Annotated in this window: 60 protein-coding genes, 1 tRNA gene and 1 pseudogene (1 of these 62 cut by a window edge); 33 read left to right on the forward strand and 29 right to left on the reverse strand. The window is 54.8% G+C overall.

Annotated features, from left to right (window positions below; translation table 11 throughout):
* Positions 1-321 precede the first annotated feature (321 nt).
* The 8 genes from Poly21_RS00005 to Poly21_RS00040 all read left to right on the forward strand — a co-directional run bounded on the left by Poly21_RS00005 (position 322) and on the right by Poly21_RS00040 (position 7,755).
* Positions 322-624 (forward strand): DUF8820 family protein, encoded by a 303-nt coding sequence (locus Poly21_RS00005; RefSeq protein ID WP_146404719.1) that lies wholly within the window; start codon positions 322-324, stop codon positions 622-624.
* Between the two features lie 4 nt (positions 625-628).
* Entirely contained in the window at positions 629-1,564 is a 936-nt protein-coding gene (locus Poly21_RS00010) for a DUF6745 domain-containing protein (protein ID WP_146404721.1), read from the forward strand.
* A 132-nt stretch (positions 1,565-1,696) separates the two neighbouring features.
* Positions 1,697-2,893, forward strand: a complete 1,197-nt coding sequence (locus Poly21_RS00015) for an STM4015 family protein (protein ID WP_146404723.1) — start codon at positions 1,697-1,699, stop codon at positions 2,891-2,893.
* Positions 2,894-2,900: 7 nt separating this feature from the next.
* Positions 2,901-4,022 (forward strand): STM4014 family protein, encoded by a 1,122-nt coding sequence (locus Poly21_RS00020; protein ID WP_146404725.1) that lies wholly within the window; start codon positions 2,901-2,903, stop codon positions 4,020-4,022.
* Positions 4,019-4,690 carry an HAD family hydrolase gene (locus Poly21_RS00025; protein ID WP_146404727.1) on the forward strand — a complete coding sequence of 224 codons (672 nt, stop codon included), beginning with the start codon at positions 4,019-4,021 and terminating at the stop codon, positions 4,688-4,690. Before Poly21_RS00020 ends, Poly21_RS00025 begins: the two co-directional genes overlap by 4 nt.
* The gene (locus tag Poly21_RS00030; RefSeq protein ID WP_146404729.1) at positions 4,684-5,493 is read left to right on the forward strand and encodes an STM4013/SEN3800 family hydrolase; all 810 of its coding nucleotides are present in this window, start codon (positions 4,684-4,686) and stop codon (positions 5,491-5,493) included. Before Poly21_RS00025 ends, Poly21_RS00030 begins: the two co-directional genes overlap by 7 nt.
* The gene (locus tag Poly21_RS00035; RefSeq protein WP_146404731.1) at positions 5,474-6,835 is read left to right on the forward strand and encodes an STM4012 family radical SAM protein; all 1,362 of its coding nucleotides are present in this window, start codon (positions 5,474-5,476) and stop codon (positions 6,833-6,835) included. The genes Poly21_RS00030 and Poly21_RS00035 overlap by 20 nt, the downstream gene beginning before the upstream one ends.
* Complete coding sequence (locus Poly21_RS00040; RefSeq protein ID WP_146404734.1) at positions 6,832-7,755, forward strand: STM4011 family radical SAM protein; 924 nt, start codon at positions 6,832-6,834, stop codon at positions 7,753-7,755. The genes Poly21_RS00035 and Poly21_RS00040 overlap by 4 nt, the downstream gene beginning before the upstream one ends.
* Positions 7,756-7,779: 24 nt before the next feature.
* On the opposite strand, the gene Poly21_RS00045 is transcribed toward Poly21_RS00040, so the two are convergent.
* Positions 7,780-8,034 (reverse strand): ferredoxin family protein, encoded by a 255-nt coding sequence (locus Poly21_RS00045; RefSeq protein WP_146404737.1) that lies wholly within the window; start codon positions 8,032-8,034, stop codon positions 7,780-7,782.
* Between the two features lie 142 nt (positions 8,035-8,176).
* On the opposite strand from Poly21_RS00045, the gene Poly21_RS00050 reads away from it, so the two are divergent.
* Entirely contained in the window at positions 8,177-9,598 is a 1,422-nt protein-coding gene (locus Poly21_RS00050; RefSeq protein WP_302116973.1) for a sigma-70 family RNA polymerase sigma factor, read from the forward strand.
* On the opposite strand, the gene Poly21_RS00055 is transcribed toward Poly21_RS00050, so the two are convergent.
* The 6 genes from Poly21_RS00055 to Poly21_RS00080 form a co-directional block, all read right to left on the reverse strand.
* The gene (locus tag Poly21_RS00055) at positions 9,590-9,928 is read right to left on the reverse strand and encodes a hypothetical protein (RefSeq protein WP_302116976.1); all 339 of its coding nucleotides are present in this window, start codon (positions 9,926-9,928) and stop codon (positions 9,590-9,592) included. The genes Poly21_RS00050 and Poly21_RS00055 overlap by 9 nt on opposite strands.
* 27 nt (positions 9,929-9,955) lie before the next feature.
* Positions 9,956-11,074 (reverse strand): AAA family ATPase, encoded by a 1,119-nt coding sequence (locus Poly21_RS00060; protein WP_146404746.1) that lies wholly within the window; start codon positions 11,072-11,074, stop codon positions 9,956-9,958.
* The gene (locus Poly21_RS00065) at positions 11,071-11,808 is read right to left on the reverse strand and encodes an RNA ligase family protein (protein WP_146404748.1); all 738 of its coding nucleotides are present in this window, start codon (positions 11,806-11,808) and stop codon (positions 11,071-11,073) included. Before Poly21_RS00065 ends, Poly21_RS00060 begins: the two co-directional genes overlap by 4 nt.
* A gap of 90 nt (positions 11,809-11,898) precedes the next feature.
* A complete protein-coding gene (locus Poly21_RS00070) occupies positions 11,899-12,201 on the reverse strand; it encodes an OsmC family protein (RefSeq protein ID WP_146404751.1) in 303 nt (100 codons plus the stop codon).
* 124 nt (positions 12,202-12,325) lie between these two features.
* A complete protein-coding gene (locus Poly21_RS00075; protein ID WP_302116980.1) occupies positions 12,326-13,963 on the reverse strand; it encodes a hypothetical protein in 1,638 nt (545 codons plus the stop codon).
* 60 nt (positions 13,964-14,023) lie between these two features.
* Positions 14,024-14,239, reverse strand: a complete 216-nt coding sequence (locus Poly21_RS00080; protein ID WP_146404757.1) for a hypothetical protein — start codon at positions 14,237-14,239, stop codon at positions 14,024-14,026.
* Positions 14,240-14,595: 356 nt separating this feature from the next.
* On the opposite strand from Poly21_RS00080, the gene Poly21_RS26850 reads away from it, so the two are divergent.
* On the forward strand, positions 14,596-14,742 hold the full coding sequence (locus Poly21_RS26850; protein ID WP_302116982.1) for a hypothetical protein: 147 nt from the start codon (positions 14,596-14,598) through the stop codon (positions 14,740-14,742).
* On the opposite strand, the pseudogene Poly21_RS28170 reads toward Poly21_RS26850, so the two are convergent.
* Positions 14,743-14,811: pseudogene (locus tag Poly21_RS28170) on the reverse strand (SEC-C metal-binding domain-containing protein); the annotation flags it as partial.
* A gap of 382 nt (positions 14,812-15,193) precedes the next feature.
* Between Poly21_RS28170 and Poly21_RS26855 the strand changes: the two are divergent.
* The 6 genes from Poly21_RS26855 to Poly21_RS00110 all read left to right on the forward strand — a co-directional run bounded on the left by Poly21_RS26855 (position 15,194) and on the right by Poly21_RS00110 (position 23,208).
* Complete coding sequence (locus Poly21_RS26855; protein ID WP_302116984.1) at positions 15,194-15,430, forward strand: hypothetical protein; 237 nt, start codon at positions 15,194-15,196, stop codon at positions 15,428-15,430.
* A 27-nt stretch (positions 15,431-15,457) separates the two neighbouring features.
* Positions 15,458-15,739: a helix-turn-helix domain-containing protein gene (locus Poly21_RS00090; protein ID WP_146404763.1), complete on the forward strand. Its 282-nt coding sequence runs from the start codon at positions 15,458-15,460 to the stop codon at positions 15,737-15,739.
* A 12-nt stretch (positions 15,740-15,751) separates the two neighbouring features.
* Positions 15,752-16,768: a reverse transcriptase family protein gene (locus Poly21_RS00095; protein ID WP_146404766.1), complete on the forward strand. Its 1,017-nt coding sequence runs from the start codon at positions 15,752-15,754 to the stop codon at positions 16,766-16,768.
* Between the two features lie 61 nt (positions 16,769-16,829).
* Positions 16,830-18,839 carry an acyl-CoA dehydrogenase family protein gene (locus Poly21_RS00100; RefSeq protein WP_146404769.1) on the forward strand — a complete coding sequence of 670 codons (2,010 nt, stop codon included), beginning with the start codon at positions 16,830-16,832 and terminating at the stop codon, positions 18,837-18,839.
* Positions 18,832-22,734, forward strand: a complete 3,903-nt coding sequence (locus Poly21_RS00105; protein WP_146404772.1) for a patatin-like phospholipase family protein — start codon at positions 18,832-18,834, stop codon at positions 22,732-22,734. Before Poly21_RS00100 ends, Poly21_RS00105 begins: the two co-directional genes overlap by 8 nt.
* A gap of 3 nt (positions 22,735-22,737) precedes the next feature.
* Complete coding sequence (locus Poly21_RS00110) at positions 22,738-23,208, forward strand: rhodanese-like domain-containing protein (RefSeq protein WP_146404775.1); 471 nt, start codon at positions 22,738-22,740, stop codon at positions 23,206-23,208.
* Here the strand turns inward: Poly21_RS00110 and Poly21_RS28435 are convergent.
* On the reverse strand, positions 23,154-23,972 hold the full coding sequence (locus Poly21_RS28435) for a hypothetical protein (protein ID WP_302116989.1): 819 nt from the start codon (positions 23,970-23,972) through the stop codon (positions 23,154-23,156). The two genes, Poly21_RS00110 and Poly21_RS28435, sit on opposite strands and share 55 nt — an antisense overlap.
* On the opposite strand from Poly21_RS28435, the gene Poly21_RS26865 reads away from it, so the two are divergent.
* The 8 genes from Poly21_RS26865 (at position 23,971) to Poly21_RS26870 (ending at position 29,364) form a co-directional block, all read left to right on the forward strand.
* Positions 23,971-24,132, forward strand: a complete 162-nt coding sequence (locus Poly21_RS26865) for a hypothetical protein (protein WP_302116991.1) — start codon at positions 23,971-23,973, stop codon at positions 24,130-24,132. The two genes, Poly21_RS28435 and Poly21_RS26865, sit on opposite strands and share 2 nt — an antisense overlap.
* Before the next feature lie 180 nt (positions 24,133-24,312).
* Positions 24,313-25,071 (forward strand): hypothetical protein, encoded by a 759-nt coding sequence (locus tag Poly21_RS00125; RefSeq protein ID WP_146404781.1) that lies wholly within the window; start codon positions 24,313-24,315, stop codon positions 25,069-25,071.
* 173 nt (positions 25,072-25,244) lie between these two features.
* The gene (locus Poly21_RS00130) at positions 25,245-25,898 is read left to right on the forward strand and encodes an AAA family ATPase (protein ID WP_146404784.1); all 654 of its coding nucleotides are present in this window, start codon (positions 25,245-25,247) and stop codon (positions 25,896-25,898) included.
* Between the two features lie 176 nt (positions 25,899-26,074).
* The gene (locus tag Poly21_RS00135; RefSeq protein WP_146404787.1) at positions 26,075-26,989 is read left to right on the forward strand and encodes a metal-dependent hydrolase; all 915 of its coding nucleotides are present in this window, start codon (positions 26,075-26,077) and stop codon (positions 26,987-26,989) included.
* The gene (locus Poly21_RS00140) at positions 26,989-27,372 is read left to right on the forward strand and encodes a hypothetical protein (RefSeq protein WP_146404790.1); all 384 of its coding nucleotides are present in this window, start codon (positions 26,989-26,991) and stop codon (positions 27,370-27,372) included. Before Poly21_RS00135 ends, Poly21_RS00140 begins: the two co-directional genes overlap by 1 nt.
* Positions 27,373-27,420: 48 nt before the next feature.
* Positions 27,421-28,227 (forward strand): TIGR02452 family protein, encoded by an 807-nt coding sequence (locus tag Poly21_RS00145; RefSeq protein WP_146404794.1) that lies wholly within the window; start codon positions 27,421-27,423, stop codon positions 28,225-28,227.
* 30 nt (positions 28,228-28,257) lie between these two features.
* Entirely contained in the window at positions 28,258-28,821 is a 564-nt protein-coding gene (locus Poly21_RS00150; protein WP_146404797.1) for a 3'-5' exonuclease, read from the forward strand.
* Positions 28,822-28,848: 27 nt separating this feature from the next.
* A complete protein-coding gene (locus Poly21_RS26870) occupies positions 28,849-29,364 on the forward strand; it encodes a hypothetical protein (protein WP_302116996.1) in 516 nt (171 codons plus the stop codon).
* Positions 29,365-29,447: 83 nt separating this feature from the next.
* Here Poly21_RS26870 and Poly21_RS00155 read toward each other — a convergent pair whose 3' ends face one another.
* The 8 genes from Poly21_RS00155 to Poly21_RS00190 form a co-directional block, all read right to left on the reverse strand.
* A complete protein-coding gene (locus Poly21_RS00155) occupies positions 29,448-29,957 on the reverse strand; it encodes a hypothetical protein (protein ID WP_146404800.1) in 510 nt (169 codons plus the stop codon).
* Positions 29,954-30,646 carry an alpha/beta fold hydrolase gene (locus Poly21_RS00160; protein ID WP_146404802.1) on the reverse strand — a complete coding sequence of 231 codons (693 nt, stop codon included), beginning with the start codon at positions 30,644-30,646 and terminating at the stop codon, positions 29,954-29,956. Before Poly21_RS00160 ends, Poly21_RS00155 begins: the two co-directional genes overlap by 4 nt.
* Positions 30,647-30,649: 3 nt before the next feature.
* A complete protein-coding gene (locus Poly21_RS00165; RefSeq protein ID WP_146404805.1) occupies positions 30,650-31,897 on the reverse strand; it encodes an SUMF1/EgtB/PvdO family nonheme iron enzyme in 1,248 nt (415 codons plus the stop codon).
* Between the two features lie 41 nt (positions 31,898-31,938).
* Complete coding sequence (locus Poly21_RS00170; RefSeq protein WP_146404808.1) at positions 31,939-32,394, reverse strand: macro domain-containing protein; 456 nt, start codon at positions 32,392-32,394, stop codon at positions 31,939-31,941.
* Complete coding sequence (locus tag Poly21_RS00175; protein ID WP_146404811.1) at positions 32,391-33,203, reverse strand: ATP-grasp domain-containing protein; 813 nt, start codon at positions 33,201-33,203, stop codon at positions 32,391-32,393. Before Poly21_RS00175 ends, Poly21_RS00170 begins: the two co-directional genes overlap by 4 nt.
* Positions 33,204-33,559: 356 nt before the next feature.
* Positions 33,560-34,039, reverse strand: coding sequence for a GNAT family N-acetyltransferase (locus Poly21_RS00180; protein WP_146404814.1), 480 nt, complete (start codon positions 34,037-34,039; stop codon positions 33,560-33,562).
* A complete protein-coding gene (locus Poly21_RS00185) occupies positions 34,036-34,863 on the reverse strand; it encodes a PhzF family phenazine biosynthesis protein (protein ID WP_146404817.1) in 828 nt (275 codons plus the stop codon). The genes Poly21_RS00180 and Poly21_RS00185 overlap by 4 nt, the downstream gene beginning before the upstream one ends.
* Before the next feature lie 81 nt (positions 34,864-34,944).
* Positions 34,945-35,565, reverse strand: coding sequence for a YdeI/OmpD-associated family protein (locus tag Poly21_RS00190; RefSeq protein ID WP_146404819.1), 621 nt, complete (start codon positions 35,563-35,565; stop codon positions 34,945-34,947).
* 113 nt (positions 35,566-35,678) lie between these two features.
* Between Poly21_RS00190 and Poly21_RS00195 the strand changes: the two genes are divergently transcribed.
* From Poly21_RS00195 to Poly21_RS00205, 3 genes are read left to right on the forward strand one after another with little or no spacing between them, the layout of a single operon-like run.
* Positions 35,679-36,470 (forward strand): tRNA-binding protein, encoded by a 792-nt coding sequence (locus Poly21_RS00195; RefSeq protein WP_146404822.1) that lies wholly within the window; start codon positions 35,679-35,681, stop codon positions 36,468-36,470.
* Between the two features lie 11 nt (positions 36,471-36,481).
* Complete coding sequence (locus tag Poly21_RS00200; protein WP_146404825.1) at positions 36,482-36,811, forward strand: DUF1801 domain-containing protein; 330 nt, start codon at positions 36,482-36,484, stop codon at positions 36,809-36,811.
* Between the two features lie 2 nt (positions 36,812-36,813).
* Complete coding sequence (locus tag Poly21_RS00205) at positions 36,814-37,368, forward strand: sugar O-acetyltransferase (protein WP_302117007.1); 555 nt, start codon at positions 36,814-36,816, stop codon at positions 37,366-37,368.
* 63 nt (positions 37,369-37,431) lie between these two features.
* Here Poly21_RS00205 and Poly21_RS00210 read toward each other — a convergent pair whose 3' ends face one another.
* From Poly21_RS00210 to Poly21_RS00235, 6 genes are all read right to left on the reverse strand, one after another.
* Positions 37,432-38,220, reverse strand: a complete 789-nt coding sequence (locus Poly21_RS00210; RefSeq protein WP_146404827.1) for an SDR family NAD(P)-dependent oxidoreductase — start codon at positions 38,218-38,220, stop codon at positions 37,432-37,434.
* 186 nt (positions 38,221-38,406) lie between these two features.
* Positions 38,407-39,216 carry a helix-turn-helix domain-containing protein gene (locus tag Poly21_RS00215; RefSeq protein ID WP_146404830.1) on the reverse strand — a complete coding sequence of 270 codons (810 nt, stop codon included), beginning with the start codon at positions 39,214-39,216 and terminating at the stop codon, positions 38,407-38,409.
* A 182-nt stretch (positions 39,217-39,398) separates the two neighbouring features.
* On the reverse strand, positions 39,399-39,821 hold the full coding sequence (locus tag Poly21_RS00220; protein WP_146404833.1) for an ACT domain-containing protein: 423 nt from the start codon (positions 39,819-39,821) through the stop codon (positions 39,399-39,401).
* A gap of 40 nt (positions 39,822-39,861) precedes the next feature.
* On the reverse strand, positions 39,862-41,199 hold the full coding sequence (locus tag Poly21_RS00225) for an alkyl/aryl-sulfatase (protein ID WP_146404836.1): 1,338 nt from the start codon (positions 41,197-41,199) through the stop codon (positions 39,862-39,864).
* A gap of 61 nt (positions 41,200-41,260) precedes the next feature.
* A complete protein-coding gene (egtB, locus tag Poly21_RS00230) occupies positions 41,261-42,520 on the reverse strand; it encodes an ergothioneine biosynthesis protein EgtB (RefSeq protein WP_302117010.1) in 1,260 nt (419 codons plus the stop codon).
* Entirely contained in the window at positions 42,513-43,118 is a 606-nt protein-coding gene (locus tag Poly21_RS00235) for an L-histidine N(alpha)-methyltransferase (RefSeq protein WP_302117011.1), read from the reverse strand. Before Poly21_RS00235 ends, egtB begins: the two co-directional genes overlap by 8 nt.
* Positions 43,119-43,263: 145 nt before the next feature.
* Here Poly21_RS00235 and Poly21_RS26875 point away from each other — a divergent pair, with 145 nt between their 5' ends.
* On the forward strand, positions 43,264-43,401 hold the full coding sequence (locus Poly21_RS26875) for a hypothetical protein (RefSeq protein WP_302117013.1): 138 nt from the start codon (positions 43,264-43,266) through the stop codon (positions 43,399-43,401).
* 92 nt (positions 43,402-43,493) lie between these two features.
* Positions 43,494-43,982, forward strand: a complete 489-nt coding sequence (locus tag Poly21_RS00240; RefSeq protein WP_146404845.1) for a hypothetical protein — start codon at positions 43,494-43,496, stop codon at positions 43,980-43,982.
* 102 nt (positions 43,983-44,084) lie between these two features.
* On the opposite strand, the gene Poly21_RS00245 is transcribed toward Poly21_RS00240, so the two are convergent.
* The 5 genes from Poly21_RS00245 to Poly21_RS00265 all read right to left on the reverse strand — a co-directional run bounded on the left by Poly21_RS00245 (position 44,085) and on the right by Poly21_RS00265 (position 51,382).
* Positions 44,085-45,518 carry a hypothetical protein gene (locus tag Poly21_RS00245; RefSeq protein ID WP_146404848.1) on the reverse strand — a complete coding sequence of 478 codons (1,434 nt, stop codon included), beginning with the start codon at positions 45,516-45,518 and terminating at the stop codon, positions 44,085-44,087.
* 292 nt (positions 45,519-45,810) lie between these two features.
* Positions 45,811-49,257 carry an AAA domain-containing protein gene (locus Poly21_RS00250; RefSeq protein ID WP_146404851.1) on the reverse strand — a complete coding sequence of 1,149 codons (3,447 nt, stop codon included), beginning with the start codon at positions 49,255-49,257 and terminating at the stop codon, positions 45,811-45,813.
* A gap of 500 nt (positions 49,258-49,757) precedes the next feature.
* On the reverse strand, positions 49,758-50,849 hold the full coding sequence (locus Poly21_RS00255) for a PDDEXK nuclease domain-containing protein (RefSeq protein ID WP_146404854.1): 1,092 nt from the start codon (positions 50,847-50,849) through the stop codon (positions 49,758-49,760).
* Positions 50,846-51,088 carry a hypothetical protein gene (locus Poly21_RS00260; protein ID WP_302117016.1) on the reverse strand — a complete coding sequence of 81 codons (243 nt, stop codon included), beginning with the start codon at positions 51,086-51,088 and terminating at the stop codon, positions 50,846-50,848. Before Poly21_RS00260 ends, Poly21_RS00255 begins: the two co-directional genes overlap by 4 nt.
* A 220-nt stretch (positions 51,089-51,308) precedes the next feature.
* Positions 51,309-51,382, reverse strand: a tRNA-Val gene (locus Poly21_RS00265).
* A 307-nt stretch (positions 51,383-51,689) separates the two neighbouring features.
* On the opposite strand from Poly21_RS00265, the gene infC reads away from it, so the two are divergent.
* Both infC and Poly21_RS00275 read left to right on the forward strand, forming a co-directional pair.
* Positions 51,690-52,256, forward strand: a complete 567-nt coding sequence (gene infC, locus Poly21_RS00270; RefSeq protein ID WP_302117018.1) for a translation initiation factor IF-3 — start codon at positions 51,690-51,692, stop codon at positions 52,254-52,256.
* A 41-nt stretch (positions 52,257-52,297) separates the two neighbouring features.
* Entirely contained in the window at positions 52,298-53,473 is a 1,176-nt protein-coding gene (locus Poly21_RS00275; protein WP_146404859.1) for an NAD(P)-binding domain-containing protein, read from the forward strand.
* A gap of 186 nt (positions 53,474-53,659) precedes the next feature.
* On the opposite strand, the gene Poly21_RS00280 is transcribed toward Poly21_RS00275, so the two are convergent.
* On the reverse strand, positions 53,660-54,181 hold the full coding sequence (locus tag Poly21_RS00280) for a CBS domain-containing protein (RefSeq protein ID WP_302117021.1): 522 nt from the start codon (positions 54,179-54,181) through the stop codon (positions 53,660-53,662).
* 310 nt (positions 54,182-54,491) lie between these two features.
* On the opposite strand from Poly21_RS00280, the gene Poly21_RS00285 reads away from it, so the two are divergent.
* Together Poly21_RS00285 and Poly21_RS00290 are read left to right on the forward strand one after the other, a co-directional pair.
* Positions 54,492-54,971: a hypothetical protein gene (locus tag Poly21_RS00285; protein ID WP_146404861.1), complete on the forward strand. Its 480-nt coding sequence runs from the start codon at positions 54,492-54,494 to the stop codon at positions 54,969-54,971.
* Positions 54,972-55,279: 308 nt separating this feature from the next.
* Positions 55,280-56,548: the 5' portion of a DmsC/YnfH family molybdoenzyme membrane anchor subunit gene (locus tag Poly21_RS00290; RefSeq protein WP_146404863.1), read on the forward strand. The gene runs 594 nt beyond the window's last position; 1,269 of the gene's 1,863 nt are visible here — the first part of the coding sequence; its start codon is at positions 55,280-55,282; the stop codon falls past the right edge of the window.

Raw genomic sequence — 56,548 nt, forward strand, 5'->3', positions numbered from 1 at the left:
GACATGTACGTTCCTGCAAAGAAGATGTGAGAATTCTCTTTGAAGGATGGCATGTCCACACTTTTTTATCCATCCGTCGTAACTTCCGCGACTTCAAACCCGGCGCACGCTTTAGTCGGATGAGCCAATTTGCATTGTTCAATTTGCAGTTTGCAATCATCCCCCCGGCATGACCGAAGTCACCCTCGGAGTCGCCGCGGCCATGCGGCGATTGCTGAAATAGATTTTTTCGGTTGGCGTGACCAAACGTGTCCAGGGATAGTAGATAATCGAGTCGATCTACAAAGGCTCCAACACGGGCAACTTAAAAGGAGAATTGCCATGTCTCAGTTTCGTCACGGAGATGTCATGGTGGAGGAAGTTTCGATACTTCCCGACGTTCGTCGCAAGGCTCAGCATACGATCCTGGCTCACGGCGAGTTGACAGGTCATTGCCACCGGATTGCCGAGCGGGGGTCGGCGGATCTTTATGACACACCGGACGGGGTGTTCCTGCATGTCACGGCGAACGCGGCGACGCTGGTCCATGACGAGCACGCGTCGATTTCGCTGCCGTCGGGGTTTTATCGCGTTTGGCGGCAGCGCGAATATTCACCCGAAGAAATTCGCATCATCCGGGATTGAACTCATGTCGATGACACCCAAACAAGCTCGCGAGCACATCCTTGCCGGTGAAACCAAAGCGGTTCGCGTCGACGGCAGCATCGACTTGAGTGGAACCGATGTGAAGTCGATCGTTGGATCGGTTGCCTGCAATGATTTGAACCTAAGCAATACCCCGATAGAGAAACTGTCATCAAAAGTCAAAGTGCGATCGCGTTTGGAGTTGGACAACTGCAAACAACTTGAGCGTTTGCCCGCCGGCCTGACTTGTGGCTCGCTCAGCCTGCGCGGTTGCACGTTTTTGGATCGGTTGCCGGAACGATTGAGCACGTGGTTTTTGAACGCCAGCGATTGTCCTCGCCTGTCGAAGTGGCCAGAGGACGCCACGATCCGCAATGGCAATGTGCAGTTGAGGAATTGTGTGGAGATCCGCAATCTTCCCGAGTGGCTAGGACCGCTCGGGCAGCTTGACTTGGCCGGATGCGTGAACTTGCACGACGTTCCTGAAGGGCTGCGAGTGTCGGGTTGGATTGATATTGGTGGTTCGAGCATCACTTCGCTACCTCAGTCACTTCAATCGGCTCCGCTGCGTTGGCGGAGTGTTCCGGTAACGCACGAAATTGCGTTCGAGCCGGACAAGATTACGTCCAAACAGGTCTTGGCGGAAAAGAATGCCGAGCTTCGTCGCGTCATGATTGAGCGGATGGGATACCTGCGTTTTTCACAGGAAGTGGACGCGAAGGAGTTGGATGAAGATACTGATGCTGGCGGAAAGCGACAGCTTTTGAAGATCGAAATGGGTGACGACGAGCCGTTGGTTGGATTGGCGTGCCGCTGTCCGTCCACGGATCGGCAATATTTCCTGCGTGTTCCACCCACCATCGAAACTTGTCATCAAGCCGCCGCGTGGATGGCTGGCTTTGACGATCCGGCTCTTTATCAGCCGGTGATCGAAACGTGAGTTTTCGGAGTGGATCTTGTAAAATATTCAATTTGCATGGGGGATCTTTAACAAGATCCACTACGGCTGCTTGATTTGGTAAATTCACGCATATCTTCAATCTTCTTTTCTCCTATCCAAACGGATTGACCAATGGAACGACGCGAGTTGATTTTTATGGATTCGGCATCCAACAAATTTTGGAACATCGAACTGGATGGGAGTTCTCATACGGTCACCTACGGTCGGTCGGGCACGGATGGCCAAACGAAAACGAAATCGTTCGCTGATGACGAAGCCGCAAAAAAAAACTTCGATAAACTGGTCAGCGCGAAGCTAAAAAAGGGCTACGTCGATACCGGCAGCGCGTCCGCGTCAACGGGCGATGACGGCGATGGGATTCCAACGCTCGCCTTTCGATCCGTAGTCAAGCAAGACGATTTGTATCACAACGCCAAAACGTTCATCGGAAAACGAGTCGCTGACTACGATCCTGATAGAAAGCCTGCTGCTGGTGGCAAGACGGTTTACCGATTCCGCAGCGAATGGGATGCCCCGAACTGCATCCCGCACTTGAAGCAGTTTCTGGCGACCGACGCAGCGACGGAAGCGGTTGGTATCATCATCGGGAATTGGGCGGGGGAGGACAGTGACCCCAATGAAGTCATCAAGTTGTTGTGCGATAGCAGCGACCAGCTCGAAAGTTTGAAAGCGATCTATCTAGGCGACATCATTTCCGAAGAAAACGAAATGTCGTGGATCCATCAAGCCGACGTGTCGCCATTGCTGGAAGCGTTTCCGAACTTGGAACTGCTTCGAACGCGTGGCGGAAACGATCTGGCGATTAGCAAACCAAAGCACGCTAAGTTGCGCGGCCTCATTTGCGAGTCGGGTGGGTTGCCGGCTGAAGTTGTTCGTGCGATCGTTCGATCGGATTTCCCAGAGCTGGAGCACTTGGAGTTGTGGCTGGGGACCGAAGAGTACGGTGGCGACAGTTCGGTTGAGGATCTGCAACCGATTTTGAGCGGCGAGCTGTTTCCCAAGTTGAAATACCTTGGCTTGCGGAATTGTGAGTTCGCCGACGGCATCGCGGCCGTGATCGTCAACAGCCCGCTGGTGCAGCGAATCGAAACGCTCGATCTTTCGCTCGGTGTGATGACGGATGAAGGAGGCCGCGCGTTGCTGTCGTTGCCCACCAGCGGAGTGCTGCAACACGCCAGTCTGCACTACAACTATCTAACCAAAGAAGTCACGAATTTGTTGAGCAAACTGCCCATCAATTTGGATCTGTCGAAGCCTTCCCACATGGACGACGACGAAGAGTGGCGTTTCGTAGCGGTCGGTGAGTAGCCGCACCATGACGATCCTAACGACCAACGCAAACCAACATTGGGTCATCGCGGACCCGACCAGCCAGCGATTTACCGATTACTGCGTCGCAGCCGAATCTTCGGGCTTGCCACGACCGATTTGCGTCGACTGGATTGATTTGATTGAGCACGGCACCGATATTCTCGACGACATTTCGGTGAACGCTCGTTTGCGGATTGATTCGTTTGGACAGCGTGGTGAGGTGATCGCCGCCTTGATTCGTCACGGCGCGGGAACGCTAGTTCCACGTGACGGCGAGATTCAGTCGTTGGATGCGCAGTATGCCGGGCTGTGCCGAGTCTTGCGTGCCATCGCAGATTGGTCGACGCGTCGCACCGACGTGCGTCTCGATCAAGACCCACGGGAAGTCGCCGTCATGTTCGACAAGTGGGCGAGCCATCATCGCGTCGTGCCCGATCGACCAAATACGATCCTGTTGCCATCGGAACCGCGAGAACTGAATGAAACACTTCTGCCGTTCGTCGATGAGTGCGGAGGCCGCGTTTTTGTGAAGCCTCGTTACGCATCATCCGCGTCGGGCGTCGGTTGTTACCGAGTTAGCGGTCATCGCCAGCAACTGATAGCTCCCATCGAAATCGTGCGAGATTCCGAGGGAGTTCGCTTGTTCAACTCTCTGCGAGTGCGTTCGTTTACCGATGCGAGGGACATTCAAGACATTTTCAGCGTGCTGATTCCGCAAGGCATGATCGCCGAAGCCGCCGTCAACAAAGCTCGTGTCTATGGCGATCGGTTTGATTTGCGAATCGTTGTCGTGAGCGGCCAAGCGGATCATGTGGTGGTGCGACAAAGTCCCTCGCCAATCACCAATCTGCATCTTGGAAATCGACGTGGATCGCTGAACTCCGTTCGCGACGTAGTGGGTACGCGGCGGTTGCGTGATTGCCAAGAACTCGCGTTGCATGCGGCGAGCCAATTTCCAAGAACGCTGTATTGCGGCGTTGACATTTTGGTGCCTCGACGGGGCAAGCCGTTGGTGTGCGAAGTCAACGCGTTCGGTGACTTTTTGCCCAACTTCGTCGTAGGTGGCAAGACGGTTTACCAAGCGATCGTGCAAGCAAGACCGTTGCCAGAGGAGGCGGCATTTTGAATCACATACGTGCTATGGTGTTTGACCTCGATCAGACGCTGTTTGATCGGCAGCTTGCCTTTGACCGCTGGACGGACAGCTTGAATGTTTCGCATCGCGACCGAACGCGATTGCGAACGCTGGATCAAAACGGGTCGGGGGATCGTCTTGAACTATTTGCCGAGTATGGGTCGATGAAGGGCGAGACGATTGACCAGCGCGGTTTCGTCAGAGCGCTCGTTCAATTCATCGAGCTTCATCGCGGGCTGGTTGCGAGTTTGCAGCGTTTGCGAGAGCGATTCCATCTGGCGGTGTTGACCAATGGTGGCACGGAGACTCAACATGCCAAGCTGCGATTCTTGGCACTCGACCAAGTCTTTTCAGCCGATCGCATTTTCGTGTCGCAGCAAATTGGTTTTTCAAAACCCGACCGACGGGCGTTTGATCGGGTCGCCGCCGCGTTGGATACGCCTGCCCATCAGTGTCTGTACTTTGGAGATCGAGTCGACACCGACATTACCGCGGCCCGCAAAGCCGGTTGGATGGCTTGTCATGTCCGTTGCCCGGCGGATTTGATCGTGCAGGTAAACAGTTTGGGACCAAACTTTGATGGAGTGGATCCAATTAAAGACTCCAATGCGGAAGGATCTTTATCAAGATCCACTGAGGGAGTCGCGCACCCATGCTGAATCATATCGGACGCAGCGACATCCTGATGATGACGCTCGACACCCTGCGTTTTGACGTCGCTCAATCGCTGTTTGAGCAAGAACGATTGCCCAACTTGTCACGGTATTTGCCGGCCGACGGTTGGCAACGTCGGCACTCGCCCGCGACGTTCACCTATGCCGCTCATCACGCGTTCTTTGCTGGTTTCTTACCCACGCCAATTGATCCTGAGCCACACCAACGGTTGTTCGCTTCAGAATTCGGTGGCAGTGATACCACGGGACCGCAAACGTTTGTCTTTCCAGAAGCGACACTTCCTCAATCGCTTTCACGACTCGGCTACCGCACGATCTGCGTTGGCGGAACGGGGTTCTTCAACCCGGACAATGCACTCGGACGTGTATTGCCGGACCTGTTCGACGAAGCCCATTGGTCTGAATCCATGAGCGTTGTCGATCAAGATTCGCCAGCCCATCAAGTCGACTGTGCCATCGAATCCACCGAGAGATATCCAGATAAGCGGGTGTTCTGCTTCATCAATTTCTCAGCGATTCATCAACCGAACTGGTTTTACGCATGCAATGAACGGCCGCACAATGACTCGCCGCAAAAGGGACGTGATACGCTCATCAGTCATGGTGAAGCTTTGGTGGTGATCGACCGCGAGATCCCGAGGTTGCTGGAGTGTTTTCGGCGGCGAGGCAGTCTGTTTGCACTTCTCTTTTCAGATCATGGGACTGCCTACGGCGAAGAGGGTTACTGGGGACATCGACTCGCTCATCGTGTTGTTTGGGAGGTGCCTTATGCCGACTTCCAGTGGTAAGCGCGAGCGAGTTTCCTGCGGGCACCGGTCGCAGACTTTGGCGGCTGCGATCGCGGAGGATCAGTACGCCGGATATGCCTACGCGTATCCTCACAAGACATCCTATCGCGAGCTTGATCCGCCAGTTTCGCTTGCGGAAGCTTGGGCGGCGGAAGACAAATCGCAACTCTATTTGTATTTGCATTTGCCGTTCTGCGAAATGCGATGCGGCTTCTGCAACTTGTTCACGGCGTCACAGCCCGCCGACGAACTGGTCCAACAAACGCTCGACGCGATTGCTCGTCAATCACGGATTGTCGCAGGCGCGGTCCAGCCGCAGGCGATCGCCCAAGTCGCCATCGGCGGAGGGACACCGACGTATTTAAACGCGTCGGAACTGCGGCGTGTGTTTGAAATAATTCGGCGGGACTGGCCTGTTGATCTTGGAAGTGTTCCGTTTTCGGTCGAAGTCTCTCCAGCGACGGTCGATGCCGACAAGCTCCGTTTGATGGTCGATTTTGGCGTTCGTCGAATTAGCATGGGGGTGCAAAGTTTTGTCGAGCGCGACCTCAGTAGCTTGGGCCGACCACAAAAGAACGACCAAGTGGATTCCGCGATCGACTTGATACGCAGAAGCGGTGTCGAAGTTTTCAATTTGGATCTGATCTACGGAAATCACGATCAAACCGAATCGGACTGGTTACGGACCGTGCAACACGCACTCGACTACCGCCCCGAAGAGGTTTTCTTGTATCCGTTGTACGTTCGCGAATTGACGGGGCTCGGACGAACCGGACGCAGCCCGGCTGAAAATCGCCGACACTTGTACGGGCTGGGCCGCGACTTGCTGCTGCAAGCCGGTTTCCGACAAATTTCGATGCGCATGTTTCGCCGCGTCGATGTTGACTACTCCACCCAGCATTGTTGCCAGGAAGACGGCATGGTTGGGCTGGGGCCGGGTGCGAGGAGCTACACATCGGCACTGCACAGCAGCAGCGAGTATGCAGTCAGCGGTCTTGGCGTCCGAAAAATCATCGCCAATTTCAATGAGCGTAGTGACGAGCAATTCGGACGGGCCGACTACGGCGTCTGGCTCAATGAGGAGGAGCAATCGCGACGCTATCTGATCCGGTCGTTGCTGCAGATCGACGGCCTGGGCCGCCAAGCATTCATCATTCAGTTTGGTGACGACGTGCGGAATCTGTTGCCGCAGGTCGATGAACTGGTCGAACAAGGCGTCGCCGAGCTGACACCCGATCGACTGTTTTTGAATGAGGAAGGGCTAACGCATAGCGATGTCATCGGTCCATGGTTGTATTCACATTCGGTCCGCCAGCGCATGGAGCAGTTTCATTTGCGATGAACGTGACGCGAATTTTGTATCGAGGCTCGCTATCGAGCTGCAACTATGCGTGCGGGTATTGTCCGTTCGCCAAGACGACCAATACACGCGCGGAGCTGGACCGCGACTGGCAACAGCTCGATCGTTTTGTGGATTGGGTCGAGGCTAGCCAGCGGCCCGTCGGAGTCCTGATCACACCTTGGGGCGAAGCGATCATCCATCGGTACTGTCGTGAGGCGATGATTCGGCTGTCTTGGATGGATCACGTGCATCGAGTCGTCATTCAAACTAACTTGAGCGGTCACCTGGATGACCTTTCTGAAGCTCGCGTCGATCGCATGGCGATCTGGGCCACGTTTCATCCCGATGAAACCGACTTGCCGAGGTTCTTAAAACGATGTCAGACTTTGGACGATTTGGGAATTCGATTCAGTGTTGGCGTGGTGGGGTTCAAGGAACACTTTGACGCCATCGCGAATTTGAGAAGTCGTTTGGGATCGGACATCTATCTGTGGGTAAACGTGCCCAAGAGCAGCAACATTCAGTACAGCGCGGACGACGTTCATTTTCTGCAATCCGTCGATCCCTACTTTCGCTGGAATGCACATCGTTGGCCAAGTCTGGGAAAGCCTTGTCAAACCGGATGGTCATCGTTCACCGTGGATGGCGAGGGCGAAGCACGCCGATGCCATTTTGTTGACGATGTGATTGGAAACATCTATCAGGATAATATCTGGGCGTCACTCCAGCGGCGCGACTGCCCCAACGCCACCTGTGGCTGTCACATCGGGTACGTCCACCGCGACGACTTCGAGCTTGACCGGGTCTACGGAGGCAACCTTCTCGAGCGCATCCCAAATCATTGGCCCGATGTGGATTCCACGATGACTCACCCGCCATCGCCCCACGGACTTCCGATTTTTCCACATTCGGGCGATTGACGGATTTACTCGATCTTTCGTTGTTCACTCATGAGCCGACGGACATTCCGCGGACTTGGTGGCGTTCAGTTCGATGAAGCCTTTCCATTGGTCCGGGACGTCGTCTTCGTAGAAGATCGCTTCGGTCGGGCATTCGGGAACGCAGGCTCCGCAGTCGATGCATTCATCGGGGTCGATGTAAACCATTGCGTCGTCTTCGTGAAAACATTCGACGGGGCAAACCGGTAAGCAGGCTTTGTCTTTGCACCCAATGCAGGGTTGAGTCACCACCATCGCCATAAGATAGCCTTTGGTCCGTAGTTTGTTAGTCTGTAGTGGATCTTGTTATTGATCCGTCTGAACACGAAGGATCTTTGACAAGATCCACCACAAAGGAAGTGAGAAAGCGAGTTTGGAACCGGACACCAGCCCCGACGAAAAATTGAAAATCCCTGAATCGCTCACCGATCGGCCGGATGGTTGGTTGCTGCGCGAGTGGAAAGCAGGTGACGAGCGAGCCGCCGAAGTCCTGTTTGATCGCTACGCCATCCGTTTGGTTGCTTTGGTTGCCAGCCGCCTGAATCGCAGCTACCAAGGCTCGATTGATCCAAACGACGTCGTCCAATCGGCGATGGGCAGCTTTTTCGACGCCGCCAGGCACAGTCGCATTGAAGTCAGTCGCAGTATTTCGCTGTGGCGTCTGCTCGCGACCTTTGCTCGCCGAAAGATGGCCCGTTCGATTGAACGGCAATCAGCTGTCAAACGTGGCGGCGATCAGGTTCGACATTCACTCGACAGCGTCCAACCTCAGATCACCAGCGAGCACGACCTAGACCAGAACGACGAGGCAAATGAGTTCATAACGACATTGAAGGCCGAATTACCGGCCGATCTATTTACGATCGTCAAAGGAATCCTCGCCGGCCAAACGCATCGAGAGCTTGCCGAGTCGCTTGGCATCGACGAGCGAACCGTCCGTCGTCGCCTGTCGCGTGTTCGCGAACGACTGGCCCCAAACGTCGCCAGCACGAACGAAACCGCACGCGCGGCAGACAGTCCGCCGACGCTGCCCCGAGTGAATTACAACGAATTCGTGCTCGGCAAATTGATTGGCAGCGGTGGCTTCGGCAAGGTCTATCGGGCGAGCATGCAATCCGATGGCCGAACGGTCGCCGCCGTAAAATTTCTTCGCAAGGCGTTTTGGCAAAACGAAGCTGCCCGGAGATCGTTTCTGAGCGAGATCAACCTCGCCTCGCAAATCAAACATTCAGGCGTCATCCGCTACCTCGGCTACGGCGAATCACCGCACGGTGGCCCATACGTCATCAGCGATTGGATTGACGGAGGTTCATTGCAAGATGCTACCGACGCCACACCGAAACAGATCAACCATTGGCTCCAGCAACTCTGCGATGCCATCGCGGCCGTGCATCACGCCGGTCTGGTCCATGGCGATCTTACACCGAGCAACATTCTTGTCGACGCGGACGATCGAATCACAATCACCGACTTTGGTTTTTCACAAGCATCCGCGAATTCATCATCGCAAGTCCTGGGAGGAACTCCGGGCTTCGCTGCCCCCGAGCAAATCGACCCAGCGTTCGGTTCGATTGGCCCCAAGACGGACATCTACGCGATCGGCGGTCTCCTTCACTGGCTCATCTTCCGAAGGCCACCCAACTTTGGCACGAGTCTCGAAGAATCGCTGGCGTCAACGCTCTCGAGCGACGATCCAGAAGTCCTGCCAAGCGAAGCGATCCCCGACGCACTTCGCAACATTCTCGCAGCCACGCTTCGCAAATCGCCAGCAGACCGAACAGCAACCATCGACGACATCCTGGTGATGCTTGGTCCATCAAGATGAACTCTGGACCAGGATCCTTCCCTGGTAATGGATCGAAAACGACGAAGCGAACTCGCCGACTGGAGAAGCGACGATGCGGGCGGCGATCTCTCGCACACGCTGGTCCGAGAAATCTCGATGATGCCGGAACTCAATCACACCAGGCTTGACCATCGCTGCCAGTGCGTTGCCTGCCGAATCGTCTTCGTAGTTCAGTCCTGAAATTCGGATGTCGCGATGTTCGATCGTGTACGGAAAGAAATGTGCCGCCGTTTCATTGGCGATCAATTTCATCAGGTAGCCTTCCTGATCAGTTAACGCTTCGACGCATTCCATCCCTGTAACATTCATTCGGCACGATCACTCTGTAACAGACGGTCAACCACTGTCGCTGACGGTCATTATGCGATGCCCCTCCAACCACGTCGGCGGTTCCACCTTCGCCGCCAGTTTGTGAATGACGCTTTCGGGGACGGATCTGGCCCGGTCGCGATTTTGTTTCAACAGCACTCGCATCGGCGGTTCGACGTAGATCAACTCGGTACGAGCGTTGTAGTCGGAGAATAGTCCGTTCCATCGTGAACGGGTTTGGCGCAGGATGTTGGTGGCGTTGAAGGCGAATGAGGTGTCGGCGCGGAGGTGTTGGCGGCATCGCTCGGTAGCGGCTTGGATGACTCGGCCTTGATCGTCAGTCGGATCGACTTTCATCTCCGTTCGGATTTCGTCGAGCGACACGACCGGCAAGTCCGGCCGATGCTTGGCCAGCCACGTGTCTTTGCCGCTACCCGGCAAGCCACACATCATCGTGACGGTGCAAGAGAATTCATCGTGCGGGACGTAGTGCAGGTTGGGTTCGGCTTGGCGGAAGTATTCCAGCCGAGCATGGTCGGTCGCAAACGGATAACGAGTGTCGAAGCAATCGTTATCCTCGGCAAGCAGGCGGTAGCAGTGCAGGTTGTCTTCCGGCCGGCTCATCGAAGCGGTGTCACGGCCGCGAGTGTCGGCCAGCGCGAACAAATACAGCAAGCGGTTCTCACTCAACCACGACAACCGAACGACTTCCTTCGCCGTGTCCTCTCGTTCGAGTACAAACGCCGGCCGGCCGTGATAGCGAACCAGCGAACATACGCATTCCCGTTCGTCGAGCGGGCATTCCAAGTCACGCAGCACGCCGCGCACCAAGTGCTCGCCCTTGACCGCATGGTTGGGCGAACGCACGTGCCCGGTCTCCGGATCCAAGATCGTCGTCAGCGGTTTGGCCGCATCGTGGAACAACGCGGTCAATAGCAACGCTCGCCGGTCGTCATCATCCAGCGACTCCCATTCATCCAGCCGCGTCAATTGATAGCAAACCATCTTGGTATGAGTCCACACGTCGCCCTCGGCGTGCCACTGGGCATCCTGCGAGCAAGCCGCCATCGCTCGCGCCCAAGGCTGCGTTTCCGCCCACGCGATGACCTCTTCGTGGCTCGATCGTGATAGCTCGTCCCAATTCATTTCCAAATGTCCACGCCGTCGACCAACTCATTCGGCACCATCACCTGCTGTTGCCAGTGTGTGCTTTGCTTGATTTTCTCAACAAACTCCGGCCGCACAAACTTGGCCCGCCCCGTCACCTGCGTCTCGCTCTCAATGCGAAGGTACAATCCTTCAGCCAAATTATCCTGCCGCCCCGTCAGCGGATTGTCGAACTCGGCACCGAACGCCGACGCCTGAATCAAACTCTCCAGATCCGAACGCTTCAACGTCCCACGATGCACGATCGGAACCGTTTCAATCCCAGTCTCATCGAGAAACTCCATCCGCCGCTCCAGCGTCAGGAACACGCCAGCATCCTTGTCGTAGATATCGAACTCAAAGAAGTAATGCCGAAGCTCGCGGTAATGGATCGAATGCCTCGCGTACATCCATTCGCCGTACAGGATGAACTGCTCGCCAAGCCGTTCCTCCAGCACGTTCCGTTTCACTGTCGTCCACTGCTTGAACAGATCGTACTGCGGATGCATGCCCTCGGTCACCAGGTGCCCACGACACTGCAGCATCAACTCCCCCCCGGCGAAGTGGATCCCCACATTCGTCCCGTCGATCTTCTCCTCAACAATCAACGATTCATCGGCAAGGAACCCCACCGATTCCAGCTCGCCCAGATGTTTGTCGTCGCTCGTCCCACGAGAGCCAAACAAATGCGGCGTCCGCGGATATTTCACAAAGTCGCCCCGCGAAGCGCCCATCGTTGATCTCCATGAGTTGTTGCAATGAAAGGCAGTTGACACGGAATGGAGCTCCTCGGTTCACCTGAAAGCTGGCAAACTAAAGAATCATCAGAGCCGAATGCCAGGCGTCTCGCCTCTCGAACGCGAGCCGTCCTCGCAATCCTCGGCATGGACCTTCGAGTGACCGAGCTGGACCGAGATGGATTCGACCGGCCATCCTTTCCGATTCGCGTACATGCTGAGCGTCATCGGTGTGCAAGCTCCAAGAGCCGACAGCAACAACCCGTACGGATCTGGCCCCACATCTGTCCCACCAACCGACACCAGCTCATCGGCAGTGAGCTCATGTCCACCCGCCGTGATGGTTTGCCGAAACCCACCATCCACCTCGCGAACTAGTGTTTCATTCATTCAATTTCTATTCCGTGAATTGATTGTAGGTCTACCCACCATCGGACATCGATACCTTTTGCTAAATCGAGGGATAGACCCCAATTTCGATTTGCCGCTCTCCGATAAATGATGCTAATACCACCTACGAATTTGGTGAGCGGCGACTTCGGATCAGGCGGTCTTGCATCTCCAGCGCTCGTGGAATTTGACGATCGGTCATGGTCTTCAAAACTTTGGTAAAGTCGTCGCGGAGGCTGCTGTCTCGAATGACGCTGCCTTGATTCTCTCGCCAATAAACCTCCAGCAACTTGAGCAATGCCGATGTCAGGTAATAGTGTGATCGCCAGTGCCAATCGTTGAAGTCCTCAGTTGCGGCTGCAATTTGTGCAATCCCCTTGCGTCGCAGATCTACGAAAGCATCGCCAGCAAGAAGCCCAGCGTAGGCTCGCACAACTTCTGGATGCGGCAGAAATCTGTCGGCCCATTGCTCGTATTCGGTTTGCATCGAACCAACGACGCTCCGAAGCCGCTCGTCAACGACCGCCGACTCTCCGAAGCTCAAGTGGCCCATCAAACGAATGAATAATGTTTCGTTGGTTTCATTGTGTCGAACGGGGCTTTCCAGCCAATTCTGTTGATTCCACGCAAATTGAATCATCTCTTTCCAATGTTCGCAGAAGCGCCTAACGTCGTGAGGATCCCGGCTCCCGTAGATGAACCATGAAGAAAGGAAGCCCTCCACCCAATGCAATCGGTCGAGACCCAGCGATAGCAAAGGCAGCCAGAGCCGCTTCGCTTGCTCAGTACTATCGAGATGCACGATGGCATTAACCAGCACACTGAACCACCAGTTTTCAAAGTCTCGCGGATGTCGGTAGAAGCCTTCTCCATCACGCTGGCTATCCGCGATCGCCGTCGACGTAGACCCGAGCGGCCGAAGCAGTCCGGAGGTAATGACTTCCATCAGTTCGACCGCTTGATCTCGATCGGTTTGCTCTTCGATCTCTTGAAATCTCTCCAACCACCCGAAGGCTGCCTTGATCAAGTCGGACTCAAAACCCGAAAGACGTTCGAGCTTCTCGCGAAGCTTGGAATGAAGGTCATCTTCGCTACTCAACGACCTCTCAGCAAGGAACAACGACTTGATTTGGTCGGTCGCAGCCGATGTCACATGAACGAAGTCAATTGAACCATCGCTCGTCTCCCCAGCACTGAATTCATCGACTAAAAGGTCCATCCGATCGTCAATATCGTACGCCGCGTTTGGGCAATTGAATATGCTGTTGCCACCTTTGGTTGTTTCGAAGACAAACCGAACGCCTGCTGCATTCACCGCCAGTTTTTGCAATTGACGAAAGGTTGAACCAAACTCTGCTCGCCAATGAAAGGCGAAGTCCATCACGTCCTTGGCGACCGAGTAACTGTAGCCCGTCAAGTTCATTGCACACCACCGACGGATCTCTACCGCGCAGGGATCCTCTTTGAGGATCGAAATCGCAATGATTGCTTCAAAATTTCGGAAGTAGCTATCGCTCGATGAACTGGCCACGTCAAAATCGGGACGTGGCGGTGGGTTCTCGACAAGTATACGAAATTGATCTGCACACCAATGCTCTCGAGTTTCTTCTTCTTTTAGCCAATCAGAATGCAGCACGACCAAAACAGCGATACCACCACCAACTGAATGTTCGGGAGTTTCACCAAGCGAGTGAATGGCATCAGCGTTGTCCGCAATTGAAACCATCGTTTTCCAGAATGCCTGAACTTCTATTTCCGACATGGGCTCAAGCTTGCTCAACAGAGTGCGGCAACGCAGCGGAAACTCGATTGCCAACATTCGCTATTCGGCTTCCCGCCGACCGTCCTGCATGCGTTCAGATCTGTCGACTGGCTCATCAAAGGTGATATGAAGGCCATCGCTTCTCGCTTCAGCAGACCAGTTGTCGAGATCGAATTCGGACAACAGCTTGTCCAACACCAGCGACTCGCTCTCAGACAGTTCGCCAAGTGAATCCGCCTTCCATTTTTCGGTCACTTCCGTGAAAAGCTTGCGCAAGTCTGGGTTCGATAAAAACTCGCCGAGAACTTCGCATACAATTCAAGACACAGAGCACGATAAGCAAGCAAGAAAACCTGTTTGTCTGATCCGGTCCACACTTCTTCATCGATCGGCTGAAAGATTTCCTGATCATGTGTTTTGCAGAATCCGGGAAATGCGGACGCGCGCTTGATCGGAACATGTTCGAAGTTGCCGTTGCCGAAATCGAAGATGGCTGACATCTTCAGTTTCGCTCCACGAACCTTATTCTGTTGATCGGCTATTGCCGCAAGCTCTCTGGACAGCCCGACCGTGTGGGATTTGATCGCCGGTTTCCCGCAGGTTGAGCTGCAACCGACTGGGGCGAGACAACCATGCTTCGACTCGGCGGCGACGGCTTCCTTGAAAATTTTCGCAACGCGACGCCGGTCGTCCTCACCCGGCTCGAAGTTGGTTGGTATCTCAATGCCGGGAAATATCCCAGCATGCGCGAAACTTGGATGCGATTTAGCTCGCTCTGATCGCATGCAGCACTGTTTGTATTTCTTTCCGCTTCTACATGGACATGGGTCGTTTCGGCCGGGTTTCATGATCGTTGGCAAGATGGGCGTGACGAGATGCAGTCGCTAACGAAACAGACCAAAAATCTTCAGGAAAGTTCACTGGGGGACTTGTGCGGCATTAAACTCCGAGTTAAACATACCGCAGGACACAAGAATTCTCCAGCAGGCCTCGCGATTACTTTTCGCTCGGCCTTCCTTCGCGGGGCTTGCTCTGCGGGGGCTACTCCGGTGTGGCGGTTGCCATGCTGCCTATTGGCCCGTCATATCTGGGACGACCTCCCTCTGATGTGACGTGTCACCGTGATGCGACTGATGTCATTGACTTCAAGTCGTCGGATGATTCCTGAGATTTGGAACCCGGTACGTTGCCGGCGGAAGGGTCTTACATTCCTCCTCACGGAGAATTGTTATGAGCGGTAAACGCCGTGAAGTTGTGTCCTGCAGGGAACGAAAGTTGAATGCGATTGTCAGTTTCTGGCACTCGCTCCCCGACCCGAGTGAACTGGCAGGAATGAGTGGGAGGTCGCTTGCGGACCTTCGTCGTGAAGCGTTGGCTTGTTTGAAACGGTCGCCTCCGGACCTTAATGGTGCCCAGGCAGCCACATTCCAAGCGATCCACGATATGCGAAACGATGAGCAAAGTTAGCGACCTCCCAAAATCATTAGAGAACCAATGCGACGACTAGGAAAAACAGCCCGTAAAGTTCGGTCCAAGCTTGGGCTTTCGCAAGCCAAGATGGCTAGAGAGCTCGGTATTTCGATCGTTCAGCTCAGCAAAATTGAGAACGATCACGCGATGCCATCACCCAATTTGATCGAGAAGTACCGTGAAGTTGCGAACGTCGACTTGTACGTTATGGATTGGTGCGAGGATCCCGACATGACGGCGCTGCCAAAAGCGGTTCGTGAAGCCGCAGCAGAGTTGCGAAACGCTTGGTCCCAGGAATTCGATTGAGGTTGAATCAGCATGGATGCGAAATTGTTCAATTTGCACCGCACCCGACAGGTCGCTGGTCGTCTGGGCTTAGACGAATCTTGGATGCTTCGACTGGCCGAAGAACTTCGCACTGCTGAAGGGCGTGCGAACTACATTCGCGAGTTTACGCTTTTCGATCCCCGGCCCGCGAAGAAACCAAGAGACATCATCTCGGTTCGCGGAGATCTTCGATTGGCTCAGCGACGTCTTCATCAACGACTCTTGTCGAAGGCGATAGAGCCGACTCCCTACAGCCACGGTGGCGTTCGAGGTCGAAGTATCAAAACGAATGCCGGGCAGCATGCACGCAGCCGCTTTGTCTATCTGACGGACATCGCCAACTTCTACCCCTCCATTCACAGCAGTCGAATCAACGACTTTTTTGGATCGAATGGATGCCACCCGTCAGTCGCTCGATTGCTGACCAGCCTTACGACTCTCGACTATCACCTGGCACTGGGGTTGATCACGAGCCCGATTTTGGCGGAAGCCATCATCAAGCCCGTCGATCGGCGAATTGCGGTGGCGTGCGATCGACTCGGACTTGTCTACAGCCGATATGTCGACGACATTTGCATCTCGTCGAAGCACAGCCTGCAAGGTTCGGGAATTGACGCAACGATACGAACGATCCTCCGCCAATCGGGGTTCAAGGTTCGAGCATCGAAGGATCGCTTTATCCGCGTGGATGAGGGCTGCGCCATCACTGGCATTCGTATCCATCGTGGTCGACTTTCTATCACACCGATTTATGCTGACGAGTTGGAAAGTGATCTCGGCCGTGCGTTGTTATTCGCTCGCGGCGGAACGCACACCGGGCTTTTCTTCACGAAAGAGCAGCTCTGGGGACGCGTCCAATTTGTCCGGTGGATCAATCCTGGACGCGCGAAACCACTGGTTCGGTTGTTCCGCCAGATCCCATGGCGACGCTATCGCGTGGCGGCAAGTCAGAGCGGACTAATTGCGGCAAAGCCAGTATTTGGCGAGCGTGACACCGCATCCATTTGATATAGGCGGTACTTGTCGATTGTCGCCAATAATTTCACATTCAAAAACGAAAGATGCTTCTATGTATATTCGGTCGAGCCTCTGTTTCATCGGATTGGCATTGGTCTCGCCAGCGATCGGGACGCCGCAAGGCACTCAGGAAGCGACAACCCAGCTTGAACAACAATGCGTGTTCCTAGAACCGGGCGAAGCTCTGGACCAAATCCAGCAAGATCATTCCGAAGAGTCGCCGATCGTGGTGGCTCAGGGTGAACTTGACCAGTTGATCGACTGCAAGGGCGGCGGGGCGTGTCCGATTTCGGCGGCGCTGATCGCTTCCCAGGGAGTGCGGGTCATGGCCGGTCTGCCCGCTGATTCACATCCGCATCGAACGGCGCTGCGTGTGTTTCAGGATAAGCCGGAGTTGCTGCTCGGGCGGATCAGTAACGATCGTATGGTGATTTTGCTGGCTCACCTATGCGTGGACATGGAGGAATTGCCCGTGGCGATATCGACTGTGTCGGCACCGAACAGCCCTCATGCGGCGTTGGGACCAAAATGGTCAGAGACTAATGGCCCGGACCTTTCCACGGCACCAGGCGAGTTGAAGATCCTCGCGTACACCGTGACGACGGCCGATGGGACGGTTCGAGGACGCCACTTTGTTTTGCTGAAGACGAACAAGGATGGGCGTTTAAGCTTCATTGACCCAGGAAAACCTCTGAAGAAACGAATCTTCGATGTGGCGTATCGCGGCGTGCCATCGGCAACCAAACGCCAAGTGTTCTTCCAAGTACCAAATGGCTTGGATAAATCCGGCCAAACCTATGAATTGAACACGATCTTTTCGGTGCGTTTGTTGTCCGAGGAAAGCAACGAGTCTCGGGACAGCAATTCGCGAGTTGAATCGATGAAGGCGAAGATTGACGAACTGTCAGCGCGGTTGCGGAACACGGACCAATTTTTGTCGCCGGTCGCGTGGAGAAAGGAAGGTGCTTGGTTCGGGCTGCCAGGCGTCGATTTACCAGCCAGTATTGGTGGCGGGGAGTATTCCGTTACCGAAGCTCTTGAATTGTTCCGTCATGCGGGTCGGATCAATCTGAATCTGCGGGATGTCGTCGGCGGTGCGCACGGTCGGTCGCTTGTGAAAGCTTCATCGTCGCTGGCCAGTGATGTGTTGGGCAAGATCGTTGCGGGCGAAGCCTACATCGCCGTTTCGATTACCGAACCTATGGCGGGATCGAATCCCAAAGAAATGCAAAGCAAGGCGGTTCGCTACGAAGGTGGCTTCAAGCTGACCGGCAAAAAACTGTGGAACGCCCGATTACGACAGGCAACGCACGTGGTGCTCTACACGTTAGCGGCCGACGCCGAGAAGGGAGAACAGTCGGTATTCCTCATTCCAATTGACCACCCAGGCTTAAAGGTTATCGATCGCTACGCCCACGGACTCACGGGCAACTCGTTCGGTGGCCTTGAATTTGAGGAAATGTTCGTCAGCCGCGATCACTTACTTGGCGAAGACGGTCAAGGCGGAAAGATATTCACCGAACACTTTCAGTATTGGCGACTGATGCAGGCCGCCGCCGCGATCGGGTGCGGGGAAGCCGCGCTAGAACAGATGGCCGAGCGACTCAAATCACGAGAAGCATTTGGTGCCCCGATTGGTCGTTTCAGTCATCTCCAACAACCACTCGGCGAGTATCACACCAAACTGCGGATGGCGATGGCGCTTGCTCGGGAGGCGGCAAAGCTAATCGACGAAGGCCAGTACGAAGCGGCCACACCGCTGGTCAATGGTCTGAAAGCTGAGGGTGTCGAGATCGCGTTGTCGGCGTGCGATGCTGCCATGCGTGCTCACGGCGCGATGGGCTACAGCCGAGATGTCGACCTGGGCGACCGAGTTCGCGACCTGATGGGTTTGCGAATCGCCGACGGCACGACCGATGTGATGCGAATGTCAGTCGTCAGCAAAGCATACGGCTCCGACCTCTGGACAATGTCTGTTTATGGAGTTCGATCGCCAATGAGGAAAACTCAATCGGAACCAATCTCACCAGTGAAAGCTAGCCCGGCGGCGTCAAATGATTGAAAGCGAACAGCATGACTCGCCGGACCTATTTCCATATCCGGTCAGCAAGGGCGAGAAAGAATCGCCTGCGACCACCTGGGTGCGAAACCATTCCAGCTACCTAACGGTTGGCGGTTTCCTGAACTACCTGCAAGTTGCCGGGGTCTACATTCGTGGAATTCTACTGAACCTCGTAGTGTTGGCTCCCGTGATCCTCGTTGCTGCGATGATTCCGGCGTTCTTTCATCACTGGCTATTAAACCATCCGTTTGCCGCTACCGGCTTCGCATCATTGCTTTTTGTGTTGGCGATCGCAGTATTTCTAGCTAACGGTCCATACTCCCTGATCCGCGCCATCTCGCAGCGGTTGGCGGGCGATCACAACCGAGACGGGAGCCTAGCTCGCTTGGGTAGAGAGCAATTGATTGCCTGGGCGATTCTTGCATTGTTCGTCGGCATCTCAATTGACGTGACACCCCGTTTGATTGAGTTCGCCCGCCAAAACCAGGGCTCACTACAACTAAACTGGCCAAATGTTTCTGCACTCATCGTTGGCATTGCAACACTAGTTGGCACGGCGAGTCGGTTTCTTGATCGGTTTGAGTCAACGAAAGCTTCGTATGCTGTCGCAATCGTCGGGTTGACCAGTCTCTCGATCCCTTACCTACTGCTGCTCGGTGTTGCGAACTACCTGGTTTATGGCATCATTCCGACCAGATCAATGTACGCTTGGCTGACTTTCATTTGCGTGATTGCGTTTACAGTTTCGCTATTTATCGCCCTTCGCATTCGCTCGACCAAGGCGATGCCGACAACAAACAAGAGGTTTGGTTTCGCGGTGACCACGGGCTTTGCAATCGCAATTGGATTCTTGGCGTTCGCTGCTCACAGGTCGGGAAATCAATCAGCGATTGTTTCTGAGTTCGTAGGCGAAGTCACACGTCCGCTCAGTCGGTTGGCTAGCGTGAAGGTTCCAAAGGAGAAGAAACTCGCCGACACACCAGCTTTCCAGGAATTGGTGGACAAGTACGAACTCCTAAACTCATTTGGAAAGGTACGGTTCACGACGCACGGCGTCGTTCTCAGCGAATCTCCGCTCTTCTCTTTTCTGCGGCCTAGTTCCTGGCTGAATTGGCTCGATGACCGCGACGCAGACGCTGAGTATTTCCTGGCTGCGTCCGATTTCATTGAAGCCGGTGAGCGGATTGATTCTCTTGATTCAGTCAGCAAGCTCAGGCTGCTTCATCTCGGCGCTGATGAAGCCTTCCGAACGATCGTCCAAGCTGAACGCAAAAAGACTCTTGTCGAAGGGGAGGCGGAATCGCGTTCGCCGAATAACGCTATCTTGGCGGAGTGCTTGCGATCCAAGTTGGCCATTACGGCAGAACGGCGAGAGGAATTGGCAACCCTCACTCTCGATGAGTTGCATGCCGTCACCTCCGATACAGATGCGATGCAACGTGACTATCAAGCAATCACTCTGCGTAGACTTCCCGAGCGTTTGAGCACTACATTCCTGGAGCGAACAGGGCGAAAGCCTACAAGTGAATCGGAAGAAAAGGGGGCGCTCGACGTCAACCTTAGCGGGCCGTTTCTCCTTGAGAACTTGCAGCGTTCGGAATTCGATTCAGCTTGGGGTGAAGAGATGTGGTTGACATGTCTAGCTGCATCCACTGATGTTGATCTGTGGGCCACTGACACCGCGAAACAGTTGTCAGGAGTCAGCGGGTTCAGCATTGGAAAGGCTGGTGATGTCGTTGAAGAAGCAAAACGAAGGCAAGTAGCTTCTGCCTTCACCACTGAACAATGCATGCAGTTGCTGGATCAAAAAGATGTCATTCATCGACACATTCCGAATGCTGGCATAGCAGGGGCGAACGCCTCTTTGCCCGGCGACGTGTCCGTAGCGACCAAATCACTGGGCCAATTCTTGAAACGACCATGGTCTACCCAACGCGGTGGCGACGTAGAGAAAGAACTTTCAGCATTCTGTAGCCGACTAAAGTTGGGAACTTCGGACGCGTTTCGAGTTTCATGCTTTGACGTTCTCCTTTACCAGGCAGTGAATGACCAGGATGTGACGGGAGTAGCGGCACGGATTGCTCTTGCTGAATTGTTTAACCCTTCAATCGTTATTGAATCTGTGCCGGAGGGAATGGATCCGCTTGGCGTATATCGCGTCAAGGCCGGCGAACAAATGAGCGACCGATCACTTAAGCGTCTTGCGGCGATCCGATTCACGAACATTGACAAGTCAGAACCCATTCTCCGGCGGATTGTTCTCGGCGAGTTCGGAAACCTGCAAGGACTCAGCGGAATGAAAGAACGAGTGTTTGAGCGAGCGTTCTGGTCGAAAGGCATTTTTATACTCGTCACCGCTACGCTCCTTCTGATTGTCGCTTGGCTCTACATCGACATCAATCGCACATCCGCTCACGGATTTTACCGCGACCGCTTGTCCCGAGCTTTCCTTTTCGACATCGACTGTAATGGGCAAGTTTCGCCCGCGTTCGATGTGCGACTAAGCGAGCTCGGAAACTATTCCAGCGGATCAGTCGCGCCTTTCCAACTCATCAACTGTGCTGTAAATCTGCAAGGAAGCCCTGACCTGGAAATTCGTGCCGAGAAGAGCGACTTCTTCACGTTCAACGCTGTCTACGCGGGAAGTGATCGAACCGGGTATGTTCCGATTGAAGTCCTTGAGGAAGCCTGCCCCAGCCTGAGCGTTGGTACTGCGATGGCGATCTCGGCTGGCGCTGCGTCGCCCAACATGGGACGGAACACCAACTCGCTACTTGTATTTTTGATGACATTCGCCAATTTACGACTGGGATATTGGCTTCCGAACCCTCGCAAGGTGGTTCAGGATTTATCAGAGAACGGCAAACTGAAGAATCGCAAATTGCTCGATCTCACTGATGTTCGGGTACTCGAAATTAGTAAGATCAAAGATCGCCGGAAGAATCTGGATCCGGCTGGACAAGAATCGTTCGACGGAGTCACCGACGTTGAAGGGTCTCTATGCGGTCTCGCTTGCTCGGGAGGCGGAATCCGGTCGGCTGCAATCAACCTTGGTATCGCCCAGGCTCTTCATGCGGCCGAAATTTTCCCGTTGTTCGATCTTCTTTCGACAGTGTCTGGAGGCGGTTATTTCGGATCAAGCGTAAGCACGTCAATGCGGGCAAGATCCAGTCAAGAAGCACTTCGACCAATTGGGAACGCGAACGACCGTGAGTCGCCATCGTTTGAAAATGGCTTCGATCCTTGGGTTACTGGCTATCGCTGGATCACTCGACCGACTCACTACTTGAAAGAAATGACCAGTTGGCTCAGCCAAGACGATACGTGGATTAATCTTTCTGATGGAGGGCATGTGGAGAATCTAGGCTTCTACGAATTGCTCCGTCGGCGATGCCGGTTCATCGTGGTGGGTGACGGTGAAGCCGATCCTGATTTGGAGTTCCCTAGCTTGACGTTTGCCATTCAAGCGGCGCGAGCAAGGTTGAACACAACGATCCAGTGGGTTCCGGAGAGCATTCACCTTTGGAGCCAATCCGCGGCTTCGAGCCATTCCAAACGTCCACACCATGCTTTGGGACGAATTCAATATCCCGGCGATAGCCGACCCGCCTTTGTGCTGTACTTAAAGTCGAGTGTGAATGACGATGAGCCGGCAGACGTTCGTGGCTACGATCGCCAACATGAAGCGTTTCCGCATGAGTCGACTGCCGATCAGTTCTTCGATCCCTCGCAGTTTGAAGCCTATCGAGAACTTGGCAAGCACATCGCGGAATCGGCTCTTGCCGCTATCGGTCCTATTGAACGAAGCGAAGACGCAAAGTCGATTTCGTTTACGTCCTTAATAAATAAGCTGGATGTTCTATGTCCTGACCCAGCGGCAATTTCCGACGAGTGAACCGTGGAATCACTTGGTGATCTGATCATTCGAGTTTGCGACCGTAGCTTCGGAGCGATTGAGGCTTTGCGTCGCGTCTTTGGACGGTCGAAGGTGGAGACGATCTCGACTCTCGATCTTGAGAGTGCGATGAAGTCGGAAAAGTCAACACCAGTGCTGGTTGATGTTCGCAGCGATTCGGAACTTGCGGTGTCCCGAATTCCGGGGGCCATCACACAGCATGAATACGAAGAAGGTGTGGAGGAGTTTGCTGGCCGACGGGTTGTGGCTTATTGCACGGTGGGCGGACGCAGTTATTTGTTCGCTCGGAAGTTGGTGGCCAGCGGCGTTAATGCATCGAACTATCGCGACAGCATTCTGGGTTGGTGCCGAGTTGGTTTGCCACTCGAATCTCCTGACGGCCAACCCACCAACGAGGTTCATCCGTACTGGCGAATCTTCCACGTGCCGGATGAGTACGACGTGAAGATTTGACCACGGTGTGAAACACTTGACATCACGTTGCAAACGTGACATCGCCGCTTGATGACTGCAGGGGTGCTCTCGTAACTGTTGGGTTGTGTTCGTTGGCGTTGGGTTGGCGACGTGATCTTGGCTTTGCGAGGGAGTTGTTCTCGTGGTTGATGAATTGAATTTGGGATCGGTGCAGGCGGTGGAGTCGGTGGGGACTCGGGCGGTGGCTTACTTTCGGTCCTCGTTGGATGACGAGGGGCGATCGGTTGAAGTGCAACGAAATTTTGTTCGGCGTTGGGCGGCGGCGAATGGGGTGCGGATTGTTCGGAAGTTTTGTGACTCGGGGCCGGGTCGACGACGATCAGAAGGTCGGGCCAGGGCACCACGGGATCGTTGGCACCTTTGCCGGTGTTGCAGCTTTTGTGCGTCAATCGCTTGGTGGGCAAGTCGCTTTTGTCTTGCTTGCGTTTCTTCGCGCGACCCTTGCTGATCCGACCGTCCAAGCTCGCTCCGCGAGGATCGTTGGACGACATGTTCGGATTGACCGGTTCGTCGCACAACCAACATCGCCAACCGTCCGTCTCGCCCACATCCTGAAGTCGTCCCATTCGCTTTTTGCCCGTCGTGAAAATCTGGTTTCGTTTGGATTTCTCCCCAAGGTACCGTGTTTGTTCCCGCAAAGTTGATTTCTTGTTCGATCGACGCGATCCTTCCCGTCGCTTTTGATGTCTCATCAAATTGACTTGACTCTCGCGGTTGCTTTCACCACGATTCAAGCGACTCATGAATCAAACACAAACGGACTGTTTCAAAATGGTGCGAACGCTTGCGATTGGTGACATTCACGGTTGTTACCGGTCGTTGGACACACTGGCGACGTTTGCCGCGCTCGCACCGAATGATCGCATCATCACGCTCGGTGGGCGTGCGGGCGAGGTTGGCTGACTTGCCTTGATGTTGACTCCGGTCTCTGCTGGCAATCCAATGAATCGGGTGCGACCCGTCGCTTCTGGCTCGACGAAGGCCCGTGATTGGTCGACGTTCCACTGCACAATCAGTCGATTTTGATTCTGACGTTGTTGATTTTTTGTTCCCTCTCCCGGCTTATGTGTGGCGACACTTCCCATGAAATCTGAAATTTGCACATGGTCGCCTGCCTCGATTTTCTTGAAGCCAGACCAAGTGGATTCTCGATCGCTTGCCGAGTCGATTTACGAGAGAACGTGTCGCACTGATTTTTCGCAACCTGGATTCTGCGTTGTTGAAGTTGGATCGGGGATCGACTCTATCGTATTTCGTGAATTGATGTTGGAACTTAAACGGGAGATGGGTGCGATCCACGAAGTAAAGACGGGCAAAACGCTTGTGCATTTGTCCGCCGCACGTTTCGATCAACAAGAATCGACTCGCCCTCACCTGGATGGTGGACCAGACGAATGTTTTTTGATGTTGGGCTACGAGCCATCTGCAGTCGACTCTGAACTTGAAATCACCGACTACGCCAAATGTGCGTTTGATCTTGGACTCACGCCCAAGGCACTGCTGGTCAAACACAACCCGATGTTCCAATCCGGCTTTGAAATCCTGGAACCGTACGCCACTCGCGTGCCTTGCTTTTCAAAGACGAGCTATCAGATCATTTGCATCAACAACTCATCAGCCGCCTACTCTTCGTCGGAGCCGGCATGGCAGGGAACGCTCCACACGGCAACGATTCTGACGCCGAACGAAGACGAGCGACGCGTGATCAATTCGACGATGATTGCGTCTGTGCCAAAAGGAACACCAGATGCAGTGAACGTGAATGAGCTGAACGAGTTTGCGTCCACGTCAGCGGTTCGACGCCGAGGATACGACAAACCGCATTTAGATGATGACGACTGAACGAGTTTCTCGTGGCGTTCTTTCGGCCCGAAGTCAACTTGCTGATACAGTGAAAGCCGAGGCACCGACCGCGGGTGTCGCCACGCCATATCACAAACGATGAAAAGGAGTGTCCGCATGACGGCGGTGGCGACTTCAACGGAAGAGTTTCAGCCAGGCTCAGAGGACGCGAAATGAGAACACTCAAACGAGGCGTCACGCCGGGGCCGTTCATAGAATCGGTTTTCTTGGATCCTTCCCGGATCTACGACCCGACGCATTATGCGTTCAATCTGCCGTCGACAAAGTCGTTTCGCAAACTCGACTTGCATCCGAAAGTCACGTTCTTCGTTGGCGAGAACGGATCGGGCAAGTCGACGATGCTTGAAGCGATCGCGATCGCCAACGGGCTGAACGCCGAGGGCGGCAGCCGGAACATGATGTTTGCGACGCGCGAGAGCCATTCGGAGTTGCATAAAGCGTTGAAGTTCCGCCGCTATCACGCATTGGTTCCGGACGCTTGGTTCGTGCGAGCGGAGAGCCTGTTCAATGTCGCGACTGAGATTGAACATCTGGGCGTGGGCGGCAGCTATGGCGACAAGTCGCTGCACGAACAGTCGCACGGGGAAGCGTTCATGAAGCTGGTTGAAAACCGCTTCGGCCAGGGGTTGTACTTTCTCGATGAGCCCGAGGCAGCGTTGTCGCCACAGAGGCAATTAGAATTCTTGGTACTGCTCGATAGCATCGTCAGCCAAGACTCGCAACTCATCATCGCGACACACTCGCCAATCATCATGAGTTACCAACCGCACCGGCCGGATGCGCAATCCGGTCGTTCGCAGCCATGACGTCCTTCTGAGCGACGACTTGCGTGCCGGGGGAATAGATCAGTGGTGTATTTGTCATTGTTGATTCGGATAGCTTTGCGGTTTACTCGAATGCAGCATGACACGATTGGCGTTATCTGCGTTCGCAGGATGAAGCGAATCGACTTGCGGTTGATGAGAGTCGTTACAATAGCGGCATGGATATCGCGACGCATGCTCTGATCGGAACAGCAACCGCAGCCGGTCTGTTTCAAACGCAACCGGCGTTGGCTGTCGGTCTCGTACTGGGAAACGTCGCTCCGGATTTGGATGCGTTGTCTCGGGTAGCGGGCAAGCACGCATTTTTGCGTTTCCACCAAACTTATACTCATTCCGCCGGAGCCATCGCCACAGTGTTGGCTGTCGCCGTCGGTCTATTGATGGCGGGCATCCCGGTTTGGGGAGAACTTGCAATCGGATTGGTAGTCGGCATGGCGATGCATGTCGGACTGGACCTCGCCAACTCGTACGGCGTGAAATGCCTGTGGCCGTTCTCACAAAAACGGTTTGCACTGGATTGGATCTTCTTTATTGACGCTTTTATCGTTGGTTTGTGCTTTGTGACTCTCGTTGCGCAGTGCCTGTGTCAGACCGATAAGAACCTGCTCCGTTGGTCGTCAATCATTTTTGTGACGGCGTTGATGCTCTATGTCGGACTGCGGAGCGTCATCGCGGGCCGAGCGAAGAGATTAGTGAATTCGGCGAGCAATCAACGGGGGCCAATATCAATCATACCGACAACGTGGTCGCCTTTTCGTTTCTTGGTCTGCCGTCAACAGAATGGCTTGGCAGACACATTTACACTTGATGCGAGGTCTGGTCTTGAGACGGAAGGGGAAGTCATTGCGATCTTGGACGAGAACGTGCCCGAGACGGTTACCCAATGCCGGGAATGGCAAGTGATGCGATCTCTATCTGCGTTCTTTTTTTGCCTCGAAATCGACAGTAATGCCGAAGGCGAGACCTACACTTTCCGAGATCTGCGGATCCGAAACTTCCGGACAAAGTTCGGCAAGCTGACGTGTCAACTCGACAACCGTGGCGTGATTCAGCGAAAGACCTGGGACGTTTGATGAACTTGAATTGGAAACATCATCCGATTCACGGATTTCGATTTTCGCTCACTGACGGTTTGGCGATTGTCGTCTGCATTGCCGGGACAATCTGGGGGCTTCGTGAGTTGGGGGAAGTGGCTTGGTTGTTCCCATTCGTGCTCGGACACTTCTTTCTGTTCTGCAACATCTTCCGAGTCCCGCGGAAGCCGGAGCTTGTTTGGGCGGGAGCGTTTCTGGTGCTTGCCACAGGCTGCTTGGTTGCCGACGCCTCGATCCTGCATGCGTTGTGGCTGGTGCTGCCAATCACAGCGGCCGTGATTACCTATTCGATTCGACTGCCGACCTATCACGGCATCGGATCGAAGAAGCCAATTGCAGACGAAGCGAACCTTTTGGACTGATTCGTTCTCTTGTCTTAGATTGGAGAATTTTTGCGATGAGGACATTCGATGGCATTGAAGCAAATTGCGAAAGACACGCTCGACCTGATTGAGGCTGGCACATACGAGGTCGGAGATCGGACGGTTTCGTTCGCTGATGCGCAACAGCGTGCGTTGAGCCAGACCCGTGTCTATTGCCCCGATGAGTTTGATTCGATCGAAGCGACCGCGGGCGATGGAGCGCCGACGATTCGCGTCGTTGATGGAACGACGCAGGTGGTGGCTCAGTCAATGGCCAATGATGGTCATGTTGCTCTGCTGAACTTCGCGTCGGCTCGCAATCCGGGCGGTGGTTTCTTGAACGGCGCCAAGGCTCAGGAGGAAGACCTGTGTCGGTGCAGCGGTTTGTATCCCTGCTTGGCTGCGTGCTCGCAATACTACGACGCCAATCGCAACCAGACTTCATTGCTGTACACGGATCACGCGATCTTCAGCCCAATGGTTCCGTTCTTCAAGACTCGCGGCACTGGCGATTTGCTTGCCGAACCGTTTGTCGCTTCCGTCATCACCGCGCCGGCACCCAACAGCGGCCCATTCCTGCGATTGGGCCCGAACGCGACCGCCGAACTTGAAAACACATTTGCTCGACGTTGGCGAAACGTGCTCCGGATCGCAAGGGACCAGAACGTAACACGTCTTCTGCTGGGAGCGTGGGGCTGCGGCGCGTTCGGTGGTGATCCGGCCATGGCGGCACGGACGGCCAAGGCCGCGATCGAGACCGACGGCGATGGCATCGACGAAATCGTATTTGCGATCCCTGGCAAAGGGCGGCAGAGCAAAGCAAATTTGGACGCGTTTTGTGAAGTGTTCGCTTGACGTTGCTCAACAGCATTGGAAAGAAAAGTCATGGCACGCAAGCTTGATCAAATCTTGGTCGTTGATGTCGAATCGACGTGTTGGGATGGACCGCCACCCGATGGCGAAGAGAGCGAGATCATCGAAATCGGTCTGTGCGTCGTCGACGTCGAAACACTCATGCGATCCAGCAAGCACAGTATTCTGGTAAAGCCGGATCGCTCGTCGATCAGTGAGTTCTGTCGTGACCTCACGACACTGCGAGCCGAAATGTTCGCAGATGCAGGATCATTCGGCGACGCGTGTCGCCAACTGAAAAAGGAGTTCGCAGCCAAGGATCGTCTGTTGGCCAGTTGGGGCGATTACGATCGACGTCAATTCGAGCGGTGTTGCCACGCAGCAAATGTCGGGTATCCGTTTGGGATCTCGCACCTGAATGTGAAAACGCACTTCGCTGTTTCGCTAGGGCTTCCACACGAGGTCGGCTTGGACGCCGCGTGTCAGAGACTCGGCATCGAGATGGAAGGGACTCATCACCGGGGCGACGACGATGCCTGGAATATCGCTGGCGTGCTTTGTCGTCTGCTCCGGCCAAACCGGAGTGACGGCGAATGAATTCTGTTTCCCCAACCCGAGTATGCGATGGCACTTAGAAAACCAGTCTTTGATGAGATAGTTCCAAACGATCGGGGAGTCACAAACCGATTCGGGTTAGTAACCGAAGTTGCTCCACCAACTCCCTACGGGATGTCTTATGGGACTGACACCGGTGGCTGGGGAAAGGTTGCAGAAATGGTTTTGACCGAGGTCGACACTCCGATTCTCTGGGTGCCAGATACTTGCGTGAAGATTAACCCAGTGGCCAATTGTTTTTGGGAAGCTGCAAGGGAAGCTCATTCGATCAGTTTTCGGCCACAGGTCCTTCTCACCGAACCGATAAAAGCCGAGCTCCCAGAATGGATAAATGCCCCACGAGACAGACCGAACATTCTGTTCGACAAGATACCCTTGAACTTCCCGGTATCAAGGCTTGGTATGACCTTCGCGATCAATAGTGGAGATGGCAGTGACTCGACGAGGCAACATTCATCTCCCGAGATGACGATTGGTTCAACGACATCGCAGATGAAGATATCTCATTCTAAATGTGATCGCTGATTGTGTGAGCAACGCTGTCACTCGACAATATCGCTCTCTTCTATGCCGGGACCTGCACGCAGATGGAGACGATTCAAGTTGATTCAAGAATCTGGTCCGCTGCTATTGGCAGCGACTTCTGAAGTTGCCTTGAGTTGCTTGAGATAATCGAAGATGCGTTGATTCGGCTCCATGCCTGACCAATGCGTGTCGCCACCATCTTTGAGCATGACGACACGAAACGGTGGAACAATTTCGTTTGGGCTGACGGTGGACATCACAGATTTCGGATCAAACGTGAAGTCGATGTGGATTCGTGATCGCATTTCGGCGAACCGCCCGACCATGGTTGATTTTGCCCCGGAACTGTTGTGGAATTCTGAAAGCGTTTCCCATGAGTCCGGCCAAGTCGATTGGTTCGCGGAGATGTAGTCGATCAAGACATCGCCGGCAGCCGACATGGCGTATGCGTCATTTGGAACATCGAGCACCTTTTGGGCAAACCGAACACCCGCGAAGGCAATGGCAAACAGCACAACGCAGGCGAGCAACCCTTTGACACTGAACTCCGCCGGCTGGGTTGACTTCTCCTCGGGTTGCATCTCATCGTTCACTCGAGAGACTCCTGGCGGAGGACATCCTTGATGTAAGAGTTCACTTCGCCAGGATGAGTCAGGGAAATGACGTGCCCGCCGCCTTTGACGATCTTGTCTGGATCTGTGTAACGCAACGGGAGTGTCCAGTCGCGGTCGCCGTGCAGATGGAAAATCGGGCAAGACACCGTCGGTGCGACCGACCAATCCAGGATGCGACGCAAAGACCATTTGAAGACGGCCGGGTTGGAGTCGCGGAACTGACAAGCCAGTCCGTATGCGAACGGCGCATGCCGCTTAACGACTCGCGTCGCGATCGGTCGAGCCAAAAATTGAAGAAGGCGTATTGGAATGAAGGGGATCAAGAACCGAAACGGTCGCGCACAGCGGGCATACATTGGCAGTTGTGACGGCGACTTGATACTTCCGATCAGAATCACGGCTCGGGCGTCGGTGTGTTCTGCCAGATGCAATGAGACGATTCCGCCAAACGATGCGCCGCCGATGATGCACGGACCTTCGTCGAGTGTTTCCGCTAAACGCCTGGCGTAGTCATTGATGGTTTCGGAACGTTCCGGCTCCAGCCAAGCTGGGCAATGCATCTGCGGGAATGCAATCTTCTGCGGCGTGAAGATGCGCGCGTCCGCGGCAAGCCCGGAGAGAAGAACGAGTGACGTCGCCGTATCGACTGGAGTCGTGAACATTGCCATGAATTAACTTGGGATATCGCCGACGCACCGAAACCCGAGGCACCGGCCGCGGGCGTTGGGGTTTCGGCCTCGGCGGTAACTTGGCCGGCATAGTTCAATCGGACCCACCCAACTTCCGCCACGCTCACTTCGTAGTCCGGTTTCAACTTCGGCGACCGGGTCGAGTTTGGTGGCTGGTTCGCTGGAATAGAATTCAGGCGAGAACCAATCGCGGCACCAATGCCAGATCGTGCCGCTCATGTGCCTGAGGCCAAACCGCGATTGGCCGTAGTTTTGCTGCACCGCCGGCATCAGCAAGCCTTCCGATTCGTACGTCTCGCCGCGCTGGTGAATCCCTGCGTAGACATTGTCCTCGTCATTGAACGATCCCTCGGCGGCGTATTCCCACTGAGCTTCTGTCGGCAGATAGCTACGCTCCGACCTATCCGCCGCCCAGTCGTGGCCGTTTGCCCAACGCGAGTAAGCATCGGCGGCGTACCATGAAACCATCACAACCGGTTGCATCGCCGTCCCCGCTTGAGGCTTCCATGTTTGTTCGCTCCGTTCAAATTGCATGTCGCCCTGGCGATCATCGTTCGGGGCAATAGCGATCAACATCTCGATGTCGTGCTTTTGAAGGTCGATCGAATTGAGGAAACGGCAGAACGCGGTGACCGACACCGGTTCGATGTCAATCAGAAACGGTGAAAGCGTGATCGCGTGGCGTGGTCTCTCGTCGTCATGAGCATCCTCGTCATCGCTTCCTACCAATACCGAGGCCTCCTGAAGTTCCACGCAAACCATGCCGTCTGTGACTCGGCGAAACATCGGACGCTCTCCGTCCGCATCCAACTTTTCGTACAGTCCGATTCGCTGCAGATCATCGGAGTCAAAGCGTCCACCGAGTTGCGAGAAGCCGGATTCCGCTGCCGGCGGAAGCTCGATCGGTTTTCTCCGCCAACCACTGCGAACGGGTTTGCCGGTGCCCTGGTTCAAAAACGCGAACTCCGCGAGGTCGCGGATCCTGAACGGCTGCCGCGCGAAGATCAGTTTGCCGACAGGTGTCTTCGGTGTGTCTGGGATTGTGATGCCGAATTCATCTTCGGTTTCCATAATCAGCTCGATCAGATCGAGGCTGTCACAGTTGAGGTCTTCGATCATTCGGCTCTCAGGCTTGACCTCATCGAGGTCCACTCCAATCTGCTCAGCCGTCACCACGCAAAGCCGTGCCTCAACTTGTTCCAGCTCCAACCAAACCGACGACGCATTCACGATGGATCTCTCTGCTCCGGAAACAAACTGGGAAGTCACTATCAGGGCTTGAAGACCACCATTGTATGGCTTTCGCCGACGAGTTCTTCGCAGATGATTTCAGAAATCGTGTCCCAATCCCCGCCAGCCAGTCCGGCACCGATCATCGGGTACCCAATTCGCCTGCCCGCGAAATCACGTTGGATGCTCTTGAACACTTCGCGGATCGCTTCATAGTCCGCCTTCACACCGGTACTTCGCCAATGGAACTGCGTGTAAGCGTTCACAACGTCGAACGAATGCTCGCCGACGATGACCTTCGCAGAGGAATACGTCCCGAGCTTGTCACGGTCGCCTTTGAGGGTCGCCAAGTCCGCCTCGTATGCGGCCGGAAATTGATTGCGGATCGACTTGGCGATGCCAGCTCCCATCGTGCAGAAACAATTGCAACCATGAATGATGACATCGAAGCGTCCTTCGCCGGCAAATTCCAGAAGATCACCTTCGACGCTTTTCACCGTTCGCTATTCCTTATCGCAAAATTTGATACCGCCTTAACAATCGCTTCTGAGTCACAATCGTACAAGTCCGCTCCACCGAACGGATTCAATTCGACCAGACGATACTGATCGCCAACTTGGCAGATGTCCAAGACAAAGACAGGGCAAGGTGGCAACATTGTCGAAGCCACTTCATCGGCCAAAGCACGAGCCTCAGCGTCGCCACCACTGTCGGCCGCACGCCGCGTGTCCGCGTCGTACCCACTGCCGGCAACCACTCGCCCCTCAACCACGACAAACCGCCACTCGCGGCCAGCGTCGACGACGGGTGCGATGACCACGGGCAGGGTCTCGTCCTCGTAGTAAAACCCGTGATCGAGTGTTTGGAGCGAAATCGAATTCACATCCAGCACTCGACCGCTAAACGGCTTGAGCGGACTGTCCGGCCGAACAAACACGCGCTCATCGCACCCAATCTCAGCGGCCACATCGGCCGCATTCGCGATCAATTCGTTCGCTGGCAAGCACCGCCACTGGCGATGCAACAACCACCGACTCGCCCGCGGATACCAAGACGTGCAACTGAATTCGTTGACCGGGCAAAACGAACCAGGAAACCAAATCGCCTTCATCTCGATCACCGCGGCATTGCCAAGCGAGCCATGAAAAACAATCGGCGTCTCCCGATCAAACTCCGGCGGCTCATGCAGCCACCATTCAGCACGAGACTCAACGATCCGATGGCCAGCCGCCACAATCACCTCTCGTAATTGCCCGTGAGAGTCGGGGAAAACGTCTGATTCGAGGATCCAAGTCACCGCAGTCATTCGTCTCGCGCCCAATAGAGTTCTTTCATTCAACAGCACGGACCGGCTTCAAGGACCAAAGGTTCATGCGGCCAAAACCCTCAACAATATAACCCAACATCATCTGATTCACACCAAGCAGGCTCACGAGGCAATCGGGTAGCCACGGATGGACAAGATTTTCTTAAGCTGCGATCATCGCGAGACGAATCCGTGTTTGATCAGTGAGAATCCGTGGCAAAAGACCGATTGAGTCCATGCAAGTGATGAATAGAGACGCCGATATTGCTGAACTTGTCGAAACGAGTGTGCGGGAACGCATGGATGGGCATGCGAGCCTTCCTGGATCAGTTCAGGCGTGAGTGCGGAGCGGAAATCTAATCTCTCAACGTCAACTCCATGACGAAGTTCGTCAACTCGACACCGAGACACTCGACCGTTTGTTCGGCGACGATTTTGAATCCTCGCGACAGAAAGAACGGCTTCGCGGTGATGCTGGCTTGCGTGTGGATGCGAGTTAAGCTGTCATTCTTTGCGGCAGATTTGATCGCGCGCAACAACATCGTCGCGATGCCTTGTCGCTGGTGATCGGCGGACACAAACAGACGGTCGAGGTAACCGTCGGGTGTCATGTCAGTGAATCCGACAATCGCTCCGTCCCGCTCAACAACGTAGGCGGAGTTGCCATCAAACCGGCGAACCCAAGTTTCGGCGTCCAAGACCGCTCCGGCCCAAGCGTCAACTTGCACTGTGGAGTAGTCACGGCAATTGACTCGTCGTACGGTGTCATAAAACAGTTGGTGACAAGAATCACCATCAGCCGACACAAATTTACGAATTTGAAGTGCCGAGTTCATTTTGGATCGACCAACAAGTGACCTTCAAGAACGGTGACCGCGCTGCCTGTTAGCAAGACTCGGTCGCCGGCGACTTCGCAGTGGACCGTTCCGCCTCGCGAGGAAGACTGATAGCCGACGAGCGTAGACTTGTTCAGTCGTTTGCCCCAGTACGGTGCGAGGCAACAATGAGCTGATCCAGTAACGGGGTCTTCGTCAATGCCGCAACGAGGTGCAAAAAATCGCGATACGAAATCGACACCAGAAGTGTTGCTCACAGCCGTAGTCATCGTGCCTCGTGTTTCGATATTCGCGAGAGCATTGAAGTCGGGGCGCAGTGATTCAACGATGCTGGGGGCGCTAACAATGGCGACGAGATCGAATTTGGTCCGTAGGACGATTGCTTCCTCGATACCAAGTGCGGCGACCAATGCATTACTCGTATTTGAATCGACGTCATCAGCCGCCGGTACAATCGGGAAACTAAGCGTGATGCGTGAGTCGGAATGTGAGCACGGCAATTCGCCGCTACGAGTTTGGAAGCGAATCGGCGAGCTGCTGTCGACTCGGTTCTGTTCGATCAACGTGTGTGCGGCGGCGAGAGTAGCGTGGCCGCAGAGGTCAACCTCGGTCGCCGGTGTGAACCATCGCAAATGAAAGCTATTGGAGTCGTGAGTCGGAACGATAAAGGAAGTTTCCGAGAGGTTCATTTCCGCTGCGACGTTCTGCATCCACTCGTCGCTGGGATAGCCGTCGAGAATGCACACCGCCGCTGGATTACCCGCAAACGGTCGGTCCGCAAACGCGTCGATCTGCCAGATGGGAATACCTGTGTTTGAACTCATTTCGTACTCGCGAAAGGCTTCGTTGCCGTGGATCGCTGGCGTCACACAGCATTGGAGCAAACTCAGCCTTCCCGGGTTCAATCAATGAAACGTTTCGCCTCGTTCCAGCATGGCGATAAATTCGACGATCTTTCTTGCTTTCGTCTCGGGCTTCTTCGCGTTGTGTAGTCGGTAGTAAAACGCGTAACGATTTGCTTTCGTGAGCGTTGCATAGAACTTGCTGGCCGGCTTTGACATTTTCAAAGCCGCAAGAAACTCAGCGGACTCTTCAAACGTCGAACTCGAGGCGTAGGCAGCGTCCCAACGTCCGTCGGCCTTCGCCAGCTCAACTGCGGCGTGACCGGCTGGTTTCATCAGCCCCTCAAGAGTGAGTCGTTCGATGTGGGCTTTGTTGACCTGGGACCAGACACTACGTTTTCTGCGCGGCGTGAACTTGTGAATCCAGCAAACGTCATCGCCTTTTCGTACCGGCCCGTCGATCCATCCGTAGCATAGAGCGACGTCGAGCGCCTGGGCGTACGTGATCGTTGGATGGCCGCTTGCGACTTTGAAAAACTGGATCCACACGCCACCGTGCTCGGTGTGATGTTTGTTGAGCCAGCGATTAAAAAGCACTGGAGTTGCAAAGGCGATGACTGGCTTTCCGTCCGGCGATGCGACAGTGGACGTCGCGACAATCGATTTGCTTTTCTTTTTGGCCATAGCAATGGTGTCAGTAGCGGAGTGCGTTGGTCGAAAACGTCGAGGGCTCAATTTCGACCTGCGTTGAGATTACACTATCACCACACCATTTAAAGAGGGCATCAACGGCGACCATGAGCGACTATTCTTACAACTTTGAAGTCAAGATCACCGAGACGCTGGTGTATTTGCCGAAGCACGTTGTTTCGCAATTGGATTTCAGCAAGTCGAAGCGACTGCGGATCGACGGTGAGATCAACGGCATTCGCATCGAATGCGGATTGATGCCCGACAAGGGCAAGTGGTGTTTCATGGTGTCGAAGAAACTGCAAAAGCTGTGTGGTATCTCGCCCGGCGATACGGCAAGTGTCAGCTTCGACATCGCGGACTCCGAAGCCGTCGTTGTGCCGAAGGAACTGCAGTTTGCACTCGAAGCGAACGATGCTGCGATGTCGGCCTGGGAGAAGTGGACCGCGGGCAAACGACGTGCTCAATGCCATCGCGTCTCGTCGGCGAAGATGGTGGAGACTCGAGAGCGTCGTGCGGAAGAAGTGATCGCTTTGTGTCTTGCTGAGTTGGGAATGCAAACCGGCGTTACGCCATGGCAGGCGTTTGAGAACCTCGACATGCGAGCGGGCACGATCACCGCAGTCCAGAATCTCCCCAAGGCTCGCAAGCCAGCGTACAAGGTCACGGCTGATTTCGGGGCGGAGCTGGGCACGAAACGCACGAGTGCTCAGATCACCGCGAATTACACCAAAGACGAGTTGGTGGGACGGCAAATCATCGGTGTCGTGAATATTCCGCCGAAGCAGATCGGTACGTTCATGTCCGAGTTTCTAATCGTCGGATTCTATCGCGACGACGGATCGGTCATCCTGGCGGTCCCGGACAAGTCGATCCCTAACGGAGCCAAATTGGCTTAGCGAGAACCACCATGACTGATGCGGGAAAACAGAACCTGATTGAACTACTGGATTCGCTTGTGATGGCGGCGGTACCGAGATCGACCAAGGTCGCCAAGTACGGTGGGACGCTTTACACATTGAAGCCCGACGAGAAGGAAGGGCAGTTCTGCGGTGTGTTCCCGTATAAGGCTCACGTTCAGTTGTCGTTCGCCAAAGGAAGCGAACTCGACGATCCTGACGGCTTGCCAGAAGGCGGCGGCAAGTTCCGGCGTCACCTGACGTACAGGAGCTTGGACGATGTTGACGCAAAAATTGTCAAGCGATTCGTGAAAGCAGCATCGAAGCTTGGGGCTAAATAGTCGTGACAAGTGAACAGGAGAAAATGTTGGCCGGCGAGCTCTATGATCCGAATGATCCGGAGTTGGCCGAGGCTCGAATGGTTGCGTGGACGCGTTGTCATACAATCAACACGAGTGCACCCCGCGACGAAAAGCTACGGCGCAGCATCTTGAAGGAGCTGTTTGGCAGCGGCGGCAATTCCGTTTGGCTGGAACCACCCTTTCGCTGTGACTACGGGACCAATATTTATTTTGGTGAGAAGGTCTACTTCAACTTCGATTGCGTGATCTTGGACGTTTGCGAAGTGCGGATCGGGAGCAACGTCTTTCTCGCTCCCGGCGTTCACATCTATGCCGCCACGCATCCATTGGACGCGGAGCAGCGGCGAACTCAAGAATTCGGCAAGCCGGTCACGATCGGCAACGATGTTTGGATCGGCGGCAAGGCGGTCATCTGTCCCGGCATCACGATCGGTGATCGCAGCGTCATCGGTGCTGGCAGCGTCGTGACGAAGGACGTGCCAGCCGGAGTTGTTGTGGCTGGAAATCCTGGCCGAGTGATTCGCGCACTCGATTAACGACGAGCCAGCAGCTGCAATGATGGGCTTAAGATGGAGACAGGACTCTTCGTTCACACAAATTCAAGCAATCGTTGGAATAAGTCCGCCGTCGACTCGTATTGGTGCTCCGTTGATCGCCGATGCGAGTGGGCTGGCAACAAACGCAACCATGTTGGCAATCTCTTCTGGTTCGATCAATCTCTGAATCAACGAGGTCGGCCGATTGTCTGCCATGAATCGTTTTTCGGCCGATTCATATGGCTCATCCGGAAACAGATTGCTGACGAATTCCTTTACGCCTGGGGTCAACGTCGAACCCGGCATCACGGTGTTCACGGTAACGGCGCTACCTTTGGTCAATTGAGCCAGACTACGCGAGACGGCAAGCTGAGCTGTTTTGGTCATCGCGTAGTGTGGCATTTCAGGAGCCGGCACGACGCCGGATTCGCTGCTGATGAATATGATACGTCCAGTGTTTTGCTCCAGCATTTGCTTGAGGTAATGCCGGGCAAGACGCACGCCACTCATCACGTTGATGTCGAAAATGTGTTGCCAGGCTTCGTCCGTCAGGTCGAAGAAATCGACCGCCTCAAAAATGCCCAGGTTGTTGACGAGGATATCAAGCTGTGGATGTTCGGCGATGGTTTGAGCGACACCTTCGACAGTCCCGTTGTCGGACACCAGTCCGACTAGGTCGGCCTTCGGATTGCTTTCGCGAATTGTGTTAATCGCTCTGTCAACGCTCGAATTGCTGCGACCATTGATGATGGTGGTTGCCCCTTCGGCAGCCAAGCGAGTCGCGATCGCCAGGCCGATGCCACCCGTCGATGCAGTGACCAAGGCAGTTTTGTTGTTTAGTTTCAGGTCCATCGGATATTTGTCCTATTTGTGTCTTTAATGAGTTTGTTTGATGACCAGATGACAGCACCATCTTGAGTTTATGGAAATGGCGACGTCGCATCTTGAACGATCTTGCGCGCAACCAAAAAAGCGGGTCGCTAGCTTCATTCGTTGATGCCACCCTATGCAGAGGCGAGAGACGGCTTGCGACTTGAGTCAAGAGGACCCAGTCGTGCTAATGGCCCTGGAATAGGTTCCGGGCGCCGCCCCAATGAGACGTTTGAAATGTCGCGTGAAGTGCGATTGATCCGCGAAACCGACGGCGTAGGCGACATTCGCCGATGTCTCACCGGCCATCAGCATCTGCTGCGCGCGACGCACTCGGATTTGAGAGAGGTAGACCTGGATAGGCATGCCGACCTCTTTGGAGAAGACGCGGCTTAGATACGGGGCAGAAGTCCCTGCCAATTCAGCGAGTTCGTGAAGAGAGACGTTCTCATTGAATCTCGCTTCCAAGCTGTCCTGGACTCGGCGGATGTTCGCACGTTCTTCCTTCTTCGGTATGTCGGGCAATGATGCGTGTCGAACCAGGACTTCACAGATTGCATCATAGAACGCAGATTCCTGATCCAATTGCGAAGCTCCGTCGTCCATCGCCCGGTGAGCCTGCAAAACGAGTTCTGCAAGTTGAGAATCGTCGATGACCGGAGGCAGCAACAAGGGTTCGATATCACCATTGCGGTCAAACGTTTTTACGATGCTAGCGATGACACTTGGGGCAGCATAGAGATACCGCCATGCCCCTGTCGCTGTGCACGTATGCGCCTCATTGGGGTGGATGACAAGTAGCTTTCCCGGTCCAGTGTGGTATCGCTCGCCCCGATAGAAGAACGTGCCCGTCCCGCCTTCGGAGACGCCCAGTTTGTATTCGGGGTGTGAGTGTCGCGGCCAAGTGTGTTTGACCGACTCCCACTGATGGACTGTAATTGCGTCGTCAGCAGAACCGCGAACTTTGAAATGCTTCACCTTGAATTCGGAAGCCATCCTATCCTCGCTGGCGATTAAACAACTTGAAACCTGACAGACAGTTTACGTCGCACAGTTGGCGCGAGCAACCAAACGCTGGCGTAGTGGACGAGGCTACAAGTCCCTCCACTGGTTATCGAAAATCGGACTCGTTCGGCTACCGTCGTCGATGACTTTGTTGTTCATAGTCGTTGCTGAGAGCGATGTGATTGTTTGACCACGTCGCCCAATACACGCATCGCGTCTTCCGCTCTTTCAGACGGGACAAAAAGGTGGTCATGATAACAGGCTGAGATTGCATTGACGCTGATGCCGTGTTCTGCCAGCTTTTCAGTTACGATGGCAAGGAAACCGATCGCCTCAAGGCTGGAGTGCACTTTGAGAGTGATCTTCCTGCAAGGAAAAGTGAAGTCGAGATGGTTCGCTTCCGCTTCGTCCTTCGCAAGAATCAGCGTCAAACCCTCCTCTTCAAGAAACTGTCCGATGGGGGAAAGGCTAAGTTCGGACGCGACTGCCGGTTCCAATGAGCAAAACACAAATTCGCCATCTTGCAGTTCCGGCCGCATGTTTTGCAGCAATGTCAGCAGATTCGCTTCGCCGTTCATCTGTTTTCCCATCGTGTTTCTGCAGCGGTTGGAGCTGAATTCATTCCCGTAGCTCGCGTGCGACGGTGAGGTAGTAGTTGCGAGCGGTTGCGTTGACCATGTTGCGAGCCAACTTCGTCAAAGCATCGGCTTTGATTTGTTTTGCATCGCGGTCGTTCTTGTCGAGGGCCAATAGATGGTCTGCGAGTTGCGTGGCCCATTGGTTGTCATCGTTCGCGAGCGCGTCTTTGGCCGCAGAGACCAGTTTCTCTTTTCCACCCGCCAACTTGGCAACACGCTCTGCTTCTGATTTCAACGTCAGGCGAAACAGATTGGATGGGTTGCCGTCGAACCAGCCAAAGTACTGGCTGAAGACGGTCCGCACGCCCCATTCGGGATGCCCGTAAAACGGTTGCAAATAGTCTTTGCTGGCGAGGCGCTCAGGAAGCTGCACGTACTCAACCAACTCATCCGGCGTCATTCCCTTGTTCATTCCCTCGACGGTTTTGTCGTGGATGAACTGAACGGCATCACGGTAATCGCCGAGGACTTGTTTGACTTCGTCTGCTCCGACAATCGGTTTGGTGTGGCCACCGACCAAGGCGACCGCATTGTTGGCAGACATATTAGTGAGGCTGTCGGCCCACAGGCGAACGCTACGGTTGGGAGTCCCTCGAATCGCGTACAAGTTTGGAAACGATCGGTAGAAATTGTCGCCAGCGAAGAGTACTTTGCCAGCCGGATACCAGACGAACAGTTCGTCGTTGGTCTCACCGGGTGCTGACACGAGTTCAAGTTCAACTCCGGCCACGTTGATCGTCTGCCGATCTCCTTCGAGAAAGTGTGACGGTTTCGACTCCGCACCTGACGCGAACGCGTGGCCGCCGCTCTTGGGGTATCGAACCGGGGCGACGCCGTTGTTGATCCGTTGCTCCGGTGGCAACTTGAATCCAGCTTGCCTTGCTGCTCGGACTGATTGAAACGTAACACCGGCATCCGTCAATGGACGGTATTCGCTTCCGAAGTTGTTGTGAGCCCAGATTTGCGGTCGCTCTGCTCCAAGAAACGAAGTCACACCGCCGGTATGGTCACCATGTGAGTGCGTGAAGATGATCGCCTTGACCGGTTTGTCGGTGATCTTGCGAAACTCCGCCACGATGCGATCGGCGTCGTCTCGCGTCATTCCCGTATCGACAATGACAACGCCATCGTCACCAACGATCATCGAAACGTTCGCCGGACTGAATCCGACTGCGACGTGGACTTTATCGGCGACTTTGACGATTTGTTCTTCAAACTGTTTCGATTGTTGCGTCAGCTTTCGGGTCGCAGCATTGTCTTGTGCAAAAACGGGGGCCGCTACGAGCAGCAGGATCAATGGAAGGAAGAGTCGGTTCATTTTGGTTCTCTCTGTTGATGGGTTAAACGCGTCGTTGAATTCGTGGCTCGGCGATCTCCGGCTATTCTGCCAAGCGGAAGCCGGAGAACTGCCAGCGTGCGTCCGCTGGGAAAAAGTTTCGGTATGTGTCGCGAATATGCGACTGCGACGTTGCCACGCTTCCTCCACGCAGGACGTATTGATTGCACATGAACTTTCCGTTGTACTCGCCGATCGCACCGGGCGGCGGGCGGTAACCGGGATAGGCTTGATAGCTATTCGCAGTCCACTGCCAAACGGAACCAAAAAATCCACCCGATGACAACGTCGGGTGAATGGCGTAGCCGCCTGCGAACAACTTGTCAGCGAATTGGCCCGTATTAGCTTCTGCACGCGTCTCGGTGAGACTTCGACATGCGACCTCCCATTCAAATTCGGTGGGGAGTCGTTTGCCAGCCCATCGTGCGAACGCATCCGCCTCAAAATAGCTGACATGACAGATGGGCCAATCGGGATCGACCGGCGTAAGCCCTGCCAATGTGAATTGCATCCATCGACCATCTCGGCGCATCCAGTAGAGCGGTGCGTTCCAACTCCGTTCCTTGACCGCGTTCCAGCCGAGTGAGAGCCATAACTCCGGTCGCTCGTATCCCTCATCGTTGATGAACTCAATGAACTGTCCACAGGTCGTCAAATTCAACGAGATACGAAATGCCGGAAGAAATACCGTGTGACGAGGCAGTTCATTGTCGAAACAAAACCCATCTCCATCGTGTCCGACGTCGTATTTGCCATCGGTGATCTCTGCCCACGAATCCGTCGTCCCATTTGACGGCGCAAACTCGCGGTCTTCATACACGGGCAACATCGGATTGGACGCCAACGCATTCTTGATGTCCGTAAGGATCAACTCCTGATGCTGTTGTTCGTGGTTCAAACCTACGGTGATCGTTTCAGCATGCCGAGCAACGAAGTCGGGCGATTGCAATCGGCTGAGCAACTCCCGATCAACGTAACGGCGATACTCCCGAATGCAATCAAGTCCAGGCCGCGAGATCGTTCCCCGGTTGGGTCGGGGGAATTGCTCGCCAATCGCGTTGTAATAGGAGTTAAACAGATAGGAAAAGTGCTTGTCAAATACCGTGTAGTCCGCTTCTTGTTTCAGTACGAACGTTTCAAAGAACCATGTCCCGTGTGCGAGATGCCAACGCACTGGGCTCGCATCCTCCATCGACTGCACCATGCAGTCTTCCGGCGAAAGCGACGCCGTGATGCGATCGGTAAACCGCCGAACACTCTCGAATTGTTTGCTCAAGCTCGAATCCGCAGCGTTCTCATTCATCTGCCGCTCCGTCTGGCACAAGATGCAGCAAGCCGAACAGGCCTTCGCTGTCCGTCCACTGTTGGTGCAAGCTGAAACCATGCGGCCTAGCCAGTTCGGCGAAACCCTCGATGCTATACTTGTGCGAATACTCGGTCAGAATCTTCTCGCCTTTCGCAAAATTAACGACTGTGTCTCCGACCATCACGTTTTGATCCACAAGACTGACAATCGAAATTTCGATGCGATGATCCGTCGAGTTGTAGATCGCCTTGTGCTGAAAGTTGGGCAAGACGAAATCACCATTTAGCTCACGGTTGATACGCTCCAATAAATTCAAGTTGAATTTTGCGGTAACGCCTTGAGAATCATCGTAGGCAGCGACAATGGTGGACACATCTTTTTGAAGATCAATGCCAATCAGCAACCCACCTTGGGGGCCAAGCAATTTGGCGATCGACGCGAGAAGTCCTGCTGCCTCTTCCGGCGTGTAGTTGCCAATCGTCGATCCCGGGAAATAGAGGGCCACGTGCGAATAGGGGGCCTTGGCTGTCGGCAGCGAAAACGGTTTCGTAAAGTCGGCGACCACAGGACAAATCTCAATTCCAGGAGGGTGCATTCCCATTCTACGGACATGTTTGCTAGCAAATTGCATTCGTCTTTGCCCCGTTTTCGCCTGGTTTCCCGAGGTTAGAATTGATCGCTTTGATGGATCAATTCTAACTCGTGGCAAGGATGCTGGTGACCTAATGGAGGGAATGACCGTGGATGGATCGCATGGCAAATTGATCGAATCAAATCAAGAAACCTGGACCGTCGATGGAACCGTCCTGCAAAGAGAATCCCACGAACCCTGCCAGATCGTCGAGTTCCTCAACCGCAACGACCGCATCCAAAATTAGCCGACGGGCGCTAGCCCCGGTTGCCCCACATACTGAACGCTTCGCGTTCTCAACAACAATCGGGGCTAGCGCCCATCGGCTAATATCGTGAGATGGACAACTCGGAACCTCTGGCGTTTTTCATCACCTGGACTGTCTATGGAACCTTTCTACAGGGAGATGAACGTTGGTGGCGAAGCCGCAACGATGGGCAGCGTCCGCCACAACCGTTGTTACAGCATTGGCACCAAGCTCGATTAAATCATGCGATCCTACTGTTAAACGAAGAACACCAATCAATTGTCGAAGCTCAAATTCAACAACACTGTGATCATCGGGCATGGACGAACTGGATCACCAATGCGCGTTCGAATCATGTCCATGTCGTCGTCACCGCGTCGGGTTATGGCGGGCGGGTCGTCCGTGATCAACTCAAAGCCAATGCGACAGGCGGCCTACGTCGAGACCATTCGATGTTCGTCAACCGTCCAGTCTGGACAACGGGCGGCGATTGGAAATGCGTCAACTCGCAAGAGCAACTCGAGCAGGTCATCCGGTATGTCAAGGAAGTTCAAGACCGCAAAGAACGCGACCAAAATTAGCCGATTGGGCGCTAGCCCCGGTTGCCCCATCTAGCGAACGCTTCGCGTTCCCAACAACAACCGGGGCTAGCGCCCACCGGCTAATCACATGAGGCACCCGCTCTAGGAGGTCGCCCCGAGCACGATCTCGCTCGTCCCTTTCGGCAAGTCGAAACACGCGATCACTTTTCCTTCACGGGCGATCCATGTTCCAGCATCCAAGGCCGCTGAATGGAGCACTTCATTCAACATCGTGCGATCGTTTGCCTGCTCAAAGGCCACGGGGCCTGCACCGCCGTCAATTTCCAACGTGAATTTTTCAGTCGCGAAGGGAGCGGTGAGATTTACCCGGTTGCCTTGACGGTGAATCTGGGTCAGTTGTTTGGCGGCCCAATAGCGGCCGATCTCGCTGACCTTCATCCAAACCGTGTCGTCGGCGAATCGCGATGCCAACGAGAGGACGACTCGCTTGAAGGACCGGAATCCTGCTTCGCTGCCGTTGCTGTACATCCCCGGCCAATGACAGAGCATGACAGCCGGTTGCCGCCGTCCGATCAGTTCGACCATGCGTCCGCTGTTTGCCTCGGCATCGCAATAGCGATCGGGTTCAGAAGTCCCATCGCCCTGCCAACCGCCAAACCAATCACCAGTCCCGGCCGGAACATTCACGGTGAGCCGCACGTCGTCGGTTCCTACGCCGCGCAGATACTCGAGCCGGGGCTCGGTACTCTGGTCGCCTAAGTGCACGTATTTAAAATAGTGTGGCAGCTCGACGCTGTACACGTCCCGCACCGCTTGATCGACCGCCAGCGGCAATTCGCCCTTCACCGCGTTACCAAATCCGCCGGGAGTGGTGACGCCCTCGCACGGCAGTCCACAATTCTTCAGGATGCGGAGCGCGTAGGCTAGATAGGCAGCCAGTTCGTCCACGCTCTTCTTCCCCTGCGGATACGAGTTCTCCATTGTAGCCGCATTGATCGCTTCCATCGGCCTACCCGTTTTCAGATCAATCAGGCGAGTGTGTGTGATCATTTCAGGATGAATGTCCCAATTGGGGACCATCAAGTCACGGACAAGATTTAAGCTGGACTGCAGCTCCGCTCGCGACCAACCAGGCAATTCGCGATCAAGCCAGCCGACGCAAGCAGGATTGGGGACGATGCTGTACTTACCTTTGACTCCCTGAGCGGCGCACCACTCGCCGAACCGACGGACAAAGCTATCTGGGATCTCACGCGGCCAAGTTTTCCACGGCTTCTGGTACTCAGCGCGGCTGGGAAAGGCGGTCGCGAACTGCGGATTGCAGAAGTGTCCCATGTTCACCAAGCACGTTGAATCATCAATGATGAATGACAGCGGCACGCGATCTCGCGGCATGAGCACGCTGACGCCAGCTGGCCGGGTCGGTAGTTGAGCGGACGAGACGGGATCGGTAGTGTCCGCTGCCGCGAAAGGGGACATTCTCAAACCAGAGACTGCGGCTGTGGCGGCACCCCAGGCTGAGGCGCGCAGAAACTCTCGTCGATCCTGGAAAGTGGACGCACGGTGTTGACTCATTCGGGTACGCTCGGTGGCCTGGGGGTTGCTCACGGCGCACACAACACGCCCGCCGCTTTGCCTCAATTCTATTGCCGCACAAGCGCACCGACATCAGCACGACCATCGAATCGTTTTTAAATTCAATGTTTAATATTTTGTGTACCGCTGGCACCTCTCGATCAGCACTGTGCGGTTTAGTCTCATCACCCTGGTAAATACCCGAATATCAGCAATCTCACACTGGCTTAACCGGCGTTTGAGCCGTTGACAGAGCGTCTCGCTAGACTCACGAGCTTGTGTTTAAGGGGAATTAGGACACAGGCGAACTAGGTGGATATTCATCGTCCGAATCCTGTACGACCGGTTGAGTTTTCTGGATTGAAATACAAGCACCAATCGTCTCGCCAACTCTTCGGCTGGCTCTCGATCCGCGGTTCACTCCATAGATCGCCAGCAGGGAACGGGCACGCGTCATTGCCACGTACAAGCTGTTCTCCAAGATTTTGCCTCCGGGGGCGACGTAGTTGTCCACACACGGAATCACAACTACTTCTGATTCGTAACCTTTGAACGAATGCGGCGTGGTGGCAACCAGCGTATTGGGCTGTCTCTCGAATGAACAATTTTTCTGAAACGAAAGCTCAACGCCGATCTCTGTAAGTGCCGGTGCGAGCTTGGCTTGCAGTACATCTCGGACTCGACCATTGTAAATGATGACAATATCGGTCGGCGAAATCCCATCGACCTGGATTAAGTACTTCAAGTGGCCAGCAATCGAAGCCATCTCCTGGCTTCGATTGTTGAAACGATGGTAGATCGGTTTTGGCCCATCGATCTGGTTATAGCGTACTCGTAACCAATCTTCGCCGTTTCGATCCGTTTTCTCCAGCAATCGAAGCTGGAGCAATTCCTGCTGGTCTCGGCGTTTGCTCGTTTCTGAAAGTCGGCTCAATACGTTGACGGCAAGTTCGGTGATCGGAGATGTTGAGCGAAAACTCTCACGCATAATCGTTGACCGACCACGCATGTCGAGACCAAACTCTGACCATTTCGGAGTCTTGGTGTCGTACACGTTTTGTGCGTTGTCGTAGAAGATATGTGCCGAACGACTGTTCGCGTCCAGGTCGTCTGCCTGCTCGACAAGGGACAACAGCAGCCGCAATGTTGCCGGTCCCATGTCTTGTGCTTCATCAATGAACAGAGCCGAGCAGCGGGGAAGCAGTTCGTCGACATCTTGACGATTGAGGAACTCCTCAGCGGCACGATCGTAGTCAAAACCGATAGACTCGATGGACATCTGCACGCTTGGGAGCATCCCAGCCAAAACGTCTTTCACGTGAAGGAGCGACACTTTATCCCAAGGGAAATCCGATTGATCGAAAAGGTTTTCCTCGTTGAGACCGGTCCATGCCGATTCAATCGATTCCCGAAGTAGCCGTTGCAAACTTCGATTGGCGTAGACCGCCCAGATCCGGGCATCCTTCTGATCTTGCAGACGCTTCGCAGTTCTAGCGAGCCAATTGCAAAGCACAATCGACTTTCCACTGCCCGCCACCCCTCGAACCAATCGGGGCTTTCCATCAAGTTCGAGATTGGTCAGCCGTTGCTGTTCTCGCGAGAGAATTGGCTTCATTCCCTTTCGCTCATGGAATTGATCTCCCATGCGACAAGATGCCTTTTTCTTGTAGCCCGCTTTTTGCTCAGCCGCGATCGATGCCCCGAGCCCGCCCGTTTGACCTGACTCCCGTTGGCGTGATTCCAGTTGGCGTGGCTCTCGCCAAACAAAATGCTCGTCGTCCTTTACGAGGAATGCTGCGGTCATGTCATTCTTTAATGGGCGAAGATACGGTTCCTCCATCTCGCTACGACTCGCAAGAACAATCACCGCTTCTCTTGCCCGACTAAGGGCAACGTTGACAATTCTCTTCCACTCTGGGATTTGCCACGTCCCACTCCCAGCATTGACCGTATCGAAAATGACGATGTCCGCTTCCGAGCCTTGTTGACTATGGACGGTTGAGGCTTCCCAATTTGTCATTCCCCAACCGGCCAGAAACTTCCCAACCTCCTGGGCCTGGGCCTTGAACGGCGAGATGAACAAGCCGTTTGCCGACTGAACATCTGCATCTGAAAACAGCTTTTGCAGTACCGATTGCGTCACTCCACGAACCCAACTTCGGTTGCCCGGTCCACGAGCAGCACGGATCGAAGCGAGACTAACATCCTCTTCGTCGAGGACGTACCAAATGGCTCGCGACTGATCGGCAATGAATAGCGACAGCGTCGACTCCATCACAGCGCGGTCTGGGGCGGTCGTCAAAACGCCATCATACTGGTAGTTCGACACAACCCTACACACATCTGGGTCCATTCGACGCTGCTCCGAGAGCAAGTGAACCGCATTGGGAACATTCTCCGTGTCGTCGAGATGGCTCAGCCCACTGCTTGCCAACCACGTTTGCTGGCGAGTTGGAAGTATCCTTGAAATTCGACTAATCGGAGCCAATTGTTTTGAGTCCCCGACCAACACGATTCGCCTCGCCGCCAGCAGCGACAGTGCAGCAACCGCTGCCCGTGATATCAACCCTGCTTCGTCGATAAAAATCGTGGTGAAAGGTGCGCCGCCGTCCTCGACCATCTTGCGGATGAACCCGTCCTTCAAATAGCTCATCGCTTTGAAAGCGGTGGCGATCACCACACGTCGCTGAGCATCCACGAAGATACGATTGCTTTGGTCGTTGCCGGTCGTTCGCAGTTGGCCAATCCGCTTCCGTATGAGGGCTTTGTCTTCTGGCGATTCAAACAATTGAATCTGCCGTGCAAGCCCATCGATCTGGGACAAGACCTCCGACTCGGTTCCTCTGAGCATCGGATCGAGCTCTTTGCGAACGAAGGCTTGGTATGACGCACCTTTCCCGATTCGCAGCAGCGTGTCATCATCGATTTCGTCAGGGCAGAATTCCTGTGCCGCTTCGCCGATGGAAATGGCGACGGCATCGGTGGCCCGGTTGGTCGTCGATACCACCAGAACTCGCTCGCTCCCATCTTGCAAGACCTTGGCGATCTGTTGGCCGGTCGTCCACGTTTTGCCTGTGCCGGGAGGGCCCCAAAGAACACTCCACGAGTGCTGCCACCAATCTCGCAGGTGCGGCAAACCGGACTCCCGACGCTGAGCCACTACCGGATGCACATCGCCCTCGCTGGCATTCAATCTCGCTGGGAGATGCTTGCGAACCTCGTCGAACTCATCTCCGTTGTAGATGGCGTCCAAGACCGACATGAATTCAAAGGGACGAACAAAAAACGGTCCTGCCTGCGGCGTCATCTCAGGGTCGTCAAGACTGATGAACAAGAAACCATTCCGTTCGTCCACTTCGACGATTTCACCCGACCAAAGATTGTCGTCTTGAAAGCCGGCCTCTTCATCGAGTCGATCCGAGTAACGTTCGTCGTCGTCAAGCGACTTCGGGCGAAACGCTTTCGCTCCTTCCCACGTCCAGTCGAACTCGACCGACGAACCAACATGAACCACAAAAATGGTCCCGCGATCTTTCTCGGCAAAAATGCTGACTCGGTGGCAGTTCAGTCGCTTCCAGCGTGATCCGTCGCGGTACTCTTGCCGAATTGCGACAGCCGCATCCTTGAGTTGCTGATCGCCCCCCTCGGGCAGATCGAGAATTGAGTCAAATCGTGCCGGTTCGAAGTCCGGCTCGGCAGACGCCTCGCCTGATAATTCACTGTTCGAGTTTTCAATCAATTGGTCAGCCCCCTTCCGAAAAGTGTTTCAACCATGCGGCCACGTGAACAGGATGGTTGGCTGCTGAACTGATGCGATGATGGAATTCGAAAAAAACAGATCTCGGCGTATTAAACTGTTGTCTGACGAAGTGAGACTTCATGCCAACAGCGAAAATCACGACGACGAGTCTGGACTCGGTGGTGGTTGAACCACTCGAGATTCGAAGTGGCCGCACAACATGTCTCGTTTTCAAGCCTGAAATCGTTCAGAACTCACGAGACAAGGAGAAAACTATTCGAGGCTAGCTAGTTTGGCAACGACATGGGGTATCTCTGCGGGGCGAATGCGGGGAGGACGAAAGCCAATGCAAGCTGAGCAGACTGAAGGCGGGCACCGACGCGAACAAAACCGCCACCGGCATGGGACTGTATCATTTCGGTTTCGAACGCGTACGTGTGGGTCCCCGGGGGTGACTTGGTCGGAGCAGACACCCAACATCACTGTTTGCCACTCACTCATCACCCACCTCCCCCCAGTTCCGCTTCGATCTGCTCGATCGTGGGTAATGACGATCGCAGGTCCTCGGGCAGGTGTTCGGTGATCTGATACTCGCTGACGCCAATGGGTTTGGTTAGGTCGCGGAGCGAGTATTCGACTTTGATGTCACTTTTGCTTTTGCAGATCAGGATTCCGAGCGTGGGGCCGTCGGCTTCGGTGCGGACTTGGCTGTCGACCGCCGATATGTAGAAGTTCATTTTGCCCGCGAACTCGGGCTGGAACTTGACGACCTTCAAGTCGATGACGATGTAGCAGTGCAGGTGCAAGTGATAGAACAGCAAGTCGATGCAGTAGTCGTCGCCGTCGACGCTGATTTTGAATTGCCGCCCGACAAAGGCGAAGCCCGCGCCGAGTTCGAGCAGGAACTTAGTCAGGTGATCGATCAAACCGTCTTCGAGTTCCCGCTCGTTATGCCGCTTGGTCAGCGTCAGGAAATCGAAATTGTACGGGTCGCGGAGCAATTGCCGGGCAAGGTCGCTTTCAGGCTCGGGCAACGTGGCGTCGAAATTGTCGATCGCCTTGCCTTCTCGTAGGTGCAGGCCGGATTCGATCTGGTGGGTCAGGACGGCTCGCGACCAGTTGTTTTCGATCGTCTTTTGAACGTAGAACAGGGCATCGGCGGGGTCGCTTAGCTTCTGGAGGAGCAAAATGTTATGCCCCCACGGGATTTGCGCCACAAGCTGCGGCGCGTTCGGGGCCAATTTGGCCACAACTTGTTTCCAATTTGGGTCACTATTGGAAACAGCTTGTTTCCCAATTGAATCGGGCTGGCTCCAGAACCGGACCCACTGCCGAATTGACCGCAAATTACGGTAGGAAAACCCTTTGATGTCAGGGAATTCTGCGAGCAAATCCCGGCTCATCTGCTCCAGAAAACCATCGCCCCACTTGGCCGTTTCCTGCCTCTCGATAATCTGCTCACCCAGATACCAATAAAGCTCCAGCATCGCGTAATTGACTGCGACGGCGGCTTTGATCTGGGACGCCTGAACCCGGCTCTTGATAGAAACAATCCAGTCGCGATATTCCTTGTCTTGGGTTAGCTCGCTCATTTAGCGTCCTCTTTGACTGGCATTTGCACCTTGGCGAGATTCTCGGCGATGGCTTGGTTGAGTTTGGCTTCCTCCTTCAATTGGCTCTCAAACTCCGCTTTCAGGGCCGCAAAACGTTCGGCAAAGTCGAAATCGTCTTCTTCATCGGGCAGACCGACGTAGCGACCGGGCGTCAGGACGATGTATTGCGTCCTGCCTTTGCCTAGTCGCGAGGAGATTGAGCCTGTCTTGAGAGGCACTTTGGCTCAAACTGCCCGTATGCGTGTTCCGCTCACGCACTTTCGCGCGCTCCACACTCATTTTGCAAGCATTTTAGCGGATGCGCCAACACGTTAGTGAGCGGTCGACTAACGATCCCCGGCTCGGGTTCAATCCCGTCAAGTTGGACGACCGATATCTCGGACGCAACCGATACGAAAAAACCCCGTGAAACGCTGGGTTCCACGGGGTTTTTGGGAGTGGACGATACAGAACTCGAATCTGTGACCTCCACGATGTCAACGTGGCGCTCTAACCAACTGAGCTAATCGTCCGATTTTTGGTTATATGCTCTTGGGAAAGAGCACGTGATACGTCATCGGCAGCTCTGAAAACTGACTTCAGTGGTGCAGTTCGGGTGACGTGTGCGTAGTTTGCGTTGGGGTGGCGGATTCGTCAAGTGGCCCCTCTAAGTTCAAAAACCGTTAAAATCTGCGGATTCACTGTTGACGTCGACCCTCTTGGGGCTGGATACTTTACATACATTGGGGTTGATCTCCCCATTTTGAACTAACCTTTTGGAGACAGAAACGGTCTGGCGGAATGAACCGCGACCGGATTCTCCCTCATTTCTTACCTATTGTGCCGGAACGCCCCCGGCCGGAGAAGATTGCTTTAGTGGCATTGGCACGACGAAACGTCCTACCGGAAACTCGCGATGCGACGCGAATCAACCAACAAATTCGTATTACCCCGATCCGCGTTGTGAGTGAGACGGGCGAACAGCTCGGTATCATTCCGACCGAACAGGCACTTGAACGTGCCCGTGACGCGGGACTCGACCTCGTCGAAGTCGCTCCCGGCGAGCGGCCTCCGGTTTGCCGAATCATGGATTACGGCAAATTCAAGTACGACAAGAACAAGAAAAAAAATAGCGGAGCTTCGCACACGAAGACCAAAGAAATCCGGCTGCGGCCAAAAACCGGTGACGAAGACATTCGAACTAAAATCCGGCAAGCCGAGAAATTTCTCGAGCACAAGGACAAGGTCCAGGTCAGTGTGCTATTTCGCGGTCGCGAGATGGCCCACATCGAGGAAGGCCGCAAAGTCATGGAACAGGTCATCGAAATCCTTAGCGAGCACGGCAAGGTCGAAACCAAGCCGCAGCAGCACGGTCGACGCATGATCTGCATGATTGCACCTAAGTAAGTGTTCGCGAGCTTTCGTTTTTTTCCACCATTGGTCTTCGAGTGAGCAACGTCTTGCCAACGGTCGTCGTCGGTGCCGGCCCCAGTGGGATCGAGACCGCGATTGAATTGCGGCGGCGCGGCGTGGACGCCCACGTCTTCGACGCCGGACCACTGGGACATACCATTTCATGGTGGGCCCCAGGAACCCGCTGGTTTAGCAGCAATGATCGTATCGCCATCGCCGGTGTGCCGCTCAACACCGTCGACCAAGCCAAAGCGAGCCGCGAAGAGTATTTGAATTACCTCCGCAGCGTGGTCGATCAGTTCGCCGTGCCCGTTAACACGTTTCATCGTTTGGTCTCGATCTCTCCCATCGGGGACCAAGCACATGACGCCGACAATCGTTGGCGGCTCGGGTTTCGCCGCACATTGGGTGAAGCCAGTGCGTCGGACAAGCGGACGACGGGTCAGAGTACTTGCGAAGGTCTCGCGGAGGCCGAGTTTTTTGTCGACGCCCACGCAGTCGTGCTGGCGGTTGGTGGTACCGATTTCCCAAATCGGCTCGGTGTGCCTGGCGAAGAACTTCCGCACGTGGACGGGTATCTGCGTGAGATCCATCGCTATCACGGCCGCAGAGTCTTGATCGTCGGCGGCCGTAACAGTGCCGTCGAAGCGGCAATTCGTCTGCATCGCGGCGGCGCCAATGTGAGCCTGTGTTACCACCGGGAACAACTGCCCAGTGACGGCATTAAATACTGGCTGCGTCCCGAAATCGAAGGCTTGATTCGTAGCGGCAGTATCCAGTCCTACTTCGGGGCTCGCGTCGCGGAAATCACTCCCAGTACCGTGACACTCCGCGCCGAAGATCTAGACGATGCACAATCCCGAACAACGATTGACTCCGACGATGTGTTGACGCTGATCGGTTACCGCCAAGACCAATCGCTGTTCGAACAACTCGGTATCGTGTCGGACTCATCTTCGGGATCGCCGTTATTCGATGCCGAAACGATGGAGACAGAGCGCGAAGGCATCTACGTTGCAGGCACGGCGGTCGGCGGTACCCAAAGCAGCCACTACCAGGTGTTTCTAGAAAACTGCCACGATCACCCGCGAAAGATCGCCGATCACCTATGCGGGACGCGCGCGACTCTGCCTGAAGTTTCGGAGCGAGAAACGCTTGAGGCGCGCGATGCAGGTTTGCGACGACGAATCGCTTGGCAGCCCGAAAGCTGAGCGAAACATCCGATCGCGTATGCATCTGCAAGACGTCGTTGGATCGCGAAGCGGTAGCATGCCGTAGCTTCGCCACAAGGAAGAGCAAACATTGCGCAAGCCAAGTTCTGTGAAATACCACAGATTTAACAGCCCAGGCTAGCGCGGGGCGATGTCCACTCGGTTTAACAGAGAAATTCAATCGCTTCAGAAACGTCGTTCCGAGCTGGACAGGATCGCACTGAAGAAAAGCCCCGATGCCGCGGCCGATTTCCGAGGTGCTTTCAGGTGACTGCGGACGGCGCGCATCACGTCGCGCCGAGAGACTTGCCCACGCAACTTGCCGGCTTGATCGAGCACAGGTAGTCGACGGCAGGACTGCGTCAGGAATGCTTGTGCGATCGTCAATAAATCGGTTTCCTCGCCGATCGTCGGCGGGTCAGCATCAATGAGCGACTGCACGTCCGTGCTCGGCATGCCGTCATATGCCAGTGATACGACGAATTGCATGCAGGACTTCTCTGAAAAGACCCCCAAGAACATGCCATCTTGATCAACCACGGGTGCTCCCGAGATACGATTGCTCAGCAGGATATCGAGGGCTTCGAGGGCATCCATGTTGGGGTCAAGCGTGATCAAGTTGCGGACCATCATTTCGCGCGCTGTCATCCCAGGCATCGATGAGGGGTCCATGGCGGGAAGGGTGCCGGTGCCGATGGTCTTGGTCATAACATGTCTCCAAAATCGAACAGATTGAAAAGAGGTACCCCCGATCACGGCGGAGAATCCTAACGAAATCTTCTTCGTCTGCTCTCAATGTGAAACGCTGCGGTAGGCTTGGTCAAGAAAATTTTTGACGGTTTTTACGCTCTCCCTGTCATGGATCGCTGGTGGCCAGCAAGCCGGATTATTCACAAACTCCACCTGACCTCGCATTTTACTGGAAAATCGGTCAAAACAGTCATTCGGCAGCGAACGTGAACGAGCGTCTTGCCGAAGGTGTGAAAGATGTCACGAATTGCAAGAATGGAGAGTAATAATGCTCGGTCAGTGGGTGGAATTTGAATTTGACTGTTTGCCGCTGCGCAGCGTGGGGCGATTGGACGTGCCTCTGGATGCTTCCCCAGCCTACGAAGCGTTCGTCCTCAGAGTAAAAGCCGCCGTCACCAAACATGGCATGCACAATTCCTATTATTTGCACCGCGCCACCTGCCGGTTTCATCTGACAAATGATCCCAACAGTGGTCTGGTAGAGTTCGACGTCGAAGGCGTGGCATTGACTGGCGAGAATGATCTGAAGACACGGGGTGTCGATCTCACCATCCGGCTCAGCAAAGAGACCTGCCCGTGGCTCAATGAGACTTCGGTAGAGTTTCTCGCGGAGTCCGTTAAACACGCTGTCGCTGTTGAATTTAATCGCTACATCCAAGCCGGCGATCTGACGAAGACCAAAGAGCGTATCTCCGCGATGCAGCAGCAAATCGAGCAAGGCGATGGTTTCCAGGCGATGTATCTATAGCGGCGCTCCTCTCAACTTAGCTTGGGTGCGGCGTGAAATGGGCCTAGCCATCGCAGCAACTCCACTGCCTAAATGATAGGCATCCCATTGCTGAGGAGGAAGGCAAAAGAACTATAGGAGCTTATGCAGTGGCTGGTCGACACACACCGGCTACGCGAACATCAACGCCGTAACCAGCCAACAAGGCGACATCGCTTGCAATAGACTCAACACTGCGGCGGTACACCACGCTTTGGCGCGGCGGATGCGTTCACAGAGTGGTTCTAGTAGACCCCACTCTTTTCTGCTCGCTCTTTGAGCACTGTTGCATGTCCACCACGCTTCCCCCTGAACCGAATACATACGAGAGGACGCCCTCCGCGGGAGCACCGCTATCGTTTTCGGGGAACGAATTTGATCTCGTGGGCATGCTGTTGGAGCAGCAACAATCGCTCACCGCTGTGGAGCAGTTCTCCGAGGCACATGAATCTGGGCGGTATGGGAGTGCCTGTTCGGCCCCGTCCAATGAGCCTTTGCAATCCATTTACTATCGCCGTTTGATGCCGGCGACGCCGCCGCAACCGGGCCAACAACTCGCCTTTGAGGTGAATCTCGATACTTGTAGTGGCTGCAAGGCATGCGTGGTTGCCTGCCACACGATGAACGGTCTCGAGGATGACGAGAGTTGGCGGAAGGTCGGCACGCTGATCATTGGAGCTCCGGAATCACCGGCCCCAGACGCGATTACCGCCGCCGCTCCGGAGCCATCTCCGGTTGCGATCGATTTGGCGAGCGCCCCCGTCGTCGGTATCCAGCACGTGACCACGGCTTGCCACCACTGTGAAGACCCCGGTTGTCTCAATGGTTGCCCAGTAAAAGCGTACGTCAAAGATGAGGTGACTGGGATCGTCAAGCATTTAGACGATCAGTGCATCGGCTGTAAATACTGCACGATGATGTGCCCCTACGAAGTGCCCAAGTACAGCAAACGTCTGGGCATCGTGCGGAAGTGCGACATGTGCCATCAACGACTCAAAGCCGGCGAGGCTCCGGCGTGCGTTCAGTCGTGTCCGAACGAATCGATCGCGATTCGCATCGTCGATCGATCGGCGGCGGTAGACGATCATGATGAGAGTTTGATGCCAGAGGCACCGAGTTCATCGCTCACACGCCCAACCACGCAGTACATCGGCCAACGCAGCAACCACGTTGCATTGGCAACACCGCAGGACTCAGCGATCGACGAGGTCGCCGAGAGTCACTGGCCACTAGCGATCATGCTCGTCGCCACTCAGGTCGCCGTCGGCATGATCCTGGTAGAGCAACTCGTATCGCTCGCATTGTCGATGACGGGTGCGACGATGCCGCGCGCGGCCACTCGTCTGACCGCGAGCGTCGCGTTGGTAATCACGATGATCGGCATGAACCTCGCGCCACTCCATTTGGGACAGCCGCTGCGAGCGTGGCGAGTCTTCTTGGGTCTGCGGACATCCTGGTTGAGCCGGGAGGCCGTTCTCCTCGGCAAGTTTGCCGCGGCACTGACGATTGCGACGGTGTTGTTGTGGCTGCCGATTTGGAAGCCATGGGTTCCTGATTTT

Source organism: Allorhodopirellula heiligendammensis (genome assembly GCF_007860105.1).
Taxonomy (GTDB): domain Bacteria; phylum Planctomycetota; class Planctomycetia; order Pirellulales; family Pirellulaceae; genus Rhodopirellula; species Rhodopirellula heiligendammensis.

Excerpts from the sequence above, each read along its gene's own strand:
- Poly21_RS26855 (WP_302116984.1), top strand. The coding sequence starts at position 15,194 with ATGAGCGGTAAACGCCGTGAAGTTGTGTCCTGCAGGGAACGAAAGTTG.
- Poly21_RS00175 (WP_146404811.1), bottom strand. The coding sequence starts at position 33,203 with ATGACTGCGGTGACTTGGATCCTCGAATCAGACGTTTTCCCCGACTCT.
- Poly21_RS00060 (WP_146404746.1), bottom strand. The coding sequence starts at position 11,074 with ATGAATTGGGACGAGCTATCACGATCGAGCCACGAAGAGGTCATCGCG.
- Poly21_RS00285 (WP_146404861.1), top strand. The coding sequence starts at position 54,492 with ATGCTCGGTCAGTGGGTGGAATTTGAATTTGACTGTTTGCCGCTGCGC.
- Poly21_RS00235 (WP_302117011.1), bottom strand. The coding sequence starts at position 43,118 with ATGCACCCTCCTGGAATTGAGATTTGTCCTGTGGTCGCCGACTTTACG.
- Poly21_RS00190 (WP_146404819.1), bottom strand. The coding sequence starts at position 35,565 with ATGGCCAAAAAGAAAAGCAAATCGATTGTCGCGACGTCCACTGTCGCA.
- Poly21_RS00140 (WP_146404790.1), top strand. The coding sequence starts at position 26,989 with ATGAACTTGAATTGGAAACATCATCCGATTCACGGATTTCGATTTTCG.
- Poly21_RS00035 (WP_146404731.1), top strand. The coding sequence starts at position 5,474 with ATGCCGACTTCCAGTGGTAAGCGCGAGCGAGTTTCCTGCGGGCACCGG.
- Poly21_RS00135 (WP_146404787.1), top strand. The coding sequence starts at position 26,075 with ATGGATATCGCGACGCATGCTCTGATCGGAACAGCAACCGCAGCCGGT.
- Poly21_RS00240 (WP_146404845.1), top strand. The coding sequence starts at position 43,494 with ATGGACAACTCGGAACCTCTGGCGTTTTTCATCACCTGGACTGTCTAT.
- Poly21_RS00090 (WP_146404763.1), top strand. The coding sequence starts at position 15,458 with ATGCGACGACTAGGAAAAACAGCCCGTAAAGTTCGGTCCAAGCTTGGG.
- Poly21_RS00125 (WP_146404781.1), top strand. The coding sequence starts at position 24,313 with ATGAAATCTGAAATTTGCACATGGTCGCCTGCCTCGATTTTCTTGAAG.
- Poly21_RS00130 (WP_146404784.1), top strand. The coding sequence starts at position 25,245 with ATGAGAACACTCAAACGAGGCGTCACGCCGGGGCCGTTCATAGAATCG.
- Poly21_RS00040 (WP_146404734.1), top strand. The coding sequence starts at position 6,832 with ATGAACGTGACGCGAATTTTGTATCGAGGCTCGCTATCGAGCTGCAAC.
- Poly21_RS00280 (WP_302117021.1), bottom strand. The coding sequence starts at position 54,181 with ATGACCAAGACCATCGGCACCGGCACCCTTCCCGCCATGGACCCCTCA.
- Poly21_RS26870 (WP_302116996.1), top strand. The coding sequence starts at position 28,849 with ATGGCACTTAGAAAACCAGTCTTTGATGAGATAGTTCCAAACGATCGG.
- Poly21_RS00180 (WP_146404814.1), bottom strand. The coding sequence starts at position 34,039 with ATGAACTCGGCACTTCAAATTCGTAAATTTGTGTCGGCTGATGGTGAT.
- Poly21_RS00210 (WP_146404827.1), bottom strand. The coding sequence starts at position 38,220 with ATGGACCTGAAACTAAACAACAAAACTGCCTTGGTCACTGCATCGACG.
- Poly21_RS00220 (WP_146404833.1), bottom strand. The coding sequence starts at position 39,821 with ATGAACGGCGAAGCGAATCTGCTGACATTGCTGCAAAACATGCGGCCG.
- Poly21_RS26865 (WP_302116991.1), top strand. The coding sequence starts at position 23,971 with ATGAATCAAACACAAACGGACTGTTTCAAAATGGTGCGAACGCTTGCG.
- Poly21_RS00160 (WP_146404802.1), bottom strand. The coding sequence starts at position 30,646 with ATGGCAATGTTCACGACTCCAGTCGATACGGCGACGTCACTCGTTCTT.
- Poly21_RS00030 (WP_146404729.1), top strand. The coding sequence starts at position 4,684 with ATGCTGAATCATATCGGACGCAGCGACATCCTGATGATGACGCTCGAC.
- Poly21_RS00185 (WP_146404817.1), bottom strand. The coding sequence starts at position 34,863 with ATGAGTTCAAACACAGGTATTCCCATCTGGCAGATCGACGCGTTTGCG.
- Poly21_RS00070 (WP_146404751.1), bottom strand. The coding sequence starts at position 12,201 with ATGAATGAAACACTAGTTCGCGAGGTGGATGGTGGGTTTCGGCAAACC.
- Poly21_RS00145 (WP_146404794.1), top strand. The coding sequence starts at position 27,421 with ATGGCATTGAAGCAAATTGCGAAAGACACGCTCGACCTGATTGAGGCT.
- Poly21_RS00255 (WP_146404854.1), bottom strand. The coding sequence starts at position 50,849 with ATGAGCGAGCTAACCCAAGACAAGGAATATCGCGACTGGATTGTTTCT.
- Poly21_RS00100 (WP_146404769.1), top strand. The coding sequence starts at position 16,830 with ATGTATATTCGGTCGAGCCTCTGTTTCATCGGATTGGCATTGGTCTCG.
- Poly21_RS00015 (WP_146404723.1), top strand. The coding sequence starts at position 1,697 with ATGGAACGACGCGAGTTGATTTTTATGGATTCGGCATCCAACAAATTT.
- Poly21_RS00095 (WP_146404766.1), top strand. The coding sequence starts at position 15,752 with ATGGATGCGAAATTGTTCAATTTGCACCGCACCCGACAGGTCGCTGGT.
- Poly21_RS00245 (WP_146404848.1), bottom strand. The coding sequence starts at position 45,518 with ATGAGTCAACACCGTGCGTCCACTTTCCAGGATCGACGAGAGTTTCTG.
- Poly21_RS00010 (WP_146404721.1), top strand. The coding sequence starts at position 629 with ATGTCGATGACACCCAAACAAGCTCGCGAGCACATCCTTGCCGGTGAA.
- Poly21_RS00020 (WP_146404725.1), top strand. The coding sequence starts at position 2,901 with ATGACGATCCTAACGACCAACGCAAACCAACATTGGGTCATCGCGGAC.
- Poly21_RS00055 (WP_302116976.1), bottom strand. The coding sequence starts at position 9,928 with ATGAATGTTACAGGGATGGAATGCGTCGAAGCGTTAACTGATCAGGAA.
- Poly21_RS28435 (WP_302116989.1), bottom strand. The coding sequence starts at position 23,972 with ATGAGTCGCTTGAATCGTGGTGAAAGCAACCGCGAGAGTCAAGTCAAT.
- Poly21_RS00195 (WP_146404822.1), top strand. The coding sequence starts at position 35,679 with ATGAGCGACTATTCTTACAACTTTGAAGTCAAGATCACCGAGACGCTG.
- Poly21_RS00105 (WP_146404772.1), top strand. The coding sequence starts at position 18,832 with ATGATTGAAAGCGAACAGCATGACTCGCCGGACCTATTTCCATATCCG.
- Poly21_RS00200 (WP_146404825.1), top strand. The coding sequence starts at position 36,482 with ATGACTGATGCGGGAAAACAGAACCTGATTGAACTACTGGATTCGCTT.
- Poly21_RS00150 (WP_146404797.1), top strand. The coding sequence starts at position 28,258 with ATGGCACGCAAGCTTGATCAAATCTTGGTCGTTGATGTCGAATCGACG.
- Poly21_RS00005 (WP_146404719.1), top strand. The coding sequence starts at position 322 with ATGTCTCAGTTTCGTCACGGAGATGTCATGGTGGAGGAAGTTTCGATA.
- Poly21_RS00065 (WP_146404748.1), bottom strand. The coding sequence starts at position 11,808 with ATGGGCGCTTCGCGGGGCGACTTTGTGAAATATCCGCGGACGCCGCAT.
- egtB (WP_302117010.1), bottom strand. The coding sequence starts at position 42,520 with ATGAATGAGAACGCTGCGGATTCGAGCTTGAGCAAACAATTCGAGAGT.
- Poly21_RS00075 (WP_302116980.1), bottom strand. The coding sequence starts at position 13,963 with ATGTCGGAAATAGAAGTTCAGGCATTCTGGAAAACGATGGTTTCAATT.
- Poly21_RS00225 (WP_146404836.1), bottom strand. The coding sequence starts at position 41,199 with ATGAACCGACTCTTCCTTCCATTGATCCTGCTGCTCGTAGCGGCCCCC.
- Poly21_RS26850 (WP_302116982.1), top strand. The coding sequence starts at position 14,596 with ATGCTTCGACTCGGCGGCGACGGCTTCCTTGAAAATTTTCGCAACGCG.
- Poly21_RS00045 (WP_146404737.1), bottom strand. The coding sequence starts at position 8,034 with ATGGCGATGGTGGTGACTCAACCCTGCATTGGGTGCAAAGACAAAGCC.